This window comes from Pantoea sp. GW821-FHT03E06 (assembly GCF_059420725.1).
Map to the genome: position 1 here is coordinate 3,900,339 of NZ_JBWKUG010000001.1, position 57,671 is coordinate 3,958,009.

52 protein-coding genes (2 of these 52 cut by a window edge) are annotated in these 57,671 nt (G+C 56.1%); 22 read left to right on the forward strand and 30 right to left on the reverse strand.

From position 1 onward, the window contains the following. From AC07WB_RS18235 to AC07WB_RS18275, 9 genes are all read left to right on the forward strand, one after another. Positions 1-339, forward strand: partial view of an ABC transporter ATP-binding protein gene (locus AC07WB_RS18235; RefSeq protein ID WP_097095760.1) — the end only. 375 nt of this gene lie to the left of the window's left edge; 339 of the gene's 714 nt are visible here — the last part of the coding sequence; its start codon lies off the left edge, out of view; it ends in the stop codon at positions 337-339. Further along, complete coding sequence (locus AC07WB_RS18240) at positions 317-1,303, forward strand: extracellular solute-binding protein (RefSeq protein ID WP_176519146.1); 987 nt, start codon at positions 317-319, stop codon at positions 1,301-1,303. The genes AC07WB_RS18235 and AC07WB_RS18240 overlap by 23 nt, the downstream gene beginning before the upstream one ends. A 3-nt stretch (positions 1,304-1,306) precedes the next feature. Further along, the gene (locus AC07WB_RS18245) at positions 1,307-2,956 is read left to right on the forward strand and encodes an ABC transporter permease (RefSeq protein WP_494940960.1); all 1,650 of its coding nucleotides are present in this window, start codon (positions 1,307-1,309) and stop codon (positions 2,954-2,956) included. 164 nt (positions 2,957-3,120) lie between these two features. Beyond that, positions 3,121-4,167: an AI-2E family transporter gene (locus AC07WB_RS18250; protein WP_345827892.1), complete on the forward strand. Its 1,047-nt coding sequence runs from the start codon at positions 3,121-3,123 to the stop codon at positions 4,165-4,167. 251 nt (positions 4,168-4,418) lie between these two features. Further along, a complete protein-coding gene (locus AC07WB_RS18255) occupies positions 4,419-6,023 on the forward strand; it encodes an EAL domain-containing protein (RefSeq protein ID WP_494940961.1) in 1,605 nt (534 codons plus the stop codon). Then, positions 5,998-6,957: a D-2-hydroxyacid dehydrogenase family protein gene (locus AC07WB_RS18260; protein ID WP_494940962.1), complete on the forward strand. Its 960-nt coding sequence runs from the start codon at positions 5,998-6,000 to the stop codon at positions 6,955-6,957. The genes AC07WB_RS18255 and AC07WB_RS18260 overlap by 26 nt, the downstream gene beginning before the upstream one ends. A 333-nt stretch (positions 6,958-7,290) precedes the next feature. Next, complete coding sequence (gene proP / locus AC07WB_RS18265; RefSeq protein WP_097095755.1) at positions 7,291-8,796, forward strand: glycine betaine/L-proline transporter ProP; 1,506 nt, start codon at positions 7,291-7,293, stop codon at positions 8,794-8,796. Positions 8,797-8,913: 117 nt separating this feature from the next. Beyond that, on the forward strand, positions 8,914-9,891 hold the full coding sequence (gene hemB / locus AC07WB_RS18270) for a porphobilinogen synthase (RefSeq protein WP_345827885.1): 978 nt from the start codon (positions 8,914-8,916) through the stop codon (positions 9,889-9,891). Positions 9,892-9,999: 108 nt separating this feature from the next. Further along, positions 10,000-10,974: a GGDEF domain-containing protein gene (locus AC07WB_RS18275; protein WP_097095753.1), complete on the forward strand. Its 975-nt coding sequence runs from the start codon at positions 10,000-10,002 to the stop codon at positions 10,972-10,974. Between the two features lie 45 nt (positions 10,975-11,019). On the opposite strand, the gene AC07WB_RS18280 is transcribed toward AC07WB_RS18275, so the two are convergent. Continuing rightward, complete coding sequence (locus AC07WB_RS18280; RefSeq protein ID WP_494940963.1) at positions 11,020-12,042, reverse strand: alpha/beta fold hydrolase; 1,023 nt, start codon at positions 12,040-12,042, stop codon at positions 11,020-11,022. 315 nt (positions 12,043-12,357) lie between these two features. Between AC07WB_RS18280 and AC07WB_RS18285 the strand changes: the two genes are divergently transcribed. After that, entirely contained in the window at positions 12,358-12,852 is a 495-nt protein-coding gene (locus tag AC07WB_RS18285; RefSeq protein WP_097095751.1) for a helix-turn-helix domain-containing protein, read from the forward strand. 105 nt (positions 12,853-12,957) lie between these two features. Here the strand turns inward: AC07WB_RS18285 and yfaU are convergent, their stop codons facing one another. The 6 genes from yfaU to AC07WB_RS18315 form a co-directional block, all read right to left on the reverse strand. Beyond that, complete coding sequence (gene yfaU / locus AC07WB_RS18290) at positions 12,958-13,758, reverse strand: 2-keto-3-deoxy-L-rhamnonate aldolase (protein ID WP_494940964.1); 801 nt, start codon at positions 13,756-13,758, stop codon at positions 12,958-12,960. Positions 13,759-13,771: 13 nt separating this feature from the next. Continuing rightward, a complete protein-coding gene (locus tag AC07WB_RS18295) occupies positions 13,772-15,058 on the reverse strand; it encodes an MFS transporter (protein WP_494940965.1) in 1,287 nt (428 codons plus the stop codon). 49 nt (positions 15,059-15,107) lie between these two features. Beyond that, positions 15,108-16,310, reverse strand: coding sequence for an L-rhamnonate dehydratase (rhmD, locus tag AC07WB_RS18300; RefSeq protein ID WP_345827879.1), 1,203 nt, complete (start codon positions 16,308-16,310; stop codon positions 15,108-15,110). 13 nt (positions 16,311-16,323) lie between these two features. Next, complete coding sequence (locus AC07WB_RS18305; RefSeq protein WP_494940966.1) at positions 16,324-17,106, reverse strand: IclR family transcriptional regulator; 783 nt, start codon at positions 17,104-17,106, stop codon at positions 16,324-16,326. Positions 17,107-17,284: 178 nt separating this feature from the next. Further along, positions 17,285-17,755: a DUF1640 domain-containing protein gene (locus AC07WB_RS18310; protein ID WP_494940967.1), complete on the reverse strand. Its 471-nt coding sequence runs from the start codon at positions 17,753-17,755 to the stop codon at positions 17,285-17,287. A 163-nt stretch (positions 17,756-17,918) separates the two neighbouring features. Further along, on the reverse strand, positions 17,919-18,920 hold the full coding sequence (locus tag AC07WB_RS18315) for a GlxA family transcriptional regulator (RefSeq protein WP_097095745.1): 1,002 nt from the start codon (positions 18,918-18,920) through the stop codon (positions 17,919-17,921). 100 nt (positions 18,921-19,020) lie between these two features. Between AC07WB_RS18315 and AC07WB_RS18320 the strand changes: the two genes are divergently transcribed. After that, a complete protein-coding gene (locus AC07WB_RS18320) occupies positions 19,021-19,716 on the forward strand; it encodes a cysteine hydrolase family protein (protein WP_097095744.1) in 696 nt (231 codons plus the stop codon). On the opposite strand, the gene AC07WB_RS18325 is transcribed toward AC07WB_RS18320, so the two are convergent. Then, entirely contained in the window at positions 19,717-20,064 is a 348-nt protein-coding gene (locus tag AC07WB_RS18325; protein WP_097095743.1) for a hypothetical protein, read from the reverse strand. 74 nt (positions 20,065-20,138) lie between these two features. Continuing rightward, positions 20,139-21,323, reverse strand: coding sequence for a BaiN/RdsA family NAD(P)/FAD-dependent oxidoreductase (locus tag AC07WB_RS18330; protein ID WP_494941087.1), 1,185 nt, complete (start codon positions 21,321-21,323; stop codon positions 20,139-20,141). A 241-nt stretch (positions 21,324-21,564) separates the two neighbouring features. Here AC07WB_RS18330 and pitA point away from each other — a divergent pair, with 241 nt between their 5' ends. Further along, positions 21,565-23,064 (forward strand): inorganic phosphate transporter PitA, encoded by a 1,500-nt coding sequence (gene pitA, locus AC07WB_RS18335; RefSeq protein ID WP_141400270.1) that lies wholly within the window; start codon positions 21,565-21,567, stop codon positions 23,062-23,064. 180 nt (positions 23,065-23,244) lie between these two features. Here the strand turns inward: pitA and uspB are convergent, their stop codons facing one another. After that, complete coding sequence (gene uspB, locus AC07WB_RS18340) at positions 23,245-23,580, reverse strand: universal stress protein UspB (RefSeq protein ID WP_008108136.1); 336 nt, start codon at positions 23,578-23,580, stop codon at positions 23,245-23,247. 418 nt (positions 23,581-23,998) lie between these two features. Here uspB and uspA point away from each other — a divergent pair, with 418 nt between their 5' ends. Next, complete coding sequence (gene uspA / locus AC07WB_RS18345; RefSeq protein ID WP_097095741.1) at positions 23,999-24,436, forward strand: universal stress protein UspA; 438 nt, start codon at positions 23,999-24,001, stop codon at positions 24,434-24,436. A 30-nt stretch (positions 24,437-24,466) separates the two neighbouring features. Here uspA and rsmJ read toward each other — a convergent pair whose 3' ends face one another. The 3 genes from rsmJ to AC07WB_RS18360 all read right to left on the reverse strand — a co-directional run bounded on the left by rsmJ (position 24,467) and on the right by AC07WB_RS18360 (position 27,909). Continuing rightward, entirely contained in the window at positions 24,467-25,216 is a 750-nt protein-coding gene (gene rsmJ, locus AC07WB_RS18350; protein ID WP_494940968.1) for a 16S rRNA (guanine(1516)-N(2))-methyltransferase RsmJ, read from the reverse strand. Between the two features lie 8 nt (positions 25,217-25,224). Next, the gene (gene prlC, locus AC07WB_RS18355) at positions 25,225-27,267 is read right to left on the reverse strand and encodes an oligopeptidase A (RefSeq protein WP_494940969.1); all 2,043 of its coding nucleotides are present in this window, start codon (positions 27,265-27,267) and stop codon (positions 25,225-25,227) included. Positions 27,268-27,483: 216 nt separating this feature from the next. Continuing rightward, positions 27,484-27,909, reverse strand: coding sequence for a YuaE family lipoprotein (locus tag AC07WB_RS18360; RefSeq protein WP_320204472.1), 426 nt, complete (start codon positions 27,907-27,909; stop codon positions 27,484-27,486). 310 nt (positions 27,910-28,219) lie between these two features. On the opposite strand from AC07WB_RS18360, the gene AC07WB_RS18365 reads away from it, so the two are divergent. Continuing rightward, a complete protein-coding gene (locus tag AC07WB_RS18365; RefSeq protein WP_097095738.1) occupies positions 28,220-29,062 on the forward strand; it encodes a 23S rRNA (adenine(2030)-N(6))-methyltransferase RlmJ in 843 nt (280 codons plus the stop codon). 37 nt (positions 29,063-29,099) lie between these two features. After that, the gene (locus AC07WB_RS18370; protein ID WP_494940970.1) at positions 29,100-29,912 is read left to right on the forward strand and encodes a CPBP family intramembrane glutamic endopeptidase; all 813 of its coding nucleotides are present in this window, start codon (positions 29,100-29,102) and stop codon (positions 29,910-29,912) included. Here the strand turns inward: AC07WB_RS18370 and rnz are convergent. After that, positions 29,909-30,820 (reverse strand): ribonuclease Z, encoded by a 912-nt coding sequence (gene rnz / locus AC07WB_RS18375; RefSeq protein ID WP_494940971.1) that lies wholly within the window; start codon positions 30,818-30,820, stop codon positions 29,909-29,911. The genes AC07WB_RS18370 and rnz overlap by 4 nt on opposite strands. Before the next feature lie 249 nt (positions 30,821-31,069). On the opposite strand from rnz, the gene gorA reads away from it, so the two are divergent. Together gorA and AC07WB_RS18385 are read left to right on the forward strand one after the other, a co-directional pair. Further along, positions 31,070-32,422, forward strand: a complete 1,353-nt coding sequence (gorA, locus tag AC07WB_RS18380; RefSeq protein ID WP_345827866.1) for a glutathione-disulfide reductase — start codon at positions 31,070-31,072, stop codon at positions 32,420-32,422. A 338-nt stretch (positions 32,423-32,760) separates the two neighbouring features. Continuing rightward, entirely contained in the window at positions 32,761-33,693 is a 933-nt protein-coding gene (locus AC07WB_RS18385) for a nucleoside recognition family protein (protein ID WP_494940972.1), read from the forward strand. Positions 33,694-33,765: 72 nt separating this feature from the next. Here the strand turns inward: AC07WB_RS18385 and AC07WB_RS18390 are convergent, their stop codons facing one another. Together AC07WB_RS18390 and AC07WB_RS18395 are read right to left on the reverse strand one after the other, a co-directional pair. Further along, positions 33,766-34,782: a zinc-dependent alcohol dehydrogenase family protein gene (locus AC07WB_RS18390; protein ID WP_494940973.1), complete on the reverse strand. Its 1,017-nt coding sequence runs from the start codon at positions 34,780-34,782 to the stop codon at positions 33,766-33,768. 160 nt (positions 34,783-34,942) lie between these two features. Then, positions 34,943-35,764 carry an SDR family oxidoreductase gene (locus tag AC07WB_RS18395; protein ID WP_345827860.1) on the reverse strand — a complete coding sequence of 274 codons (822 nt, stop codon included), beginning with the start codon at positions 35,762-35,764 and terminating at the stop codon, positions 34,943-34,945. A 95-nt stretch (positions 35,765-35,859) separates the two neighbouring features. On the opposite strand from AC07WB_RS18395, the gene AC07WB_RS18400 reads away from it, so the two are divergent. Together AC07WB_RS18400 and AC07WB_RS18405 are read left to right on the forward strand one after the other, a co-directional pair. Continuing rightward, positions 35,860-36,762 (forward strand): LysR family transcriptional regulator, encoded by a 903-nt coding sequence (locus tag AC07WB_RS18400; RefSeq protein ID WP_097095730.1) that lies wholly within the window; start codon positions 35,860-35,862, stop codon positions 36,760-36,762. Between the two features lie 95 nt (positions 36,763-36,857). Continuing rightward, complete coding sequence (locus tag AC07WB_RS18405; protein ID WP_494940974.1) at positions 36,858-37,775, forward strand: bestrophin family protein; 918 nt, start codon at positions 36,858-36,860, stop codon at positions 37,773-37,775. 88 nt (positions 37,776-37,863) lie between these two features. Here the strand turns inward: AC07WB_RS18405 and AC07WB_RS18410 are convergent, their stop codons facing one another. The 4 genes from AC07WB_RS18410 to AC07WB_RS18425 all read right to left on the reverse strand — a co-directional run bounded on the left by AC07WB_RS18410 (position 37,864) and on the right by AC07WB_RS18425 (position 41,986). Beyond that, on the reverse strand, positions 37,864-38,760 hold the full coding sequence (locus tag AC07WB_RS18410; RefSeq protein WP_097095728.1) for an alpha/beta hydrolase: 897 nt from the start codon (positions 38,758-38,760) through the stop codon (positions 37,864-37,866). A 239-nt stretch (positions 38,761-38,999) separates the two neighbouring features. Next, a complete protein-coding gene (locus AC07WB_RS18415; protein WP_097095727.1) occupies positions 39,000-39,347 on the reverse strand; it encodes a hypothetical protein in 348 nt (115 codons plus the stop codon). Positions 39,348-39,373: 26 nt separating this feature from the next. Further along, positions 39,374-40,723: a cation:proton antiporter gene (locus tag AC07WB_RS18420; RefSeq protein WP_097095726.1), complete on the reverse strand. Its 1,350-nt coding sequence runs from the start codon at positions 40,721-40,723 to the stop codon at positions 39,374-39,376. A 54-nt stretch (positions 40,724-40,777) separates the two neighbouring features. Beyond that, entirely contained in the window at positions 40,778-41,986 is a 1,209-nt protein-coding gene (locus tag AC07WB_RS18425) for an MFS transporter (protein WP_097095725.1), read from the reverse strand. Between the two features lie 92 nt (positions 41,987-42,078). Here AC07WB_RS18425 and AC07WB_RS18430 point away from each other — a divergent pair, with 92 nt between their 5' ends. Further along, entirely contained in the window at positions 42,079-43,020 is a 942-nt protein-coding gene (locus AC07WB_RS18430) for a LysR family transcriptional regulator (protein WP_494940975.1), read from the forward strand. 179 nt (positions 43,021-43,199) lie between these two features. On the opposite strand, the gene AC07WB_RS18435 is transcribed toward AC07WB_RS18430, so the two are convergent. From AC07WB_RS18435 to AC07WB_RS18470, 8 genes are all read right to left on the reverse strand, one after another. After that, positions 43,200-43,709 carry a TIGR00645 family protein gene (locus AC07WB_RS18435; protein WP_494940976.1) on the reverse strand — a complete coding sequence of 170 codons (510 nt, stop codon included), beginning with the start codon at positions 43,707-43,709 and terminating at the stop codon, positions 43,200-43,202. 54 nt (positions 43,710-43,763) lie between these two features. After that, on the reverse strand, positions 43,764-46,436 hold the full coding sequence (gene kdpD, locus AC07WB_RS18440; RefSeq protein ID WP_097095722.1) for a two-component system sensor histidine kinase KdpD: 2,673 nt from the start codon (positions 46,434-46,436) through the stop codon (positions 43,764-43,766). Between the two features lie 119 nt (positions 46,437-46,555). Continuing rightward, a complete protein-coding gene (gene kdpC / locus AC07WB_RS18445) occupies positions 46,556-47,125 on the reverse strand; it encodes a potassium-transporting ATPase subunit KdpC (protein WP_494940977.1) in 570 nt (189 codons plus the stop codon). A gap of 11 nt (positions 47,126-47,136) precedes the next feature. Beyond that, on the reverse strand, positions 47,137-49,185 hold the full coding sequence (kdpB, locus tag AC07WB_RS18450) for a potassium-transporting ATPase subunit KdpB (RefSeq protein ID WP_494940978.1): 2,049 nt from the start codon (positions 49,183-49,185) through the stop codon (positions 47,137-47,139). Between the two features lie 7 nt (positions 49,186-49,192). Beyond that, complete coding sequence (gene kdpA / locus AC07WB_RS18455) at positions 49,193-50,872, reverse strand: potassium-transporting ATPase subunit KdpA (protein ID WP_494940979.1); 1,680 nt, start codon at positions 50,870-50,872, stop codon at positions 49,193-49,195. Next, positions 50,872-50,961 (reverse strand): K(+)-transporting ATPase subunit F, encoded by a 90-nt coding sequence (gene kdpF, locus AC07WB_RS18460; RefSeq protein ID WP_099686964.1) that lies wholly within the window; start codon positions 50,959-50,961, stop codon positions 50,872-50,874. Before kdpF ends, kdpA begins: the two co-directional genes overlap by 1 nt. Before the next feature lie 108 nt (positions 50,962-51,069). Beyond that, a complete protein-coding gene (locus AC07WB_RS18465) occupies positions 51,070-52,233 on the reverse strand; it encodes an HD-GYP domain-containing protein (protein WP_494940980.1) in 1,164 nt (387 codons plus the stop codon). A 164-nt stretch (positions 52,234-52,397) separates the two neighbouring features. Continuing rightward, entirely contained in the window at positions 52,398-53,780 is a 1,383-nt protein-coding gene (locus tag AC07WB_RS18470; protein ID WP_345827850.1) for an MFS transporter, read from the reverse strand. 423 nt (positions 53,781-54,203) lie between these two features. Between AC07WB_RS18470 and AC07WB_RS18475 the strand changes: the two genes are divergently transcribed. Further along, positions 54,204-55,118 carry a sugar ABC transporter substrate-binding protein gene (locus tag AC07WB_RS18475; RefSeq protein ID WP_494940981.1) on the forward strand — a complete coding sequence of 305 codons (915 nt, stop codon included), beginning with the start codon at positions 54,204-54,206 and terminating at the stop codon, positions 55,116-55,118. 106 nt (positions 55,119-55,224) lie between these two features. On the opposite strand, the gene AC07WB_RS18480 is transcribed toward AC07WB_RS18475, so the two are convergent. Next, positions 55,225-55,719, reverse strand: coding sequence for a GNAT family N-acetyltransferase (locus AC07WB_RS18480; RefSeq protein WP_345827844.1), 495 nt, complete (start codon positions 55,717-55,719; stop codon positions 55,225-55,227). Positions 55,720-55,783: 64 nt separating this feature from the next. On the opposite strand from AC07WB_RS18480, the gene AC07WB_RS18485 reads away from it, so the two are divergent. After that, on the forward strand, positions 55,784-57,616 hold the full coding sequence (locus AC07WB_RS18485) for an ABC transporter ATP-binding protein (protein ID WP_345827843.1): 1,833 nt from the start codon (positions 55,784-55,786) through the stop codon (positions 57,614-57,616). Here the strand turns inward: AC07WB_RS18485 and AC07WB_RS18490 are convergent. Continuing rightward, positions 57,613-57,671, reverse strand: partial view of a GNAT family N-acetyltransferase gene (locus AC07WB_RS18490; protein WP_097095711.1) — the 3' end only. Its footprint extends 1,066 nt past the window's final position; the window shows 59 of its 1,125 coding nt (coding positions 1,067-1,125); its start codon lies off the right edge, out of view — the gene reads right to left on this strand; it ends in the stop codon at positions 57,613-57,615. The two genes, AC07WB_RS18485 and AC07WB_RS18490, sit on opposite strands and share 4 nt — an antisense overlap.

Consider the following 57,671-nt stretch of genomic DNA (forward strand, 5'->3'; position numbering starts at 1 on the left):
CTGGCGCAGGTTGGTCTGGCTGATTTTGGCGATCGTAAACCGGCGCTGCTCTCCGGCGGCCAGCAGCAGCGCGTGGCGCTGGCGCGCGCGTTGGTGGCGAAACCGGCGATTTTGCTGTTCGACGAACCGCTGTCCAACCTTGACCGCGACCTGCGCGAAACCCTGGTTCATACCATGGCGGATTTGCTGCGCGCCGCGGGCATCACCGCTGTTTACGTTACGCACGACCGCGAGGAAGCCAACACGCTGGCAGATCGCATCATTCACCTGGCGCAGGGCCAGATTGTTTCCGTTACTCACCTCTCAGGGGACCGCAATGCCATCTCTCAAGTCAGTTAAACGAGCCATCAGCCAGAAAGGAGCCATCAGCGCGATGATGTTGACTTCCGCTATGATGATCAACGATGCCCAGGCGCTGACGGTGTATACCGCCGGTCCGGGCTCGCTGTCGAAAAGCCTCGCCGCCGGATTTGAAAAACAGACCGGTATTAAAGTGAATATTTTCCAGGCCACGACCGGCAAAGTGATGGCACGTCTGGAGGCTGAACAGGCCAATCCGCAGGCCGACGTGCTGATCTCGGCTTCGTGGGATACCGCAGAAGATCTGCAGCAGCGCGGCTGGTTGCTGCCGTTTAACAGCGCCAACGCGGCGAAGGTGCCGGAGCAGTTCAAAACCGCTGATTACGTGGCGCAGGGCATTTCCGCGCTGGGCATCGTGTGGAATACGCAAAGCAATACGCCAGAGCCGAAGACCTGGCAGGATCTCACCGCCCCCGCCTTCAAAGACAAAGTCACCACGCCGGATCCGGCACTCTCGGGCGCATCACTCGATCTGCTGATTGGCCTGCAAAACAGCGAAGGCGAAAAAGCCTGGCAGCTGTTTGACCAGCTGAAAGCCAACGGCATGATAATGAGCGGCCCGAACGCGCAGGCGGTCACGCCAGTGCTGCAAGGCGCCAGGGCGGCGGTGTTTGGCGCGGTCGATTACGTCACCTATAACAACATTGCGCAGGGCGAGAGCGTGAAAGTGATCTTCCCGGAAAATGGCACCGTGGTGGCGCCGCGTCCGATGATGATCCTGAAAAGCAGCCAGCACGCCAATGATGCCAAAGCCTTTATTGATTACGTTCTTTCGGATGCAGGTCAGGAGCAGGTAGCGAAAGCCTGGCTGATGCCGGCACGCACCGATATCAAAGCGCAGCGCCCGCTGTTTACCGAAATTAAGCTGTTACCCACCCAGCAGAACGGCAGCAGCGAGCGCGCGGCGGTACTGAAGCGCTTCGGCGCGCTGTTCGGGCAGTAAGCGATGTCGCGTGCCCTGAACGGATTGATTCTGCTGGCGTTGCTGCTGTTGGTGGCGCTGCCGCTGCTGTTTATCGTGCTGCAGGCGCTGTTTCCACACTTCAGCGCAGGCAGCTGGCGTGACGCCTTTAGCACGTTACCGACACTGCTGAACGATCCACAGCTGTTATCCATGGGGCTGGGCACGCTGAAAATCGGCGGCGGCGTAGCGCTGTGCAGCTTGCTGCTGGGTTTGCCGCTCGGCGCAGTGCGCGGCCTGTTCCGTCTGCCGGGCGCGGCGCTGTGGGATCTGCTGTTTCTGATCCCCTTTCTCACGCCGCCCTATATCGCGGCGCTGTCATGGACGCTGGCGCTGCAACGCAACGGCTATATCGAACAACTCACCGGCATCAATTTCGCCAGCCTGCTGTTTAGCAGCAGCGGCATGGTTCTGGTGATGACGCTAAACATCTTCCCGGTGGTCTATTTCGCGGTGTCACGCTCGCTGATGGCCAGCGGACAGCGTCTCGCCTGGGTGGCGCGCGTGCATGGCGCATCGGCATGGCGCGGTTTCTGGCACATCACCTTGCCGCTTACCTTACCGGCGCTGGCGGGCGGCGTACTGCTGGCGTTTACGCTGGCGATTGAAGAGTACGGCGTGCCGGCGGCACTCGGCACGCAGGCAAAGCTGACGCTGATGACCGTGGGGATTGAAACCAAACTTGCCGACTGGCCGATCGATCTGCCCGGCGCAGCGTTATTGTCGCTGATGCTAAGTGTGGTGGCGCTCGCAGCGTGGTTGCTGCAATGCAAACTCACCGGCAGCAGCGATGTGACGGCGGTGAGCGGCAAGCCGGTTACCCAGGAGCTGGCGCATGCCGGTCGCTGGCAGATAGTGCTGCTGCTGCCGTTTGTGCTCACGCTGCTGCTGGCGGTGGTGCTGCCGCTGGGTGCTATGGCGTTGAGCGGCCTGCTAAATACTCTCTCCGGCGGATTACAGCTCAACAACCTGACGCTGCGTCACTTTGGCGCGCTGTTTAGCCAACAAGGCGATGCGCTGGCAGCCTTCTCCACCAGCATCGGACTGGCGCTCGGAGCGGCATTGTTGACCGGCGCGCTCGGTTTTCTTATCGCCTGGCGCGTATCGGAAGGCAAAACTCGCCTGCTCGCCATGATGGATGGCCTGGCGCTGCTGCCTGCGGCAATGCCGGGCGTGGTGGTCGGCGTAGGATTGATTCTGCTGTGGAATCGCGGGTTTTGGCCGGTTTCGCCCTATAACACCCTTGGGATTCTGTTACTTTCGTACAGCTGTTTGCTGCTGCCGTGGCCGGTGCGTTATGTCAGTAGCGCATTGCGCCAGCTGGCACCGACGCTGGAACCTGCCGCCCGCGTTCATGGTGCATCACGCCTGCAGGCGCTGCGCCTGATCGTATTACCGCTGGTGGCACCCAGCCTGCTGGCGGCTATGATGATGGTGTTTGCCGTAGCATCACGCGAGTTGGTGACCTCACTGCTGCTGGCACCGGCGGGCACGCAAACCGTGGCGATCTTTATCTGGCGTCAGTTCGAGCAGGGTTCGGTCGGGCAAGGGATGGCGATGGCCACGCTGACGCTGCTCGCCAGCCTCAGTCTGATGCTTGCCGCCACCGCGCTGATGCAGCGTCAGCGTCGCTGATGATAGCGGTCGCCATAAATGGCGACCCTACAATGAAACGGTGCGGATTTCGTAGGGTGCGCATTCATGCGCACCTGGAAACCTTTTTTCTGTTTGTCTTAAAATACAGAGAGTTATTTTTCATCAGCTACACTTTCCTGAGAAAAAATGTCTCAGGAGAGAGCATGAACAACCTGCTACAGGAAAAAATTGGCCAGAACATCCTGGTGAAACTGGCGATGCTGGTGATTATTCTGGCGGGCATTCGCGCCGCCTCGGACATTCTGGTGCCCTTCTTGCTGGCCAGCTTTTTAGCGATTGTGCTCAACCCGCTGGTGACGATGCTGATGCGGCGCGGCGTAAAACGCAGCCTGGCGATTACGCTGGTGATCACGGTGATTTTCATCGTGCTGCTGCTGTTGGTGGCGGTGCTCGCCAGCTCAGCCAGCGACTTCAGTGATACCTACCCGCAAATCCGCACCCTGCTCGAACAGAAGCTCGCGGTGGTTCAGCACTTCGCAGGGCGTTTTCACATCAACATTTCCACCGATGCGCTGGCCGCGCGTCTCGACCCCAACGTCATTATGAACATGGCCACCACGCTACTCACTCAGCTCTCCGGCGCAATGACCAACGTGCTGCTGCTGATTCTTACCGTGGTGTTTATGCTGTTTGAAGTGCGCCATCTGCCGTACAAAATGCGTAATGCGATGGTCAATCCGCAGATCCGCATTGCCGGTTTGCACCGCGCGTTGAAAGGCGTGACGCACTACCTGGCGCTAAAAACTCTGGTGAGCTTGATAACCGGCGTCGCCGTTTGGCTGTCACTGCTGCTGCTCGGCGTGAAGTTCGCGCTGTTCTGGGGCGTGGTAGCCTTCATCCTTAATTTTATCCCTAATATTGGGCCCATCATCGCGGGTATCCCGCCGTTTATTCAGGCGCTGGTGCTGAACAATATTTATGACGCCATGCTGGTGGCCGCGCTGTTTAGTGCCATTCATATGGTATTCGGCAATATGCTGGAGCCGCGACTGATGGGGCGTGGACTGGGACTGTCGACATTGGTGGTGTTTCTGTCGTTGATTTTCTGGGGCTGGCTGCTGGGCCCGGTGGGCATGTTGCTGTCGGTGCCGCTCACCAGCGTGACCAAAATTTTGATGGAAACCACGCCGGGCGGCAGCCGGTTGGCGATTATGCTGGGCAACGGCCGGCCGGGATCGCGGGCGCGATAACCGCTGCACATTTTCATTACTCATTTTCAGGTCAATATGCTTGCCTAACATCGAGGCATAGCGATTTTGCCGCTGGGACATGCCAACAGCGGCAAAAGATGATCATTAAACGCAAAGCGGGATTGATCATTGACCTGTATCAGATCGGTTAATTCTTAAATCGCTAACATGCAGCGCCCGATGAAAGTGGTATGCTGCTGACGCCGCTGTTTGCCTGCTTTTAACTGCTTTAACCGACCGAGGAATGTCTGGTGCTTCCGCAAAAACGACATCGCGATTTTGGCTGGCTATTAATTGTCTGCGCCGGGTTATTACCGCTGGTGCTCGGCATCCTTTGCACCGCAATCGAAGCGCGCCACACGGTCAGTCAGCAGCAGATTTCAACGGCCAACACCTTGTTGACGCAGGCTGAAAAGATGAGCGACAACGCCTGGGATATGATCACCGAGCTGCGCCAGTACCACAATCAGCCCTGCGCACAGATTCAGGATAAGCTGCAGCGCGCCGGTACGCTCAACCCCTATTTTCGCTCCATCGGCATGCTGAATGGCGACGACATCAGCTGTTCATCCGCGTTCGGTCTGGCCCACGGCACGCTGGCCGAAATGATGATGCAGCCGCCGCCGATTACCGGCAAAGCCTGGTGGAGCGTTTCGGTGCGCGGCACGGTGGGTGTGCCCACGCGTCCCGCCGTGGTTTTTGTGCGGCAGCTTCCTGATACCAGCGGTTTTTGGGCGGTGATTGACGGCCAGTATTTGATGGATTTCATGCACGCTATCGGTGAATCGCGGGGTTATCAAATGAGCCTGCAATTTAGCGGCGGCGCGGTGATCGGCAGCGGGCCCAGCGACACGTCCCCCGAGTTGTATCTGAAAAGCGAATCTTATCAGACCGAATCCAGCCGCTATCCCATCAGCGTCAACGTTACGGTGCCCGCTTCCGAGCTGCTTAAAGCCTGGCGCCAGGCGCTGTTTATCTTCCTGCCCATGGCGGCAATTTTCTCGATTCTGCTGATGATCCTGACGGCCAACTGGCTGCGTCGGCGTATTTCATGGCGTGACGAGATTCGCCGTGCCATTCGTGGCCGCCAGTTTTCGGTGCATTATCAACCGGTTTACAGCAATAAATTTCAGGCATGTGCCGGTGCGGAGGCGCTGTTGCGTTGGCAGCTGCCGAACGGTGAGATGATTCGCCCCGATATTTTTATCAGCGCCGCCGAAGCCGAAGGGATGATTGTGCCGTTGACGCAGCACCTGCTGGATCTGATGGCGGAAGATATTCAGAGCTGGCAGGTGGATGCCGGCTTCCATATTGGGCTAAATCTGGCCGCTGAACATTTGCAGCATCCAGACTTTATCGCTGATATTGAGCAGTTTGCGGCGCGCATCAAACATAAACAGCTATGCATTACGCTGGAGCTGACCGAACGCAGCCTGATTGAAGACGGTGAAATGGTGGCACGCAAACTGCGTCATTTACGGGCGCAGGGTATGAAGGTGGCGATCGACGATTTCGGTACCGGCCACTGTTCATTGACCTATCTGCTCACCTTCCCGCTGGATTATTTGAAAATCGATCGCGGCTTTATCAATGCCATTGAGGGGTTAGACGTTGAGACGCCGGTGCTGGATGCGATTATCAACCTATGCCATAAGCTGGAACTGGATGTGCTTGGCGAGGGTGTAGAAACCGCGACGCAATTTGCGTATCTGCAGCAGCGTGGCGTGATATTTATTCAGGGCTATTATTATGCCCGTCCGATGGATAATGACCAGCTGCGTGCCTGGCTCAGCGAGCAAGGGCACAAACCGCTTCTTGTTGAGGAACACCATGAGCCTGGACTGCATCATTCTTGATGATTATCAGAACGTCGCCCTAACGCTTGCCGATTGGGCCTCGCTTGAACCACTGGTTTACACCACTTCCCTTTCTGAACATTACGCCGACCAGGATGAATTGGTTAAGCACATCGCCCATGCAGATATTCTGGTAATAATGCGTGAGCGCACGCCGCTGAGCGCCGAGCTGATTGGCCGCCTGCCCAATCTGAAACTGGTGGTCACTTCCGGCATGCGTAACGCCGCAATCGATTTAGACGCCTGCGCCGAGCGTTATATCGCCGTGTGCGGTACCGCCAGCAGCAGCGCCGCACCCATGGAGCTCAGCTGGGGATTGTTGCTCGGCCTGGCGCGCCATATCGTGCCTGAGAATCAGACGCTGCGCAGTAACGGTGCGTGGCAACATACCTTAGGCATCAGCCTGCAGGGCAAAACGCTGGGCTTGGTCGGACTTGGCAAAATTGGCGGCGAGATGGCCAGGGTCGCGCAGGCATTTGGCATGCACGTTTGTGCATGGAGCCAGAATTTAACCGCGGAACGCGCAGCAGAGTGTGGTGCAGAACCCATGCCGTCGCTGACGGCGCTGCTCACTAAAAGTGATGTGGTGTCGATTCATCTGGTGCTTAGCGATCGCTCGCGCCATCTGATTGATGCCGATGCGCTGGCGCAGATGAAGCCTGGCGCGCTGCTGATTAACACGTCGCGTGCCGGCATTGTCGATCAACAGGCGATGATCAGCGCGTTGCAGTCGGGTCAGCTGGCGGGTGCGGGATTGGATGTGTTTGAACAGGAACCGCTCCCTGCGGATCATCCTTTGCGCCACTTGCCCAACGTGCTGGCAACCCCGCATCTCGGCTATGTAGCTGACAGCAATTACCGGACTTACTTTACCCAGGCGGTAGAAGATATTCAGGGATGGTTGACGGCCGCGCCGCTGCGTTCACTGCTTTGATCGCCAGTCGCTAGTTAATCCCTCTATTAATGATCTTTTTTAGCCGTACGCATTGGGTGGTTTTGGTGGCTTTACTTGCGCGTTTATTCAGCAGATACACCACAGCATTAGCTAAAAAATAGACAGTTAATGGCGGAAACATGACAAATATCACACAAAATCGGTATACTCTGTCGCGGTTGGCAATCATTACCTCCCTAATAATTGCTGCGGCAGGCCAGGGGAAAACGCTTTTTCACGGCTATGCTTTAATTTTCTCAACGCCGCGGACTGTTCGCTTTAATTGAGTCCGCAGCGTTGAGGATTTTTCGAATTCCAATACAGGGTAACCTCATGAAACTACGTAGGAAGCGTGTAAAACCTATTGGGCTGGATGACGTCACGATTATCGACGATGCCCGTTTACGTAAAGCTATTACCGCCGCGTCTCTGGGCAACGCGATGGAGTGGTTTGATTTTGGTGTTTATGGCTTTGTGGCTTACGCACTGGGTAAAGTCTTTTTCCCGGATGCCACGCCAGGTATTCAGATGATTGCCGCACTGGCAACCTTCTCGGTACCGTTCCTGATCCGTCCACTGGGCGGCCTGTTCTTCGGTATGTTGGGTGACAAATACGGTCGCCAAAAAATCCTTTCCATAACCATTGTCATCATGTCGATCAGTACCTTCTGTATCGGCCTGATACCGTCCTATGCCTCTATCGGCATTTGGGCACCGGTGCTGCTGCTGCTGGCGAAAATGGCCCAGGGCTTTTCGGTCGGCGGTGAATATACCGGCGCATCGATCTTCGTCGCGGAATACTCGCCGGACCGTAAGCGCGGCTTTATGGGTAGCTGGCTCGATTTCGGCTCCATCGCGGGCTTTGTGCTGGGCGCGGGTGTCGTCGTCCTGATCTCCACCATCATTGGTGAAGAGAAGTTCCTCGAATGGGGCTGGCGCCTGCCGTTCTTCCTGGCGCTGCCGCTCGGTATTATCGGCTTGTACCTGCGTCATGCGCTGGAAGAAACCCCGGCGTTCCAGCAGCACGTTGATAACCTGGAACAGGGTGACCGCGAAGGTCTGCGCGACGGCCCGAAAGTCTCTTTCAAAGAGATTGCGACCAAACACTGGAAAAGCCTGCTGGCCTGTATCGGTCTGGTGATCGCCACCAACGTGACCTACTACATGCTGCTGACCTACATGCCTAGCTACCTGTCGCATAACCTGCACTACTCGGAAGATCACGGTGTGCTGATTATCATCGCCATCATGATGGGTATGCTGTTTGTGCAGCCGGTAATGGGGATGCTGAGTGACCGTTTCGGTCGTCGTCCGTTTGTGATCATCGGCAGCATCGCGCTGTTCATCTTTGCGATTCCGGCCTTTATGTTGATCAATAGCGGCGTGCTGGGCCTGATTTTTGCTGGTCTGCTGCTGATGGCGGTGATCCTCAACGCCTTTACCGGTGTGATGGCTTCTTCGCTGCCCGCAATGTTCCCAACGCACATCCGCTACAGTGCGCTGGCGAGCGCGTTTAACATTTCGGTACTGGTGGCCGGTTTGACGCCAACGCTGACCGCCTATCTGGTGGAAGCCACCAATAATCTGTATATGCCGGCTTACTACCTGATGGTCGTGGCAGTGATTGGTTTAATCACCGGTATCTACATGAAAGAGACCGCCAACAAGCCGCTGCGCGGCGCAACACCGGCGGCTTCCGACATGGCAGAGGCGCGTGAAATCCTGCAGGAGCATCACGACAACATCGAGCAAAAAATCGAAGATATTGATGACGAGATCGCCAAACTTGAGGCGAAACGAAAAAACCTGGTGCAGCAGCATCCGGACATCAACGAGTAATCTTCCCCCACTCCCGCCGCCCGGCGGGAGTTTTCGTTTCCGCACACAATCCTTCATCCGCAGCCACGAAAAGGGGTAAACTATCGCCACTTTTTTAACCTGCATAAGTTGTAGAGCATGTCTGAATTTAACCTTATCCAGCGCCCAAGAAGGCTGCGTAAAAGCGCCTCAATGCGTGAAATGTTCCAGGAATCTCACCTGAGCCTGAACGATCTGGCGCTGCCGATCTTCGTCGAAGAAGGCGTAGATGACTACGTGCCGATTAACGCCATGCCGGGCGTGATGCGTATTCCAGAAAAGCGTTTGGCGTATGAGATCGAACGTATTGCTAAAGCGGGCATCCGCTCCGTGATGACCTTCGGCATTTCACACCATACCGATGCCACCGGCAGCGACGCATGGAATGAGAACGGCCTGGTGGCGCGTATGTCGCGTATCTGCAAAGACACCGTGCCGGAAATGATCGTGATGTCCGACACCTGCTTCTGCGAGTACACCAGCCATGGCCACTGCGGCGTGCTGTGCGATCACGGCGTCGATAACGACCAAACGCTGATCAACCTCGGTAAGCAAGCAGTGGTCGCCGCGCATGCCGGTGCCGACTTTATCGCCCCTTCTGCCGCAATGGATGGCCAGGTAAAAGCGATCCGTCAGGCGCTGGACGCCGCGGGTTTCACCGATACCGCTATCATGTCTTACTCCACTAAGTTCGCTTCCTCCTTCTACGGCCCGTTCCGTGAAGCGGCAGGCACGGCGCTGAAAGGCGATCGTAAGACTTACCAGATGAACCCGATGAACCGCCGCGAAGCGATTCGCGAGTCGTTGATTGATGAAGCGGAAGGCGCTGATTCCCTGATGGTCAAACCGGCCGGAGCCTACCTTGATATCCTGCGTGATATCCGCGAGCGCACCACGCTGCCGCTGGCGGCGTACCAGGTAAGCGGTGAGTACGCGATGATCAAATTCGCGGCGCAGGCCGGTGCCATCGACGAACGCAATGTGGTGCTTGAGAGCCTTGGCGCGATTAAACGTGCTGGTGCCGATCTCATATTCAGCTACTTTGCCCTTGATCTCGCCGAGCAAAAAGTGCTCTGATAATCGTTACGCTTGGCAACGATTATCGCAGTCGTTGTCAGGCGCTTTCTGCCTGTGTGGCAAGACACCAGTGTTGTCGTCATTCCATAATTAAATAAGAGTAACGCGATGAAAGCACCTGCACTGCCTGCGGACGAGTCACATCGTTTGGCCCAGTTACGTGCGCTCAACATTCTGCATACCCCGGCAGAAGAGCGTTTCGACCGTTTAACCCGTCTTGCCCGTCGTCTGTTTGGCGTGCCGGTAGCGCTTGTCAGCCTGCTGGAAGAGGATCACCAATGGTTCAAATCTATTGCCGGGACGAGCGCAGCAACGGCTCCGCGTAGTACCTCGTTCTGCGGCCACGCTATTCTGCAAGATGATGTAATGGTTGTAGAAAATCCTTTCGAAGATGAGCGCTTCCATGATAACCCGCTGGTAAAAGATGACGACAACCCGATACGCTTTTATGCCGGTTGTCCGCTGCGTACGCCAGCAGGCGCTAAAGTCGGCACGCTGTGTTTGATTGATCACCACGCTCGCCAGTTTAATGCGGACGATATCCATACGCTGCGCGATTTGGCCGCCATGGCCGAAGCAGAATTAGTGGCCTTTCAAACCGCTACCTCCGATGAACTGACGCAAATTACTAATCGCCGCGGCTTTATGACGCTGGGCCAACTGGCGCTGAATGAGTGCCAGCTGAAGCAATTACCGGCGAGCCTCACCTTCCTCGACCTCGACCGCTTCAAAGTTATCAACGATACGCTAGGCCACCGCGAAGGCGATCGGGCGCTGATGGATTTCGCCGATGCCATGAAAGTGAGCTTCCGCCATGCGGATATCTTCGCCCGTTTAGGGGGCGATGAGTTTGTGGTGTTGTTCAACGGCTTACAGCAAGCCGATGCGGAACAGGTGCTGGCGCGCTTTGACCGTTTCCTGCAACAGCAAACCCAGAATTTGGATCGCCGCTACGCGCTGCACTTCTCGTCGGGCATTGTCGAGTTTGATCCCGACCAGCCACAATCGCTGGAACAGCTGCTGGAAGGCAGTGATGAGCGGATGTATGCCGCTAAAAACGGCAAAAAGAAGTTCAGCTCGTGACAAGCAGGTCGCCATGATGGCGACCTGCAGGTTGCGTGCCGACCACTATTTGCGCGCTAAATCCTCGAGCAACGTCTGATTAAACTTCTGCGGCTCTTCCATTTGTGGGGCGTGTCCCATGCCGGGGAATTCGATCAGGCGAGCGCCTGGGATCATCTTCGCCACCTGCTTGCCCAGCACATTGTAATGCCCCAGTTTAGCTTTCACTTCTGGCGACGCGATATCGCTACCAATCGCCGTGGTATCGGCGGTGCCAATCATCAATGTGGTCGGCACGTTAAGATCTTTAAACTCGTAATAAACCGGCTGAGTGAAAATCATGTCGTAAAGTAGCGCCGAGTTCCACGCCACCTTGTTATGGCCCGGTCCACTGTTTAATCCAGCCAGCATATCGACCCATTTGTCATACTCGGGTTTCCATTGGCCGCTGTAATAGGTCTGTTGCTCATACTTCTTAATGCCCGCCGCATCCAGCTTGAGTTCGCGCTGATACCATTGATCCACCGAGCGCCACGGTGCGCCCTTAGCTTTCCAATCCTCGAGACCGATAGGGTTAACCAATACCAGTTTCTGCGTTTGCTGCGGATACATCAGCGCATAGCGGGTTGCCAGCATGCCGCCAGTGGAATGCCCAACAATCACGGCATTATTGATGCCGAGCTGCTGCAGCAGTTGATGGGTGTTTTGTGCTAATTGCTGGAAGGTATATTGGTAGTTAGCCGGTTTGGTTGAGCTACAGAAACCTATCTGATCCGGCGCGACGACGCGGTAGCCTTGCTGGCTCAGCGCTTTAATGGTGTCATCCCAGGTTGCACCGCAGAAGTTCTTGCCGTGCATGAGCACCACGGTTTCACCGTTCGCCTGATGCGTTGGCTTGACGTCCATGTAACCCATGCTCAGCGTCTGCTGCTGCGAAGAGAAGGTAAAGTGCTGCAGTGGATAGGGATAACGAAAACCTTCCAGCTGTTCACCATACACATTAGCGGCCAAAGCAGGCGCTGCCCCGCATAACGCGGCCGATGCCAGCACCACGGCAAGTGACTGTTTTGGCTTGAAACGAAACCCCATATTGCCACTCCTTAACGTGAAAACCTTCAGTCTGGCACGTAAATCATGGTTAAGTATTGATGGAGTGTGCCGCAGTACCCCTCGGCTTTACTGTTAAATATGACCAGACGATGCAGAATTTGAGTTAATAATAACCTCCGTTATTACATTATCTATTCAACATCACCACAACATAAAAACGTTTAGCTTCACGAAAAACAAGACCGGTCTTGATGACAAATAATAAAACAGCCAAATTATAAGAAAACTTTACATTAATTGCAGATTGGAAAGATTAATTAAATTACACTCTATAAGTGTTTATGGAGGATGATAATGACACAGCAAAAATACAATGAAGGGGTTATTGATTCGGTGACCGAATGGATTATGGCCAATCTGGATCAACGTTTAAGCATCGATGATATCGCATTGAAATCTGGCTATTCCAAATGGTATTTGCAGAAAATATTTGCGCGCTATCACAATGAAACGCTGGCTCGCTATATTCGCAAAAAAAAGCTTGCACACTGTATCAATGACTTGAAATACAGCAATGCACCGATAATCAGCCTGGCAGTGAAATACCATTTTGAAAGTCAGCAATCATTCACTCGATCTTTTAAACACGTATTAGGCTGCACGCCGCTTTCTTGCCGCAAACGACAGCTTGGTGCCGAAGCACAGCAAGCGCTGCGCGAAAGTAGCGATCCCTGCGCAATCTGTCGGCAGAAAGGATTTGATGCGACGGAAAATAACAAAGAGATCCTCACTCCCGTGAAGCGTAATGAGAAATTCCCGCCTCGCATTAGCTGTGCAATTCGCTATTAAACCATTCCCGGATTTATTAACGCTTTTTGGCATGCCTCTATCTTTATTCGTCAACGTCACGCATTATTCGAGCAAAAAAACGGATGGCGAACCATCCGTTTTCATTTAGTAGTTCGATTTATTCGGTGCGATTAAGCTATTTTTAAAATGGGCTAACCGATTATCCAGCGCCTCGGTGTAAAGCATGGTATCAACGCCGACCGCAACAAAATTGGCTCCCCAACTGATGGCACGTTCGGCCATGGCGGGATTCACTGCCAGAAAGCCCGCGGCTTTTCCTGCGCTGCGGATGCGTTTAATACTTTGCTCAATAATCTTCTGTACCTCAGGATGACTGGCATTATCGGGATAGCCCAATGAAGCGGAGAGATCCGCCGGTCCGATAAATATGCCATCCACCCCGTCGACTTCCAGTAAAGCATCCAGATTTTCAATGGCGGTTTTACTCTCGGCTTGAATCAGCAAGCACAGCTCGTCATTGGCGCGCGCCATATAATTTTCCACACGTCCCCAGCGAGCCGCACGCGCCACTGCGGCCCCCACGCCGCGCGTGCCATCAGGTGGATAACGCGTCGCCTTGACCAGCGCCCGTGCCTGCTCGGCAGTATCGATCATGGGCACCAGCAGCGTGCGGGCGCCAATATCCAATACCTGCTTAATCAGCGCAGTCTGGCATTCCACCGGGCGAATCACCGGCTGGCTGCGATAAGGCGCAATGGCCTGCAGCTGATGATAAAGATCCTTTACGGTATTAGGCGCATGTTCGCCATCAATCAGTAACCAGTCGTAGTCGCTGGTCGCGGCAATTTCGGCCAGATAAGACGATGTGCTGCTAAGCCACAAACCTATCTGCGTTTCGCCTTTGGCCAACCCGGCTTTAAAGGGATTTTTTAACGGATCCTGCATACTTCCTCCTCATTCAATGGTTTGCCTGCTGAGACTGTGGCAACTGACGTTCCACTTTCAGGCTGAGAATAATTATTGAGCCGACGGCGGCGATCAGCGCCAGCGCCAATAATCCGGCACTGCTGCTGTTGAATTGCATCTCTGCGTTAACGCGAATCAACGGCGCAAGGAATCCGCCAATGGCACCAAACAAATTGACGAAGCCGATGCCGGCCGCCAGCGCGGTACCGGAAAGCAGCTGTGTCGGCATGGTCCAGAACACCGGCTGTACCGCGATGAAACCCACCGCCGCCACGCTAAGTGCAACGATGGCCAACAACGGCGAGACTAAGCCGGAAAGACCAATACCCGCGGCCGCAGCCAGCAAAGTGAAAGCGGCAATACGACGCCGTTCACCGCTGCGATCGGAATAACGCGGAATTAGCCAGGTACCAAACAGCGCCGCAACCCAGGGAATTGCGGCCACCAGCGAGGCAAGAAAGCCGACTTTAGTACCTAGCAACGCGGCGACCTGTGAAGGCAGGAAGAAGATCAGGCCATACACCGCAATCTGAATGGTCATGTAGATGATCGCCAGCTGCCAGACACGCCCATTACGCAGCGCATCGCGCAGATGCGAGGTGGGCTTTTGCTGCTCCTCATTTTCAAGCTGACGCCGCAGCGCCTGCTTTTCATCAGCACTGAGAAAGCGCGCTTTGGCTGGCGTGTCATCAATGTAACTAAAGGTGAAAATACCGGCGGCTACCGCCAATAATCCTTCAATGATGAACATCCAGAACCAGCCCGGATGCCCCAGCACGCCGTGCATTTCCAGCAGCGCACCCGAGAGTGGCGATCCCAGCGTCAGCGCCAGCGGCGCCCCCATATAAAACAGGCCCATCACGCTGGCACGCTGCTGTTGTGGGAACCACAGCGAAGTCAGATAGATCATGCCAGGAAAGAATCCTGCTTCCGCGGCACCGAGCAAGGTGCGTACCAGCAGAAATTTGGCTTCGGTATCGGCAAACGCCATCGCCGCCGAGAGAAATCCCCACAACAGCGTGGTTCCGCCAATCCAGCTGCGGGCTCCAAAACGTCGCATCAGCAAATTAGCCGGCACGCCGAGCAGCGCATATACCACGAAGAAAATCCCGGCCCCTAAGGCGAAGGCTTCATTGCTTAAGCCGGTATCGAGTTGATAAGCCTCTTTGGCAAAGCCGATATTGGCGCGATCGAGAAACGCCAGCACGTAGAGCATTAACATGAAGGGAATGAGACGGGCGCGGTTCTTCTTCACCGCGCTAAGCACCAGATTATCCATTGGGCAAGCCCTCACAAAGGGCTGCGGCTTTTAACCGCAGCCGGTGCAATTAGTGTTGATAAGGACGTTTCAGACCATCGCGATTAAGCTCCACGCCGAAGCCCGGCTTATCCAGTACCGATTTATGTATACGGCCTTTTACCGGTACCGGTTCGTTGATTAACAACGGATCGAACTGCGGACGCAGGGTGCTGCAATCTGGGCTGGTCATCAGGAATTCACTGAAGGGGCTGTTAGTGAAGGTAATGACAGCGTGATGCGAGTAAACCGAGGAGCCATGCGGCACCACCAGTTGACCGCGTGATTTAGCCAGCGCCGCCACCTCAACCAGCGTGGTCAGGCCGCCACACCATCCGACATCCGGTTGCAAAATATCAATGCCGGTTTCTGCCAGGGTACGAAACGATTGCAAGGTGCCGTGGTGTTCGCCGCTGGTGATCAACATGCCGTGCGGCGCTTGCTGTTTCAGCTGGGCATAACCTTCAAACTGCTGCGGCGGTAAGCACTCTTCTAGCCACTTCACGTTATACGGCGCGCACGCATGCGCCAGTTTGGTCGCGAAGTTCACGTCCTGGCTCATCCAGCAATCGAGCATTAGCCAGAAATCCGCGCCGCAGGCCTCACGATAGTGGGCAATGCGCGCCACCTCTTTACGAATCCCCTCGTCGCCATCGTGCGGGCCCCACTGCACCGCCATTTTGCCGCCGATAAAGCCCATCTTCTGCGCCAGATCCGGACGTGCTCCGGTGGCGTAGAATTGCAGCTCATCACGCACCGCGCCGCCCAGCAGTTTGTAAACCGGCAGATCGGTGACTTTGCCGAACAAATCCCATAGCGCCAAATCAACACACGAAATGGTGTTCATTACCAGGCCACCCGAGCCAGCGTAATACATAGTGGCATTCATCATCTGATCATGAATCAGTTTGATATCGCTAACGCAGCGCCCTTCCAGGAAGCGGTTCAGATGCTTTTCAACGATAAAGCAGCCCATTTCGCCGCCGGTAGTAATGGCAAAACCGGTTTGCCCGTTATCGGCCTCGACTTCAACAATCAGCGTGCCCAACACGTTGATACCGAAAGACTGCCGTGACTGCTCGTACTGTTTATATTTGCTCATTGGCGTGGCGACATGGTCGTCAATCCAGTGGTTGGCACCTTGATCGTGATAATCGCCGCCGGCAGCGGCTTTATCGGCGGTAGCGCCACCCGCAAAGTAGGCGCGAACGGTTTTAATCTTGGGTAGGGACATGTTCTTCTCCTGGTTACGAGGCTTGTTTTTCGGTTGGGCTTCGCCAGCCCAGCAGTCGTGAAATATCGCGGGCGCAGGCAATCGCCTGGCTTGCAAGGTAATCGCGCTTGTCGTCATCAATGTCGAGGCGGGTGCCTACCAGTGAAATGGCGGCGACCAACTGCTCGCGGGCATTGAAAATCGGCGCCGCCACGCAGCGCACATCGGGATAATCTTCACCGTTATCAAAGCTCCAGCCCTGACGGCGTATACGTGCCAGCTCAGTGCGCAAAGCGTCGGCGTTGCGCAGCGACGTTGGCGTCACGGCAACAAAACGTATGTCGTTAATGATGCGTTCCTGCTCTTCGGGGCGTTGCCAGGCGAGCAGGCATTTACCAATGCCCGAGCGATAGAGCGACAGACTTTTACCTTCGTGCGATCGCACGCTGATGGTGGCAGCCGATTCGAGCTTGAGGATGTAACAGGCATGGCCGCCTTCGAGGATGCCGAGGTGGCACAGTAGATTGGTTTGCTGCATCAGTCGGGTGAGGCGTGGACGCGCGATATCGCGAATATCCATGTTGTGCAGAGCGTGTCCTGCCAGCTCCACCAGTCGCGTCCACAGGCAGTAGTTGTTGTTGCGATCGACAGTGATCAGACGCTGTTTCTTCAGTTCGGCGAACAGCAGATAGGCACTGCTTTTAGGCAGTGCCAGCATTTCTATAATCTCAGCGGCGCTACACGGTCCGTGCTGCGCAATAAAGTTGAGAATGGCAATAGCGCGCGTCAGGGCGGGAACAGGCGTAACTTCCAACATGCTGGACTCCAGTCTGATTATCTGGAGGGCAGTGTTGTGGTTTTAGGCGGCCATAAGTGTGCGCCGCATCAAATTACCGGGTGTAGAGAAGGTATGCAGGCCGTGCGAGTGCGGGAATGTGAATCGCGCCGCGCTGCGAGTACAGCCGACTGTACTTAACACCCCAGCGCGCGAAAATTTACGAGAAGATGTATTTAACTGCCGCGATCACCATGGTGGTGGCCATTACCATCAGTAAGCGTTTGATCCAGCGCATGTCGGTTTTTAATGCAGAGACGTCGGCTTTCAGTTGTTTGACATCAGCTTTAAGTTCAGCAATATCTTTTTCCATCGCGTTGAGCCGCGTTTCAACTGCGAACAGGGGCGTGTTCAGCTCCTGTATTGCACCGCTCAATCGATGATCCAGCTCTTTGATGGCTTTACTCAGCCGATCATCCAGTTCTTTAATTGCTGCACTCAGCCGAAGGTCCAGCTCTTTAATTCTCCTCGTCGTTTCCTCTCCAACCTTCATCAAATCCGCGCGTGACAGCGCATTGTCCTGCTGCATTTCAGTAAAGATTTCAACCATCGCTTCGGCTTGTTGATCGCTGACGCCAGCCAGCTGCAACGCTTTAAAAGCTTTATGAGTATTCATCATCGCGAGTGTCATCCGTGAAGCTCCTGAGTTGATGTGACGCGTCTGTCAGACATCATGCCCAGCGAGCAATTATTGCACCATGTAACTGTTTATATTTTGCGCTGAACCGCGAAAAATATCAATTAGTACAACAAGTAACGTGCAATGTGATGCAAGAGAGCTCGCAAAATGTTCATCAGGATCTGCCGCGAAAGGTTTTACGATATTGCAGTGGGGAGGTATTCAGCTGCTTCTTAAAATGACGGCGCAGCATCAGCGGTGAGGAGAATCCGGCTTTTTCAGCAATCAACTCCACCGGTTGATCGGTTTTCTCCAGAAAACGCTGTGCCAGGGCCAGGCGTTGATTCACTAACCAAGCGCTAAAACAGCCGCCGGTGGTTTGGTTGAAGCGGCGGGTAAAACTGCGGCGGCTCATCAGCGCTTTCTCTGCCAGCTGCTCGAGCGTTAGCGCCTGCTGCAGGTTTTCCGTTGCCCAACTCAGCGCTGACATAAAGCGATCGTTGCCCGCGGAGTGATACACCGGCTGCTCAATATACTGCGCCTGTCCGCCCTGCCGATGCGGCGGCACCACCAGCATACGTGCGACGCTATTGGCCACATCGACGCCGCACTGCTCGCGCACTAAATGCAGACAGCAATCAATACTCGCCGCGGTACCTGCCGACGTCACAATCTGCCCTTCGTCGATATAGAGCACGTCGCGGTCAATCGCCACGTCGGGATAGAGGCGTTCGAAATCCGCCATCCAGCGCCAATGCGTGGTAGCGCGACGCTGACTGAGCAAACCAGCGGCACCAAGCACAAAGGCGCCAAGACACAGGCCAACCACTTGCGCGCCCCGCTGCGCGGCCTGTTGTAAAGCCTGCAGTAATGCTGGAGGAGGTTGTACCGCCGGATCGCTCCAGCTCGGCACCACCACCATATCGACATCGGCGAGTTGTGCGAGTCCATGTTCGGCAACAATCGAAAAACCGCTGTTGGTTTTTAACGGACCGGGATGCGTAGCGCAGATCATCAATTGATAGCAAAGCGAGCCATCGTCCTGTTCCGCTTTCTCAAAGACCGCGCAAGGCACAGAAAGATGGAAAGGGATGATGTCGTCGAACACCACGATGCCCACCTTAATCGGCGATGCCGCGCCTGGCGTTTTTGGCGCAAATTGAACGCTATTTGTCATCCGCTGTACTCCTTCACTCACGACGAAATCGCCATACTGCATCCCATCGGAAGCCGCACGAGTCTTCTCTAACCACGACATCATTACAGGATTATTACTCATGAAAAATATTTTAGCTTCAGGAACCTTAGCACTGGCCATGGCGATTTCCGGCAATGTATTTGCTGACGAACGTCAGGCAAGTAAAGCCCCGACGATTCGCACCATGAGCGGTGCCACGGCGACAACGGCGCTCATTGCAAAGCAGACGGCGGTGATCGTCATTGATATCCAGAACGAATATTTTCCAGGCGGGAAAATGCCGATACCTGATGGTATGAAGGCATTGCAAAACAGCAAACGCATCGTCGAGTTCGCTCACAAAAACAATATGCCGGTGTTCTTCGTCCAGCATTTAGGGGAAGCCGATGGCCCGCTGTTTGCGAAAGGCAGCCGTTTCGCTGAGTTCCATAAAGATTTACAGCCGGGCAAAGAAGACCGCGTGATCGGCAAAGCCACACCAAGTTCATTTGTTGGCACCGATCTACAGCAACAGCTGGATGCACTGGGCATCAAGCAGCTGATCGTTACCGGCCTGATGACCCATATGTGCGTCTCATCCACCGCGCGTGATGCGGTGCCGCTCGGCTACGCGGTCATCATTCCGGAAGATGCCACGGCCACACGCGATCTGGCGACCTGGGATAACAAGGTGGTCGATCATAATGTGTTGCAGCAGGCGGCACTGGCGGGTGTTGCCGATGTGTTCGCGGAGATTAAAACCACTGACCAGGTTCTCGCGCTGCCGGTAAACTAATTACTGCACCGGCTGGCCCGGTAACAGTTTCTCTGATAATAAACGGCGGCAGGACAGGCTTTCCTGCCGCGCCTGCTGCTGCTGTTCTGGCGACAAATCCTGCCAAATGGTTTGCAGATGTTCGGCCAACCCCGCCTGGAAGTGAATCTTCTGCAACGCGTAATCGGAATTGCTACCTTCGATAATTTGCTGCATGTCCTTCGGCGTATTCCCGCGCCCGTCGTGCGTCAGCGTACAGAACATGGCGATGTAGTAGCCTTTATCTTCGTCACTGTAGTGCGGCATCAGCCACCAAACAGCGGCGCTGATAACAATGAGCAACGGCAGAAGAAATTTGATTTTTAACATGAAGGGCATCACCCGCTGAAGAGTAAAGCGCGCGATAGTAGCAGATTGCGTGCGTGCGGCCTATTCAGCACGCATTAAAGCGCCTGCGCGCACGCCCAAGCCGAGCTCCACGCCCACTGGAAGTTATAGCCGCCCAGCCAGCCGGTGACATCCACCACTTCACCAATAAAGAACAGCCCCGGCACATCGCGTGCTTCCATGGTTTTTGACGATAGCTGTGTGGTATCCACGCCGCCCAGCGTCACTTCAGCGGTACGGTAGCCTTCGGTGCCGTTCGGCTGCACGCGCCAATGATGCAATGTGTTAACCAGCTCGCTCTGCTGCTTGCTATTCAGCTGTTTCAGCGTGACGTCGGGAATCTGCTTGAGTTCCTGCAGCACTTCCACCAGCCGTTTTGGCAGAATCTTCGCCAGGCTGTTTTTCAGGCTGAGATTAGGATGAGCCTCGCGCTGCACATGAATAAAATCATCCAGCGAGGTGGCCGGTGACAAATCAATGGTGACGAATTCGCCAGGCTGCCAGTAACTGGAGATTTGCAACACGGCCGGGCCCGACAAACCGCGATGGGTAAACAGCATCGCTTCTTTAAATAAGGTGCCGTCCTGCGCCGTAATGGTCGTGGGCAATGCCACGCCGGAAAGGGTATTAAGCTGCTCCAGCAAGGGTTTATGCAGCGTGAAAGGCACCAGCGCCGCACGCGTGGGGAACACTTTCAGGCCGAACTGCTCGGCGACTTTGTAGCCGAACGGTGTGGCACCCAAGCCCGGCATCGAGAGTCCACCGCTGGCAATCACCAGTTTTTCAGCCTGCACCGCCGCGCCGTTAAGCTGCAAAGTGTAGCCGTAGTCATCGCGCTCCACGCTCAACACTTCACTGCGTAAGCGCACGCTCACCTGCCCGGCTTCACACTCTTTCAGCAAGAGATCGACAATCTGCTGCGCCGAATCATCGCAGAACAACTGGCCGAGGGTTTTCTCGTGATAGGCAATGCCATGGCGATTGACCAGATCGATGAAATCCCACTGGGTATAACGCGCCAGCGCCGATTTGCAGAAGTGGGGATTGTGCGACAGGTACGCCGCCGGCTCAGTGTGCATGTTGGTGAAGTTGCAGCGGCCACCGCCCGACATCAAAATTTTGCGCCCCGCTTTCTTGCCGTTATCCAGCAGCAGCACGCGACGGCCCAATTGCCCTGCCTGCGCCGCACAGAACATGCCGGCTGCGCCTGCACCAATAATGATAACGTCAAACTTTTCCACTGCTTTATCCGCCTTGCCTGAAAGGCGCTGATTGTAGAGATCTGTGGCTTTCAGCGCTAGGGTCAAAAAAATGCCGTAAATGTGTCATAATGTAACTCGCTAATTTATAGATGGTTTCACCTTAATTTTTAGGGTGGATGACAAATTTAAGACAATAAAGAGCTATATTTTTCTTTCATATCGCGCACGTTGTCGCAGATAATGCGCCGCGTTCATGTCCTCCCAAAATGGCGTAACGTTTATGCTACATCTGTTTGCTGGTCTCGACCTCAGTACCAGCCTGTTACTGATTCTTGCTCTGCTGTTTGTATTGTTTTACGAAGCAATCAACGGTTTTCACGACACTGCTAACGCGGTTGCGACTGTCATTTACACCCGTGCGATGCGGGCGCAACTGGCGGTTGTCATGGCTGGCGTTTTCAACTTTTTAGGTGTTTTGCTTGGTGGATTGAGCGTGGCTTATGCCATCGTTCACATGCTTCCGACTGATTTACTGTTGAATGTCGGTTCGGCCCACGGCCTCGCCATGGTCTTCTCCATGCTGCTCGCCGCGATTATCTGGAACCTTGGCACCTGGTATTTAGGTTTGCCGGCGTCCAGTTCTCACACATTGATTGGCGCTATCATCGGTATTGGGCTCACCAACGCCCTGATGACCGGCACCTCGGTGGTTGATGCACTCAACCTGCCGAAAGTCATCAATATCTTCCTGTCCCTGATTCTTTCGCCGATTGTCGGTTTGGTGATTGCAGGCAGCCTGATTTTCCTGCTGCGTCGTTACTGGAGCGGAACCACTAAGCGTTCGCGCATCCACATGACACCTGCCGATCGTGAAAAAATTGATGGCAAGAAAAAGCCACCGTTCTGGACGCGCATTGCTCTTATCGTTTCAGCGATTGGCGTGAGCTACTCACACGGCGCGAATGATGGGCAGAAAGGCATTGGTCTGATTATGCTGGTGCTGATCGGCGTGGCGCCGGCGGGCTTTGTGGTGAATCTGAATGCATCAGGTTATGACATCACGCGCACGCGCGACGCGGTAAACCATCTGGAACAGTATTATCAGCAACATAACGACTCGCTGGCGCATATGGTGCAGCTTGCACCGCCTGTTGTGCCAACGCCGGAGGAGTCAGTCGGCGGCCCGCAGGAGTTCCATTGCGATAGCAGCCGCGCGTTGCAGGCCATCGATCGTGCGCAGCTGCTGCTGAATAACTTGCAGAGCTACGATCAGCTGTCGGTTGATCAACGCGGCCAAATGCGTCGTCTGTTGCTGTGCGTTTCAGACACCGTAGATAAAGTCGCCAAGCTGCCGGAAACCAGCGCCGACGATAAGCGCTTCCTCAACAAGCTGAAAGGCGATTTGCTGGGCACCATTGAGTACGCGCCTATCTGGATTATTGTTGCCGTTGCACTGGCACTGGGCATCGGTACCATGATTGGCTGGCGTCGCGTGGCTACCACTATCGGTGAGAAAATCGGCAAGAAAGGCATGACCTATGCGCAGGGCATGTCAGCGCAGGTCACGGCCGCGCTGTCGATTGGCGTGGCCAGTTACACCGGTATGCCGGTTTCCACCACGCACATTCTGTCGTCGTCGGTGGCCGGTACCATGCTGGTCGATGGCGGTGGATTGCAGAGTCGCACCATCAAAAATATCGCCATGGCGTGGGTATTCACGCTGCCGGTGTGTATTTTGCTGTCGGGTTCGCTTTACTGGATTGCACTGAAATTAATTTGATGGATACCCTAAATAATTCGAATTGCAGGAAGGCAGCAAGTGGGTGAATCCCCAGGAGCTTACTGAAGTAAGTGACTGGGGTGAACACACGCAGCTAACGCAGCTGCAACTCGAAGTATGACGGGTATGGGGGCGACAGCGATGTCGCCCTTTTTTATTGCCGTTATTTATTGCCGTTATTTATTGCCAGATTGCCATCGCAATCAGGCTGACAACCACCAAAAAACAGAGCCCGCTGGTCAGCACGAACTGCCCGCGCACGCGTTCGCAGCGGCGAATAAATTCGTCGTCATGATGATCGTGATAGCGCTTTTCCCAGATATAGCGCACCAGCCGCACCTGCTTGCTCGGCTGACCGTGTGAAGTAAAGAAACCCGCGCCATCCACATATTGATATAACAGCGGATCGCAACCGCGCAAAACGGCCAATAGTGAGCGCAAAGAAGAGAAGTAGCGCGCCATATTCACCAGACAAACCACACACAGAGCCCAAAAAAGCGCGATAGTGCTGATCATGTTCCCCTCCCGGCTGGAGCCGCAACGACGTCAAACGCAGCGGGGAATTGCTGTAGACGCCGCACGGGAAATAAACCAGCCACTGAATGATTCCGATTGCATTGTTGTTATGCGAACCTGAGTGCGCAACGCATATCGCTGTGGCACTTATTTTCAGTGTAGGAGATCTGTTCAATTTTTTTCCAGCGATGATTTTCGTTCAGTGCGAGTGAAAAACCCGATAACGCTTGATCTTCCTCACAAGCGAACTTTCGCTTGCAGCATTTGTTAACAACTCTGGCTATACTCAGGGCATAACAAGAACCGCCTGCAAGGCTGAAACTATGGTTGGTGGCGCTTCATCGCCGTTTGGCGCAAAGGACATCGCCTACCGTGAAAGCAGGAAGATCGCCCCCAAATCTTGAGAAGGAGTTTTATCATGGCTTATAAACACATCCTGATTGCAGTAGACCTTTCCCCGGAAAGCCAGTTGTTAGTCGATAAAGCCGTTTCGCTGGCCCGCCCTTACGATGCGAAAATCTCGCTGATCCACGTTGATGTTAACTATTCTGACCTGTACACCGGGCTGATTGACGTTAACCTGGGCGACATGCAAAAACGCATCTCTGAAGAGACGCACACCGCACTGAAAGCGCTTTCGATCAATGCCGGCTATCCGATCAGTGAAACGCTGAGCGGCAGCGGCGATCTTGGCCAGGTGCTGGTGGACGCGATTAAGAAATATGATGTGGATTTGGTGGTGTGTGGTCACCATCAGGACTTCTGGAGCAAGCTGATGTCATCAGCGCGCCAGTTGATTAATACCGTGCATATCGACATGTTGATCGTGCCGCTGCGCGATGAAGACGAAGAGTAAAAATCAGGCCGGTTTACCGGCCTGATTTTTTTACGCCAAAGGCGGATAAATATCAAAACGATGGCTTTTGGTCACCACCGCATCTTGCGTCACCACGCCTGCTAACGGCGGCGCGTAGTCCGGACGTTTCACCACAATGCGTTTCTTCGCCAGCTGCCGCGCCGGTTCCAGCAGCGCATCGGCATCTTCATCGGGCCCCACCAGCGACTGAAACACGCGCATCTCTTTCTTCACCATCGCGCTTTTCTGCCGATGCGGATACATCGGATCGAGATACACCACATCCGGTGCAGGCGTGATATCACTGAGCGCCTGCTGGCTCACTACGTGCTGTAGCGTGAGCCGCTCACGCAGCCAGCCGCCGATTTCCGCATCCTCATAGCCACGGCGCAATCCATCCTCCAGCAACGCCGCTACCACCGGATGCCGCTCGAGCATGCGCACACGGCAGCCGAGCGACGCCAGCACAAAGGCATCGCGTCCTAAACCTGCGGTTGCATCAATCACATCAGGCAGATAGCCACTTTTGATGCCCACCGCTTTCGCTACCGCTTCGCCACGACCGCCACCAAACTTGCGCCGATGCGCCATGGCACCTGACACGAAATCGACAAAGATGCCGCCCAGTTTCGGCTCATCCAGCTTACGCAGCTCAAGGTGCTCAGACGTTAAAACCAGCGCCATCGTTGCCTGTTGGTCTGATTGCAAACCCCAGCGCTGCGCCAAATGTAATAAGGCGCCGTCTCCGGCGCCTGTTTCATCGATTAAACCAATTTTCACAAGCCGGTTTATCCCTGAATTCCGTAATGTTCCAGCATCGCATCGAGCTGCGGCTCACGACCACGGAAGCGTTTGAACAGCTCCATTGGCTCTTCGGAACCGCCACGCGTCAGGATGTTATCAAGGAACGACTGGCCCGTTTGACGGTTGAAAATGCCCTCTTCTTCGAAGCGTGAATAAGCATCCGCCGCCAGCACGTCGGCCCACAGATAGCTGTAATAACCGGCCGCATAACCGCCCGCGAACACGTGGCTGAAGGCGTGCGGGAAGCGACCCCATTCAGGGCTTGGCACCACAGCAACCTGCTTCTTCACTTCGCGCAGCGTTTCGAGAATTTGCGCACCTTTTGCCGGATCAAACTCGGTGTGCAGACGGAAATCGAACAGGCCAAACTCCAGCTGACGCAGGATAAACAGCGCAGCCTGATAGTTTTTTGCCGCCAGCATTTTATCCAGCAGTTCCTTCGGCAGCGGTTCGCCGGTTTCATAGTGGCCGGAGATAAACGCCAGCGCGTCCGGCTCCCAGCACCAGTTTTCCATAAACTGGCTCGGCAGCTCGACGGCATCCCACGGCACACCGCTGATGCCAGATACGCCCGGCGTTTCGATGCGCGTCAGCATATGATGCAGGCCGTGACCAAATTCGTGGAACAGCGTGATCACCTCATCATGGGTGAACAGCGCCGGTTTGCCTTGTAACGGGCGATTGAAGTTACAGGTTAGATACGCCACCGGCTTCTGCAGGCTGCCGTCGGCTTTACGCATCTGGCCAACGCAGTCGTCCATCCACGCCCCGCCACGCTTGTGTTCGCGCGCATAGAGATCGAGATAGAAGCTGCCGCGCAGCTCGCCGCTTTCATCGAACAGATCGAAGAAGCGTACATCCGGATGGTAAACATCCACATCCTTACGCTCTTTCGCGGTGATACCGTAAATGCGTTTTACCACCTCAAACAGGCCACTCACCGCACGCGCTTCCGGGAAATACGGGCGCAGCTGCTCGTCGCTGATGGTGTAGAGATGCTGTTTCTGTTTTTCGCCGTAGTAGGTCAAATCCCACGGATTCATTTCGTCGACGCCGAACTCTTTTTTGGCGAAAGCGCGCAGCTGAGCCAGCTCTTTTTCACCCTGCGGACGTGCGCGTTTAGCGAGATCGGTGAGAAACTCAATCACCTGCGCCGGGTTTTCCGCCATTTTGGTGGCCAGCGATTTGTCAGCGTAGGAGTCGAAGCCCAGTAGCTGAGCCAGTTCGTGGCGCAGCGCCAGCTCTTCCGCCATAATCGGGCCGTTATCCCATTTGCCGGCATTCGGGCCCTGATCGGAAGCACGGGTTGAATAGGCGCGGTACAGCTCTTCACGCAGCGCGGCGTTATCGCAATAGGTCATCACCGGCAAATAGCTTGGAATATCCAGCGTCAGCAGCCAGCCCTCTTGCTCTTTGGCTTCAGCCTGCGCTTTGGCTGCAGCCAGCGCGCTCTCCGGCATACCCGCCAGATCGGCTTCATCGGTCACCAGCTTGTTCCAGCCCATGGTGGCGTCGAGCACATTGTTGCTGTAAGTCGAGCCCAGCTCGGACAGGCGCGCAGCGATTTCGCCATAGCGCTTCTGTTTCTCTTTATCGAGACCGATACCGGACAGCTCGAAATCACGCAGGCTGTTATCCACCGCTTTCTGCTGCGCAGTATCGAGGCCCGCGTAGCTCTCGCCCTCTTTCAGGTTGCGATATGCCTGGTACAAACCTTCGTGCTGGCCAACCCAGGTGCTGTACTCAGACAGCAGCGGCAGCGTTTGTTCGTAAGCTTCACGCAGTTCCGGGCTATTTTTCACCGAATTTAAATGGCTAACCGGCGAGAACAGGCGACCTAAGCGATCGTCAACTTCAGCCAGCGGCTGTACCAGATTTTCCCATGTGTAAGGCGCGCCTTGCGCCACAGCGCGTTCTACCGCGGCACGACAGTCGTTCAGCGCTTCGGTAACCGCAGGAACCACATGTTCAGGTTTGATGGCAGAAAACGGGGGAAGCGTAAAAGACGTGAGTAACGGATTGGTCATAAGCGCAGTCCTTTCATGATGGAGTTGAGGCGCGAGTACTCGCGCGACGCAATCTACCTAACATGCGGCTTGATAGCATGAAAATCAATGCCGCTAAGGATGGACCGGCGAAGAAAAGCTCGCCACAAGGCGAGCTGAAGCGTATTTGAGCGAAGAGGGATAGGAATCGCATTGCATAGCGCTATCCACACCGACAACGGGCAATCAATGCAGGTGTTAGCCAGCCTGACGAATAATCAGTTGTGATAGACGGTTTTTAATACGGAAGCACAACTCACGCGCCTGGAACTGATAACGTGGCATCACTAAATCATTAATATCTGCGCCAATCGATTGTTTAATTTGCAAATATTTATGGGTTTGTGCGTCAATTTTCTGCAGTTCCGCATTGAAATTGGCATATGACACCTTGCTATAAAGACGCATAGCATCCAGCTCTTTACGGCACTGCTCCATGTTGCCTGAAAGGCCATCGGTCAATGGCGCAGCCTCAGGTTGAGCGGACGGTGAGACCACAACGGATGTCTCTTGTCCTACTGGAGTATTTTGCGCAACAGGCTGTGCTGCCGCAGCAGGCGGCGTGACCAGGCTTTGCACCGGTTGTGGTTTCGCACAGCCGGTAAGTGCCAACAGACTTGCCATTGCGACACCCGTTATTTTATTCATCATTTTCACCAGAAGTTGTTAAAGGTGCTTTAAGCAAAAAAATCTCCTGCCAGAAACACCTGGCATTTCACTTCGGCGCGTTGAATTGCAGCGAAAATTCGCGTACTGGACAATGACATGGCAAAAATTTCCCACAACAAAACGCATCGCAAGCCGCTATAACGACACCTGGCCATAAAACTTAAATCACCCACGAAACGTCAGCAATTTTTACCCAGCGCGGCTATAATCGCGCCACACACGATGTATAGACTCCCTTTGATCCAACCGCGGACCCCTCTTTTTTATGCTGAGTTATCGCCACAGTTTTCATGCCGGCAACCATGCCGACGTGCTGAAACATACCGTTGAAAGCCTGATCCTCACCGCTCTGATGGAGAAGGAAAAACCTTTTCTCTATCTGGATACGCATGCTGGTGCCGGACGTTACCTGCTCAGCGGTGAGCACGCCGAGCGTACCGGTGAATATCTGGAAGGCATCGGCCGCATCTGGCAGCAGCCGGATGTGCCTGAGCTGCTGAAGCCGTATCTCTCGGCGGTGCGTAACCTTAATCCGCATGGCACCTTAAAGTATTATCCCGGCTCACCGTTAATTGCCCGCTTCCTGCTGCGCGAAGAGGACAAAATGGAGCTGACCGAGCTGCACTCCAGCGATTATCCGCTGCTGCGCACCGAGTTCAGCAAAGATGCGCGCGCGCGCGTAGCGCGTGGCGACGGTTACCAGCAGCTGAAAGCCAAGCTGCCGCCGCTGAGCCGCCGCGGTCTGATTCTCATCGATCCACCGTATGAGATGAAAAGCGATTATCAGGATGTGGTGAAAGGTATTCAGGAAGGCCACAAGCGTTTCGCCACCGGCGTGTTCGCCCTGTGGTATCCGGTTGTCATGCGTCAACAGATCAAACACATGATCAAGGACCTGCAGGCCACCAATATCCGCAACATTCTGCAAATTGAGCTGGCAGTGCGTCCAGACAGCGATCAGCGCGGCATGACGGCTTCCGGCATGATCGTGATTAACCCGCCGTGGAAGCTAAAAGCGCAAATGGAAGAGCTGCTGCCGTGGCTGCATCAGAAGCTGGTACCTGCCGGTACCGGTCACTTCAGCGTCACGCAAATCGTGCCAGAGTAGGTTCGTGTAGCGCCGTCAGCCAACAAGGACAATTACCATGTGGATCATTCTGGCTGGCGCGCTTGCTATGCTGTCGCCCGCCAAACGTTTTTCCGTACTGCTGCTCACGCTGGCCACTATTCTGGGTTTGTTTCAGGATGTGCTGGATTGGCCGGCGATGACGCTACTCGGCGCCATCGCCGTTATCGCGTGGGTTCGCGTCGAAAACAGCGCACGCTGGATTCAGCTGGTCAGCGAAGCCCTGCTCGTTGCCATTGCCGTCGGGCTGTTTCTGCACTTTTTCCCCGGTTTCAACAATCCGCGTCAGGTAGAAGATGTGCAGGCCGGACCGCTTAGTGCGCCCTTCAGCTTCTCATATAACTTCGATAAGGCGCTGATTCCGTTTGTGTTGCTCATCTGTTTGCCGCAGCTGTTTCGCACTAAGGCCGCTCCGACGCGCTACAAGATATTGTGGCTGGCGCTGCTGGCGGCGATTCCGCTGCTGCTCTATGTCGCGGTGCAGTTGGGTGGCCTGGCCGTTGAACCCCATTGGCCGGAATGGTTGGGCAGTTTTGTGCTGGCGAACGTGTTCTTCGTTGCGCTGGCGGAAGAGGCATTCTTTCGCGGCTATCTGCAACAGCGTTTGCGCCAACACATCGGTGCCGTAGCTGCATTGTTGCTGACGTCGCTGCTGTTCGGCCTGGCACACTTTCCCGGCGGGCCGTTACTGATGATTTTCGCCACCCTGGCCGGGCTGATTTATGGTCTGGCGTGGCAATGGAGTGGACGCCTGTGGGTCGCCACCGGCGTCCATTTCCTGTTCAACATGACGCATCTGCTGTTTTTCACCTACCCGGCGTTACAGCACTAAACCTCGAATACCGCGAAATCATGTGCCAGCTCGGTCGCAGCAAACACCGACTGGCACTCCGCCAGCAGTTTCTCCCGATCCTTTGACAGATAGCGCGAGCTGAAATGCGTGGCGATCATCCGCTTTGCTCCTGATTGTTTTGCCACTTCAGCCGCCTGAACGGTAGTTGAGTGGCCGCGCCCGTTGGCTTTTTCAACCAGAGCCGCTTCCAGCGTGGTTTCATGCACCATCACATCCGCGTTGGCGGCCAGCTGCAGCGCGACCTCGGTGGGCGCAGTATCGCCAAATATCGCCAACACTTTACCTTTGGTGGCCGGACCCAGATACTCTGCGCCGTTGATTTCCCGACCATCTTCCAGCTGGATGCGTTTGCCCGCTTTCAAATCCTGATACCACGGCCCGCGCGGTACGCCTTCGGCTTTGAGGCGTGGCGCATCAAGGAAGCCCGGCTTGTCGTGCTGCTCAATGCGATAGCCGTAGCACTCAATCACATGATTCATCGGCCAGGCGGTAACGCGGAACTCGCCATCATCCAGCACCAAACCGGCTTCAATCTCGACAATTTCCAGCGGATAAGAGGTGTATGAGCCGCTTAAGCTGAGCGCCGTCTCAATAAATTGCCGAATACCTTTGGGACCGTAAACCGTCATGGGATCAAGGATGCCCGCCATCGAACGGCTGGTGAGCAATCCCGGCAGGCCAAAGATGTGGTCGCCGTGCAGATGGGTGATAAAGATTTTTTCCAGCTTGCCCGGCTTGAGCGCCGAGCGCATGTACTGATGCTGCGTTGCTTCACCGCAGTCGAACAGCCAGGTTTCGCCGCGTTTCGACAGCGTCAGCGCAATCGCGGTGACGTTACGTTGCAGGCTGGGCGCACCGCCGCCGGTGCCGAGAAAAGTCAGTTGCATATTCATTTCCTTTTGACGAGTAGCACCCGTCATAATTCATGTTGCAGGAAGGCGGCAAATCCTTTAATCCCCAGGAGCATAGTTCACTATGTGACTGGGGTTAAAGGATGCAGCCAACGCGCCTGCGGCTTGAAGTATGGCGGGTTTCGGGATTCAACCCTATTACATTCATAGGTGCAATCTTTGCGCGCCTCACGCCTCAAGCGTTAAACTCTATGCCAATTTTCTTCCAACAGATGGACATAACGGATGACCAGACATTTTGACTACCTCGCCATCGGCGGCGGCAGCGGCGGTATCGCCTCGATTAACCGTGCCGCGATGCACGGCCAAAAGTGCGCGCTGATTGAAGCGAAAGAGCTGGGCGGCACCTGCGTCAACGTCGGCTGCGTACCGAAAAAGGTGATGTGGCATGCGGCGCAAATCGCTGAGGCTATTCATCTTTATGGGCCAGATTATGGTTTCGATACCACGGTAAATCGTTTTGACTGGTCAATTCTGGTGAAAAACCGCAGCGCCTACATCGATCGCATCCACAGCTCATACGATAACGTGCTGGGTAAAAATAAGGTTGAAGTGATCAAAGGCTTCGCGCGCTTTATCGATGCCAATACCGTGGAAGTGAACGGCGAAACCCTCACCGCCGATCACATCCTCATCGCCACCGGCGGTCGTCCAAGCCATCCCAACGTGCCGGGCGCGGAATACGGTATCGACTCTGATGGTTTCTTTGAACTGGATGCATTGCCGAAGCGCGTGGCGGTTGTGGGTGCGGGTTACATCGCCGTGGAGCTGGCCGGCGTGGTGAATGCGCTGGGCGCAGAAACCCACCTGTTTGTACGTAAGCATGCGCCGCTGCGCAGCTTCGATCCGCTGATTGTCGATACGTTGGTTGAGGTGATGCAGGCAGAAGGTCCAACGCTGCACACCGAATCGATTCCGAAAGCGGTGATTAAAAACGCCGACGGCAGCCTGACGCTGCAGCTGGAAAGCGGTCACGAGCAAACCGTGGATTGTTTGGTGTGGGCGATTGGCCGTGAACCGGCAACCGATAATCTCAATCTGGCGGCAACCGGCGTGAAGCTCAACGACAAGGGATATATCAACGTTGATAAGTTCCAGAACACGAACGTCAAAGGCATTTATGCAGTTGGTGATAACACCGGTGCGGTTGAATTAACGCCGGTTGCGGTGGCGGCAGGTCGTCGTCTTTCTGAGCGCCTGTTTAACAACAAGCCGGATGAGCATCTGGATTTCAGCAACGTGCCGACCGTGGTGTTCAGTCATCCACCGATTGGTACCGTAGGATTGACCGAACCGCAGGCGCGCGAGCAGTACGGCGACGATCAGGTGAAGGTGTATAAATCCTCCTTCACCGCAATGTATACCGCTGTCACCCAACATCGCCAGCCGTGCCGTATGAAACTGGTGTGCGTAGGTGCGGATGAGAAAATTGTCGGCATTCACGGTATCGGCAACGGCATGGATGAGATGCTGCAAGGCTTCGCGGTAGCGCTGAAAATGGGCGCCACCAAGAAAGACTTCGATAATACCGTGGCGATTCACCCCACCGCGTCCGAAGAGTTTGTGACGATGCGTTAATATTTCTCGCGGGAAATAACAGCCAGCCATTTATCAGGCTGGCTTTTTTATATCTGCAATTTAAATTCCATTTTCTTCACTACTCAACCATCCAGGCAAAAGATAAGATTTATTCCTTTACGGGCAGCCCCTTGCTTAATGCTTTTTCACTCGACATATGAATACCGATATCTCATAGCGCATATTCCGTAGCGGCGCGATTTATCGCGCAATGAATTGCGTCGCTACGGAAGGTGCATTCATTAAGGTTGGGGTGTCACTGAACGTCTTTAGGCACTACTTTGCCTATTTAAATATTTTTTCGGGGAGAACGGTGTGAACACAGGTCTGAATCTGGCATGAATATTATCGATATCATTATGTCTGCGGGCAAAGCCTCAGTGGACGTTGCGCTCTACACCTTAATTCCCATTATGGTAGTGATGTTATTCATCATGAAATATCTGGAAGTCAAAGGTCTGTTGGATTTTGTGGTGCGGCATGCCACGCCGCTATTAAAACCGTTCGGTATTACCGGGCTGGCTTTTTTTGCCATGATTCAGCTTAATTTCGTCAGTTTTGCCGCCCCGCTGGCGGCGCTGGCGATTATGGAAAAGCGCGGCACTTCGGATCGTCATATGGCTGCCACGCTGGCAATGTTATTTGCCATGGGCCAGGCCAGTACCTTCTATCCACTGATTCCGGCGGGATTGCACTGGAGCACGGCGCTGATCGTCTCCATCTGCGGTGGCGTACTCGCGGCGGCAGCCACCTATCACCTTTTTGGCCGCAAGCTCTCTGATGCCGCGCTGCTCAACGAGGATGAAGCCGTCACCCATCAAGAAAGCAAAATGGGGCTGATTGGCATCATAAACAGCGCCGGTTCCGATGCCATTCGCCTGGCGATGGGTTCACTGCCGATGTTAATTATTTCGTTATCGGTGGTGGGTATTTTAAAAGAAGCGGGCGGCATCGAAATGCTGACGCGCCTGCTCTCGCCGCTGCTGGATAAGCTGCACATTTCCGACGTCTACATTCTTCCAGCGCTGACAAAATGCCTGGCGGGCGGCACCGCCTATTACGGCGTGGTGGCGGGACTGGTGGAGAAAGGCTTATACAGCGCCCATAACATCAACGCCTCGGCAGGTTTGTTGATTCAAACCTTCGATCTGCCCGGCATTGGTATTTTCCTTGGCCTTTCAAGCCGCTTCCCGCGCCTGTTCCGCTTCGCCGTTCCCGGCATTCTGCTCGGTATCGCCCTGCGTGCTACGGTACACGCCATCCTATTCTGAGTCTTCAGGGTGCTGAATATCCTCTTCAGCACCCTGTGATCAATAACATGCTACTTCACGGTGGTTATGGTTTTACCACTCCACCGTAATTTTGCCGAAATGTCCCGCGCTCTGCTGATGCTTAAACGCTGCCGGGAGATCGCTCAGTGAACCGTAGCTATCGCTGATCACTGGCCGGATATCGTTCTGCTCCAGTGCGCGGACAAAATCCTGCTGCTGGCGGCGATGGCCGACAATCAGCCCTTGAATACGCGCCTGTTTTGCCATCAATAATGAGGTGGGGATCACGCCTTCAAAGCCGGTAAGGACGCCAATCAGCGCGATATGCCCGCCAACACGCACCGCCTCAATCGACTGCGCCATGGTGCCAGGGCCGCCAAGTTCAATCACCACATCCGCGCCCTGGCCATCGGTTAACTGCTGTACCGCTTTGCCCCACTCCGGCGTGCTGCGATAGTTAATGCCCGCATCGGCACCCAGCTCACGCGCGCGCGCCAGCTTTTCGTCGGAGGAGGAAGTAACAATCACGCGGGCACCCATTGCTTTAGCGATCTGCAACGCGGTAATCGACACTCCACCGGTGCCGAGCGTAACGATCGTATCACCCGCTTTGATCTGCGCATCGCCCACCAGCGCACGCCATGCGGTGAGCCCCGACGTGGTGATGGTCGCCGCTTCAGCATGGCGCCAACCGCGCGGTGCCAGCGTGAAGTGCTGCGCCGGACGTACCACCACCTCGGCAGCAAAGCCGTGCGCACCGTCGCCCGGCGTTTGAGTGAAATTGCCCACCTGGCTCAACGGCAACCCATCCTGCCACTGCGGGAAGAAGCATGACACCACATGATCGCCCGGCTTAAATTCAGTAACGCCCGCGCCCACCTCTTCCACCACGCCTGCGCCGTCCGCCATCATAATGCGGCCATCGGCGGTAGGTATCGATCCATCCGCCACCAGCAGATCGTGGAAGTTCAGCGACGTAGCGTGGATCGCTACACGGATCTCTCCCGCGCCAGGTTTGCCGGGATCGGCAAGATCGATCAGCTGCAGGTTTTCTAAGCCGCCGGGATACTTCAGGATCATCGCTTGCATGTTAGAACGTCTCCTTGAGTCATAGGATTGAGCGGATTGGTCGCCATAAATGGCGACCCTACTCTGACCGGTATAGGGTGCACATTCATGCGCACCGGGCAAAATGCATAATGGCTGAGTTTGGCAGCTATCTGCAGATTCCGCCTAACATCCTATGCGATTACACGTCCGCGCCGAATGCCACATCGCGCTGCGCGCGCAGCTCCGCCAGACGGCTTTCCAATGCCGCTTCGATGTGCTGATAGGCGGTGCTGCCAAGCGCCAGGCGCAGCGGCATGCTGGACTTATCGAGCGTCTCAATCATCGCCGTTACGCATTTCCCGGCGTCACCGGCAATGGTGAAATCACCGGATAAAATCGCACGGCGCAGCTGGCCTGAGGCGTTATCGCGGTATACCTCGAGCGCGTCAGCGATATCCAATCCTGTAGCAAAATTCGTCGCCGTTGGGCCCGGCTCCACCAGCAGGAAATCAATGCCGAAACTGGCCACTTCCTGACGCACCGCCTCGACAAATCCCTCAATGCCCCATTTGCTGGCGTGATACAGGCTGAAGTTGGGATAAGCCACCTGGCCGCCTTCTGAAGAAATCTGCGCGATACGTCCGCCGCCCTGCTTGCGTAACAGGGGAATGACGGCGCGAATCAGCTGGATGGAACCGGTAAGATTGGTGGCGATCTGGCGATCAATCTGCGCATCACTCAACTCTTCCGCCGCGCCGAACAGGCCGTAGGCGGCATTGCTCACCACCACATCAATGCGTTCGACCGCCTTAAAAGCATCCGCAATGGTGGGCGCAATACGATCGGTTTGCGCCAGATCCAGCGCAACAATCTGCAGCTGCTCGCCATAGGTTTGCTGCAAATCGGCCATCGCCTGTTCGCGACGTATGCAAGCCAGCACGCGATCGCCACGCGCCAGTAAACGTTCACTCATCAAACGACCTAGCCCGCTGCTGGCGCCGGTAATTAACCAGGTTTTCATGTTGTGCTCCTCCTATTGAAAACCTGATGGTAGATCGCTTTACTGGTGGAGATAATCTACCTAATCGCGTATGACCCGGTGAGGAAAAACCACCAATGAAACGACCTTCGTGGCACGAGCTGCAAGCCATCAAAACCCTGGGTGAACAGCGCAGCTTTCGTCGTGCCGCCGAGCAGCTCGGATTAAAGCGCTCTTCGCTCAGCCATCTGGTGAAAACGCTGGAGCACAATCTGGGCGTTCAGCTGTTTCAGCGCACCACGCGCAGCGTGTCGCTCACCGATGCCGGGCAGCAGCTACTGGATCGACTCTCGCCGCTCTTGAATCAGATGGATGAGGTGCTGCACGACATCTCAGCCAGCCGCCAACAGCACTACGGCACGTTGCGCATCAGCGCCAGTGATGCCTCAATCGGTTTGCTGTTGCAGCACGTAGTGGCGGAATTTAGCGCCCGTTATCCCGATATCCAGCTCGATTTCGCCGCACAAGGCGCATTGGTGGACATCACCGCCGCCGGTTTTGATGCCGGAATCAGGCTACTTGAGGATGTACCGCAGGATATGGTGGCGGTTCCGCTCGGTGGTCCGCTGACGTTTGTCACCGTGGCAGCACCAGCTTATCTGGCGCTGCACGCGCCGATTAAGCATCCCCGCGATCTGCTGCGGCAGCAGTGCATACGCCAGCGCTTACCCAGCGGCAAACGTTATCACTGGGAATATGCGCAGGCGGCAGAAACGCACGAAATTGATGTGCCCGGCACGCTCACGCTGGACAGCAACGCGCTGATGGCGCAGGCCGCCCTTGCCGGGTTAGGCATTGCTTACGTGCCGTCGCTGTATGTAGAAAAAGCGTTGCGCAGCGGCCAGTTGGTTGAATTGCTGGCCGATTGGCGAGTGCAATCAGCGGGAATTGCGCTGTGGTTCCCGCCCAACCGCCACCAATCCATGGCGCTGCGGTTGTTTATTGATGCGTTGAAAGTCAGCTTGCCGCGCATCTCATGATTCGGTCTTAAAAAAGCGTCAGCAATGGCGTTGATTCCGCCGTGCTGACCGGCGTACCCTAACGCCACAAAACCTAAAAAATACACCATCGCAAAATGATCGTACGTCCCCATCAACACTGGTTTATCCGGCTGTTTGACTGGCATGGCTCGGTGCTTAGCAACATCGTGTTTCGCCTGTCACTCAATCTACTCATGTCGCTGATCGCTATCTTTGGCTATCCGTGGTATTCGACCCTCGGCATTCACCTCACCACCGCGCCTTTTAGTTTGGTCGGGGTGTCGATCGCCATCTTCCTTGGTTTTCGCAACAACGCCAGCTATGCGCGTTTTATCGAAGCCCGCCACTTGTGGGGTAACTTGCATATCACCGAGCGTTCGCTGCTGCGGCAAATTAAAAGCATTCGCGGCATTCGTGAAGAACAGGTGCGGGAATTTACCGGCTTGCTGCTGGCGTTTAGCTGGAGCCTGAAACACCGCCTGCGTAAAACGCCGGTGCAGGCCGATTTGCAGCGCCTGCTGCCCGATAACTGGCACAGCGCAGTGCTGAATCATCCTATGCCTACATCGCAGGTTTTATTGTGTTTGAGCACCTGGCTGGCGCAGCGCCGCGATGAAGGGGACATATCGGATATTATCTGGCAGAGCATTGATGAAAATCTCAGTCAGCTGTCCACCATTCTGGGCGGCTGCGATCGCATCGCCAACACGCCGATTCCGTTTGCTTACAGCCTGATCCTGCATCGTACCGTGTATCTGTTCTGCACGCTGCTGCCGTTCGCGCTGGTGGCGGATTTGCACCTGATGACGCCGCTGGTGTCGATGTTTATCTCCTACACCTTTTTGTCACTGGAAGCGCTGGCGGAGGAGCTGGAGCACCCGTTTGGCACCGCGCCGAACCATCTGCCGCTTGATGCGCTGTGCGTTAATATCGCACGCGATCTGAAAGCGATGAATGGCGAACGGTCGCTACCGGAACCGTTACAGCCGGATGCGCATTTTAATTTGACGTGATGTTTCTGGAGATCTGTAGGGGCGCCATTTATGGCGACCGTCCCCATGCACGCACGAATCATGATGACGCCATTTATGGCGACCAGGGTTAACTCAGATTATCCAGCCAGCGCACATAAGCCTGATCCCACAACGCGGCTGGCGTGCCCGCTTTACCGAGGCCGAACCCGTGTCCGCCTTTGCTGAGCTCAATCAGCTCAACCGGCACGCGCATGCGGCGACAGGTATCCCGCATGATTTCAGTGTTATGAGGATTGGAGGTGTGATCGTCTTCGGCCTGCGCAAGGAAGGTCGGTGGATAGTGCCGCGTGACGTAGTTTTGCACTGACCAGTTGGCTTCCTGCGTTGGCGTGGCGTTATTGCCAACCAGCATCAGGTGGGTGTTGGTGTGCTGATACGGCGCTTCAAGGGTGATCACCGGATAAATCAACCCCACGCTATCGACGTTAGGCGTGACCTGATCCAGCGGATCTTGCGCCGGATACGAGTCGAAATTCGGACGCGCCGCCGCCATGCCGAGCAGATGCCCGCCGGCAGAAAAGCCCAGCACGTGCACTTTGCGCTCCATCGAACGCACCAGGCGAATCGCCCGTTGTGCATCCTGCAGCGGTGCCAGATTGCCCGCCTGCCACTTTTCGCCCGGTAAACGGTAGCTGAGGACATACACGGTATAGCCGTTTGCATTCAGCCAGCGCGCTACCGGCCAGGCTTCGCGCCCCATACCGATAAAACGATAGCCGCCGCCCGCAGCGACGATCACCGCTTCGCCGTTGGGATTTTCCGGACGGAAACGCTGAATGGCGGGGGAAACGATGTTGGTCCAGGAACCGTATTTGTTCACTTTGAGCAAACCTGAAGGGCCGCCGCCGCCTGGCGGATCGTCGGGCCACAGCGGAATGACGTCATCGCGAGCAAACAGCTTGCCCGTGGTCATGGAGAGAACGGTTGCTCCGGTAGCCAACAAAAAGTGACGACGTGTAATCATCTTGCCCAGTGTCAGTATGCAAAAAATGCCAGCTATAAAAGCTGAATCTCATTATGTGATGCGTGTCTTATTTCAACGCTGGCGATTATGTACGTAAATCATACAAAAAAGCCATAAAAAAACGCGCCTGATAAGGCGCGAGCTTTTTCGAATAACCTAAATAATTCGAGCGGCAGCAAGTACGTGACAGGGGTAAACGAACGCAGCCAACGCAGCTGCCGCTTGAAGTATGACGGCTATTAATCTTGCTGCTGGAACTGGGTCATCACCGTTTGCTCACATTGCGATTGATCGTGGCGCAGCTTTCCGCGTTCATCCTCGCCCAACTCCAGCCAGGCGCTAATCACTTCCTGCGCGATTTCTTCATTAAATTCCGGTTGCTGTATCGCCGATGACGACTGGCTGGCCGCGAGCTGCGACTTCATTTTCTCGGTGTAACCATCCAAATCGCTGGTCTTCTTTTCGCTACTCACCAAATGACACAGCTGGCTGGCATAAACATTTTCTTCCTGATTATTATCACCGTCGGCGGCCAGCGCGCTGGCGGACAGTGACAGCCCAACGAGGGCGAGTAATAACGCTTTCATAATAGGCTCCAGTAATTTCCAATAAATCAGTTTTCATTGTGCTCTGCGCGGGCGGCCTGGCGGGCGGCACGCCAGTTAAGCAGCGGCGTCACCGTCACGCCGTGCAGCACAATGCTGCACACCACCAACGTCAGCGCCATATCCACCATCTGTTCTGCCTCGGGGCCGCGCATACCGTGCACCCATGCATAAGCAATATAATTGATACTGCCGATGCCGCGAATACCCAGCCAGCCAATCAGCAGCCGTCGCATCAGCGGAATGTCGCAGCGCCAGGTGGTGATCCACACCGCCAGCGGGCGCACCACCACAAACAGCAGCAGCGCCAGGCCAATACCGGTGAGATTCCAGTGCTGTGCCAGCGTAATGCCCAGTACCACCATCATGCCCGCCGCCAGCAGGCGTTCGATAGTATCACCAAAGGAGAGCGCATCGCCGATCACCAACCCGACCGATTTCACCATGCCGCTACTGCCTTGCGCCAGGCGCTGGCCAGTATTCACGCGGGCTTCTGCTGGCAGGAAACGCTCCTCTTCTGACATCTCATCTTGTGGATAGTGCTTCACCACGCGTAATTCCGCGCGCCGCAAGCCCACGCCTGCGGCAAACGTGGCGAGGAAGCCCGACGCATCCACCGCCTGCGCGGCGGCGTAGCTCAACGCAATCAACGCAAGGGCGAACAGATCGTTGGGTGCCACATCCTGATTGGCGGTGCGTAAATGCGTTGCCAGTTGGCCTATCAACCAACCCAATGCGAAGCCAATCCCGAGGCCGCCGCCCATGGCCCAGAGCGTATCTTTGGCGAACCATTCACCGAATGAGGAGAGCGTCAGCGCGCCCGGCTGCAGCATGATCATGGCCAGCATCAGCAGCGGCAGCGCTGAGCCATCGTTCATGCCCGCTTCGCTGGAGAGCGCCACGCGCAGTGCGTCGTCATCGCGCGCATCGTTCACCGAAATCAGGCTGGCAAGCACCGGATCGGTCGGCGCCACAATGGCGCCAAATGCCAGCGACAGTGCCCAATCAAAGCCGGTGATCCAGTGCACCAACACCGTCATACTGCCAACGGTCAGCAACATCGCCGGAAACGCCAGCCTGACGCCGATGCGCCATGCGTGCGCGTTGAGCGGCAAACGCAGCTTAAGCCCGGTGATAAACAGCGAGGCGGCCATGGTAATTTCAGTGATGTGCGCGGCGAGGTTGGCGTGACCGATGATATCGACTTGCAGCAAGTTGAGCATCCACGGACCACACAGGATGCCGGCGAACAGATAGAGACCAAATGAGGTCACGGGCCCACGGTGAATCCAACCGGAAGCCAGTGACATAAGAAGTAAGAGACCGCCGGTGGCAGCGGTCCAGGCCAGGAAATTCATAACGCTCCGTTTTTAAATCATATTCTTCCTTTAAGCCTGGCACATGTTAGGCGATCAGTTTTTCAGATGGCGGCTCGCAAGGCGAATCATCAGGGCAAGCGCAGCGGCGAGCGTGGAGAGCGCTACCACGCCGGTCCAGCCCCAATGTGCCAGCGCCAGGCTGCCGAGCGCCGCGCCGGTTGCCATACCGATGAAAACAACGGTAAACATTAAGGCGTTAAGACGGCTGCGTGCTTCCGGCGCCAGGCTGTAAACCAGGGTTTGATGCGCTACCAGCGTAGCCTGCACGCCCAAATCAAAACCGATAGTGCTGATGATAATCAGACCAAGCTGTGCCGGCATCGGCAACAGCGGCAGCAGGAACATCAGCGCGAACGACACCATCACCAATGTGGCGCCGTACTGCGTCACACGCGCAGGGCCGATGCGATCCGCCACGCTGCCAGCTAACGGCGCCGCTAAGGCCCCTGCCGCACCGGCCAAGCCGAACGCACCAGCGACGGCGCTATCCAGATGGAATTTGTCGCTTAGCATTAACGCCAGCGTTGACCAGAAGGCGCTAAAGCCCACCGATAACAAGCCTTGCGCCAGCGCAGCACGGCGCAGCGTTTGATGGTGCTGCCACAAATGCGCCAGCGACAGCAGCAAACGCGGGTAGCTCACCGACGTTCCCGGCGTGAAGCGCGGTAATACGCGCCACAGCGCGACGCTAATTAACAATACGGCCACCGCCGCCACCATATACATGGTGCGCCAGCCGAAATACTCTGCCACCACGCCGCTCACCACGCGCGAAAGTAAAATGCCGACCAGCAATCCCGTCATCACCGTGCCCACGGTTTTACCGCGGCTGCGCTCCGGTGCTAACGCCGCCGACGCCGGAACGATATCTTGCGCCACGGTGGCCGTTAAGCCGGTGACAAAGCTGGCCATCAGCAAGGCGTTCAGCCCCCCTGAAAAGCCGCACAGTAGCAAAGCGGCAACCAGCAGCAAGCCTTTGACTAAAATGATGGTGCGACGATCGTGGCGGTCGCCGAGCGGTGCCAGCAACAAAATGCCCAGCGCATAACCCGCCTGCGTCAGCATCGGCACCATGCCAACGCTGCCAATGCCGACGTTAAACTGTTTGCTGATGATATCCAGCATCGGCTGGCTGTAGTAAATCGATGCAACGCTAAGGCCTGCACCGGCAGCAAGCGTAAAGACCAGCGGTGCGGGCAGTTTCTCCGCCGTGATGACTGAAGATGATGACATGGCTGACATAGTGGATTCCCCCGAGAAAGTGCGCTTATTAAAGCGCGTCGCCGCCATACGCGGTAGAGTGTTCAAACACAGAACTGTTATACGTGGCGCGTATGAATACACCTTCCAGCGTTGACCGCATCGAACTGATGCAAACCTTTATCCGCATTGTTGAAAGTGGATCGCTCTCAGCGGCAGCGACGCAGCTGGGCACCACCCAGCCCACTATCAGCCGCCGCCTGCAGGCGCTTGAACAGCGGCTGGGCCTCAAATTGATTCTGCGTACCACCCATGCGCTGAAGCTCACCGATGATGGCGAGCGTTGTTATGCTCAGGCGCGTCAGCTGCTGGCCACCTGGCACGCGCTGGAAGATGATCTGACCGGTGCCAGTGACGATCCCATTGGCACCCTGCGGGTACGCGCGCCACACGCCTTTGGTCAGGATCAGCTGATTGAACCGCTGATTGATTATCTGCACCGCTATCCACGCTTAACGGTGGAGTGGACGCTGAATGACCGCACGCCGGACTTCATCAGTGAAAACATCGACTGCGCGATTCAGGTCGGTGCGCCGAGCGACTCATCCATCGTGGCGATATTGCTGGCTGAGGTGCCGCGCTTTGTGGTGGCGGCCCCCTCGCTGCTGGCGGCGTATCCGCCGGTGAAGGACGTATCGCAGCTCACCCAACTGCCGTGGCTGGCGCTGACCAGCTTTTATCGTAACGAGATCGCTTTGCAGCGTATCAGCGACGGGCAACCGGTGAATCTGGCGATTGCCCCGCGCCTCGCCAGCGACAGTTTGTACGCGGTGCGCAAAGCCGCCGTGGCCGGGATGGGCGCAGCAGTGGTGTCATCCTGGGTGGTGCAGGAAGATTTAGCGAAAGGGGATTTGATTCAGTTAATGCCAGAGTGGCAAGCGCCGCCGCTGCCGGTGTGGCTGACCTATCCGTGGGCCAGCTATTATCCGGCGCGATTACGGCAGTTTTTCGAGATGATTCGGGAAGTGATGCCAAAGCTGGCGGGAACGCAGCCGGCAACGCCAGAAAAAAAATGACCAGGTAGCCATTCATGGCGTAATGCCGCTCACTTAAGCAAATAAATGCCTTTTTATGCAGGTGCGCATGAATGCGCACCCTACGAAAACCCGGCGATGTCCACGTAGGGTCACCATTCATGGTGACCGATTCACGCTTAACTGACGAGCAGTACGCCATTCATGGCGACCGGGATTCATCACATCTTCGCGGCGTGCTTATCCGCCTTCGACATATTATCCAGCCAGCCCATTACAAACGCCGACAGCACAAATGTCAGGTGAATAATCACGTACCACATCAGCTTTTCGTTGGCGACGTTACGGGCGTCCATAAAAATGCGCAGCAGATGAATCGATGAAATTGCCACAATCGATGCGGCGACTTTATTTTTCAGCGAGCCGGAATCCATTTTACCCAGCCAGCTCAGCTTCTCACGGTCTTCATCGATGTCCAGCTTAGAGACAAAATTCTCGTAACCCGAGAGCATCACCATCACCAGTAAACCGCCCACCAGCGTCATATCCACCAGCGACAGCAGCAGCAAAATCAGATCGTTTTCCGCAATGCTGAAAACATGCGGCAACAGGTGGAAAATTTCCTGGAAAAATTTGATGGTCAGCGCCAAAAGGCCCAATGAAAGTCCTATGTAAACCGGAGCCAGCAGCCAGCGCGATGAATACATCAGGTTTTCGATAAAACGTTCCATAAGTTCCCATTAATCAACAGACAAGTGGGCGAGTATAACCGAACTTATGTGAAGTTATTTCAGTCCCTCTTCAGAAATTTCAGGCGCGGCGGGCAGCGGCAGCGACAAACGAAACACCGCGCCACCTTCTGGCCGGTTTTCTGCCCAGATGCGCCCGCGATGCGATTCGATAATGGTTTTGCCAATCGCCAAACCCAACCCAACGCCGGGCACCGCTGACTCTTTATCCCCGCGCGCAAACTTGTCGAAAATGCGCGTGAGATTCTCTGGCGCAATGCCGGGTCCGCTATCCCACACTGCAATCTCCAGCCGATCTCGCTCGCGCCACGCACGAATGCCGTGCTGCGCGGCATTTCCAGCATATTTCAGGCTATTTTCAACCAGATTGGTAAACACGCGCTCCAGCATGGCGCTGTCGCCCTTGATCAGGACCATTTCGGGCAGGTCGAGAATAAATTCATGCCCCTTGAGCGACGGTCCCATGCTGCTCAGCGCGCCGCCAATCACCTCATCCAGCGCCACCCACTCTTCGCGCAGATTAAGCCCGCCCGACTGAATGCGCGCCATATCCAGCATGTTGCTCACTAAGCGGATGGTGCTCAGCGTCTGCTCGCGAATTTGGTTCGCCTGTCCCACATATTTCGACTGTTCGCTAGCGAGATCGAGCATCAGCATTTCCGCCTGACCAAACAGCACCGTCAGCGGCGTGCGCAGATCGTGTGACAGCGCCGACAGCAGCGCATTACGCAGTTGCTCGCGCTCGGCGGCAAGACGCGACGCCGCTTCACTGTGCGACAGCGCCATACGCTCCAGCGCGTTGGCGATCAGTACGGTGAACGTTTCCAGCAGACGCTGCTGCTCGGGAATCATCAGCTGGCGCAGGTTTTCCGGCTCAACCACCAGCAAACCGCGACAGTGACTGCCGCTTTTCAGCGGCAGAATCTGGTACGGCACCGCCGGTAAGGTATCGGTACCTGCGCCCGCGGGCTGGCCTTTGCTGAAGCTCCATTTGGCGATGGCGAGATCCGGCGGCGTGCCAATCGCGGTATCGCCCACGGTTTGTAGCTCGCCCTGTTCATCGGGCAACAGCAGCAAACTGCGCGCCTGCAAGGTAACGTCAATAATTCGCTGGCTGGTGGTGGCAATATCCTGCGGCGTGAGATCGCTGCCGAGGGATTTCGCCATCTCATACAGATGGCGCGCCCGCTGTTCACGATAGCGCGCCACTTTGGCCTGATAGCGCACGCCCGCCGTCAAATTCCCGACAATCACGCCCACCGCCAGCATCACCGCAAAGGTCACCAGATACTGTAAGTCCGATACCGCGACGGTACCGGTGGGAGCAACAAAAAACAGGTCAAAGGCGAGGATATTGATCACCGTGGCGAACACCGACGGCCAGCGCCCATAGCGCAGCGCTACCAGCACCACCGCCAGCAGATAAATCATGACGCCGTTGGCCGGATCAAACTCCTTCAGCAGCCAGCGGCCCACGGTGGTAACCAACACGCACAACAGCAACGCCATCAGGCAGCCGCGCAGGTGCAGCCGCCATTTTTCACCGCTGGCACGCTGGCCACCGAGCGGATGCGGCGCATCGCGCACCGGTTCGTCCAGCGCCACTACTAATAAATCGAGATCCGGACCGAGTTCGCCCAGACGTTGAGCAAAACTGTCGCGCCGCCAGCGCCGCTGTGGCTGGCGTCCGGTGACAATTTTGCCCAGATTATGCTCGCGCGCGTAACGCAGCACGGCACGCGCTTCATCAGGATCGGAGAGCGTCGCGGTTTCTGCCCCCAGCTCCTGCGCCAGCTGCAGCGTGCGCAAAATAGCGCGACGACGCGCCTCGGGCAGACGATTGAGGCGAGGCGTTTCCACATACACGGCGTGCCATTCGCTGCCGAGCCGTGCCGCCAGGCGCGCAGCGGTGCGCACCAGCTTTTCGCTGCCGGTGTCATCACCAATGCACAGCAGAATGGCATCACGCGTGTGCCACACTTTGTCGCGGCCCTGCTGATCACGCCAGGCGCGCATCTGGTCATCCACGCGATCGGCGGTGCGCCGTAGCGCCAGCTCGCGCAGCGCGAACAGATTGCCTTTACGGAAGAAGTTTTCGATAGCGCGCTCAGCGCGGTCGCCGACGTAGACTTTGCCCTCTTTTAACCGTTGGCGCAGATCGTCCGGCGGCAGATCGACCAGCACCACTTCGTCGGCGCTATCAAAGAACGGATCGGGCACGGTTTCACGCACCTGAATACCGGTTACACCGCCAACCACATCATTCAGGCTCTCCAGATGCTGGACATTGACGGTAGTGATGACATCGATACCCGCCTCGAGCAGCTCCTCAATGTCCTGCCAGCGTTTAGGATGGCGTGAACCCTGCACGTTGGTGTGCGCCAGCTCATCCATCAGAATCACCGCCGGATGGCGCGCCAGCGCGGCATCAAGATCGAATTCAGCATGACGCGAACGCCCGGTGGCACGACGCGGCAGCACCGCCAGCCCGTTGAGCAGCGCGGCGGTCTCTTCGCGGCCATGCGTTTCCACCACGCCGGCTAACACATCGAGGCCTTGCGCGCGCAGGCGCTGTGCTTCCTGCAACATGGCGAAGGTTTTACCCACGCCCGCGCAGGCGCCGAAGTAGATTTTCAGCTTACCGCGATGGCTGTCGCTGTGATTCAGCAGCAGTGCATCGGGATCGGGGCGAGATATGTCGTCGTTCATCGATCGTCCATTGTAAAAACCGCGCGATAAATCGCCTATGTTTGCAGGTGCGCATGAATGCGCACCCTACGAAAATCTCGCAAAATTAGCGTAGGGTCGCCATTCATGGCGACCGGTTGTTACTGCAAATCATCCAGCGCCATATTCAGGCGCAGCACATTCACCGTCTCTTCACCGATAAACGGCAACAGCGGGCGCTCGGTTTGACGCGCAATCAGCGCCTCAACATCTTGCAGCGCCATGTGATGCGCGGCGGCGATGCGCGGAGCTTGCCACAAGGCCGCTTCCGGCGAAATATCAGGATCTAAACCGCTCGCCGACGCGGTGACCAACTCCACTGGCACCGCTTTAGCGGCCTGCGGATTCGCCGCGCGCAGCGCAGCGACGCGTTCCGCCACGGCTTTATCCAGCGCCGGATTGCTGGCGGCCAGATTGCTGCCGCTGGAGGACAGCGGGTTATAAGGCGCATCACCGGTAGCGGAAGGACGGCCCCAAAAGTGGCCCGGCTGGCTAAAGGCCTGGCCGATCTGCTCAGAACCGCGCACCGCGCCATCCTGCTCAATCAGCGAACCCTTGGCCTGCGACGGGAACCACCACTGCGCCAAATCAGTGGTGAGCAGCGGATACACCACGCCGGTAAGCAGCGTCAGTATCATTAACAATACAATAGCCGGACGTAACTGACTCATTTCTCTTCTCCTCAAGCCAGGCCAAGCAGCGTCAGCAGCAGGTCGATAGCTTTAATCCCGATAAACGGCACCACTAATCCGCCCGCGCCATAAATCCACAGGTTGCGACGCAGCAGCGCTGCGGCGCTCAACGGGCGATAACTTACGCCTTTTAACGCTAGCGGAATCAGAAACACAATCACCAGCGCGTTGAAAATCACCGCCGACAGAATCGCCGAATTAGGCGAATGCAGCCCCATCACGTTCAACATGTTGAGCTGCGGATAGGTGGCGGCAAACGCGGCCGGAATAATGGCGAAATACTTCGCCACGTCGTTGGCGATACTGAAAGTGGTGAGCGAACCGCGCGTCATCAGCATCTGTTTGCCGATGTGCACCACTTCCAGCAGCTTGGTCGGGTTAGAGTCGAGATCGACCATGTTACCCGCCTCTTTTGCCGCCTGGGTACCGGAGTTCATCGCCACCGCCACGTCGGCCTGCGCCAGCGCCGGTGCGTCATTGGTGCCGTCGCCGGTCATCGCCACTAAACGCCCTTCCGCCTGATACTGGCGAATCAGCGCCAGCTTAGCTTCCGGCGTGGCTTCCGACAGGAAATCATCAACGCCCGCTTCCGCCGCAATCGCCGCTGCGGTTAGCGGGTTATCGCCGGTAATCATCACCGTTTTGATGCCCATCTTGCGCAGCTCGGCAAAGCGCTCTTTAATGCCGCCTTTGACGATATCTTTCAGCGCCACCACGCCCAGCACTTGTGCACCTTCAGCCACCACCAGCGGTGTACCGCCGGCGCGCGCTACCTCTTCAACGTCAGCGTTCACTTGCGTGGGAAAACGGCCGTTGCTGGCTTCGATATGGCGACGAACGGCATCTACCGCGCCTTTGCGGATCAGGCGATCCTGCACGTTGACGCCGCTCATCCGCGTTTGCGCCGAGAATGGAATGAAGCTGGCGCCCATGCTGCTCAGATCGCGCTCACGCAGGTTAAATTTCTGCTTCGCCAGCACCACGATGCTGCGCCCTTCCGGGGTTTCATCGGCCAGCGACGCCAGCTGCGCCGCATCGGCCAGCTGCTGCTCGCTAACGCCCGGTGCCGGCAGGAATTGCGTCGCCTGACGGTTGCCGAGGGTGATGGTGCCGGTTTTATCCAGCATCAACACATCGACGTCACCCGCCGCTTCAACGGCACGGCCGCTGGTAGCGATAACATTCGCACCGAGCATGCGGCTCATGCCCGCCACACCGATAGCCGACAACAAGCCGCCGATGGTGGTAGGAATCAGGCACACCAGCAGGGCGACCAGCACCGTCACGCTGACGGGCGTGCCACCATAGGCTGAGAAGGGCCACAGCGTAACGGTTGCCAGCAGGAACACAATCGTCAGCGACACCAGCAGAATGGTCAGCGCCACTTCGTTCGGCGTTTTGCGACGTTTGGCGCCTTCCACCATGGCGATCATGCGATCGAGGAAGGTTTCACCCGGATTGACGCTGCACTGAATCACCAGCCAGTCAGACAGAATGCGTGTACCGCCGGTTACGGAGGAGAAGTCGCCGCCGGATTCACGGATCACCGGCGCAGATTCACCGGTGATCGCGCTTTCATCCACCGATGCGCCGCCCTCCAGCACTTCGCCGTCGCAGGGAATGATGTCACCGGCTTCCACCAGCACCACATCGCCTTTGCGCAGCGTGTCGGCGGCCACGTTGTGCCACTGCGCGCCATGGCGCGGTTCGGCCAGTTTTTTCGCATCGCTGGTTTTGCTGATGCCTTTCAGGCTGTTGGCCTGCGCCTTGCTGCGCCCTTCCGCCAGCGCTTCGGCAAAGTTAGCAAACAGCACGGTGAACCACAGCCAGATGGCAACCGCCGCGGTAAAGCCAGCGCTGCCGCTGAGCGTGCCGACGGCCATGCCAGCCGCTAATACCGAGGTCAGCACGCTGCCGAGCCACACGATAAACATCACCGGGTTGCGGAACTGTACGCGCGGATCGAGTTTTTTTAGCGCATCCAGCATGGCAACGCGCGTTAGCGCCGCATCAAACAGCGCCAGTTGTTGACGACTCATGATTCCGTTATCCCTGAATAAGTTGCAGATGTTCCGCTACCGGGCCAAGCGCCAGCGCGGGGATGAACGTCAACGCGCCCACCAGCAAGACGGTGCCAATCAGTAGCGCGATAAACAGCGGGCCGTGCGTTGGCAGCGTACCGTTGCCCACCGGCTGAATTTTCTTCGCCGCCAGCGAACCGGCAATCGCCAGCACCGGAATGATGATGCCGAAACGACCGATCAACATGCAGAAACCCAGCAGCAGGTTCCAGAACGGCGTGTTTGCGCTCAGGCCGGCAAAGGCGCTGCCGTTGTTGTTGGCCGCCGATGACACCGCATACAGCACTTCGCTAAAGCCGTGAATGCCGGGATTGGCCATCCCCGCGCGGCCAGCGTCGGTCATCATCGCCAGCGCGGTACCGAGCAGCACCAGCGTTGGCGTCACCAGAATCGCCAGCGCGGTCATCTTCATCTCCCACACGTCGATCTTTTTGCCCATATATTCCGGCGTGCGACCGATCATCAACCCGGCGATAAACACCCCCAGCAGCACGAAAAGCAGCATGCCGTACAGACCCGCGCCAACGCCGCCGAATACCACTTCACCCAACTGCATCAGCCACATCGGCACCATGCCGCCGAGCGCGGTGAAAGAGTCATGCATGGCGTTGACCGCACCGCACGATGCCGCGGTGGTGATCACCGCAAACAGGCTAGAGTTGAGGATGCCAAAGCGCGTCTCCTTACCTTCCATGTTGATGGCGCTGTCCGCGCCAAGCGTCAGGAAGTGCGGGTTACCACGCAGTTCGGCCCACATCACGGTGATCACCGCCAGCACGAACATAATGGTCATCGCCCACAGCAGCATGTGGCCCTGACGGCGATCGCCAAGATGCTGACCAAAGGTGAAACAGAGCGCTGCCGGGATCAGGAAGATGCTCAGCATCTGGATGAAGTTACTCAGCGCCGTCGGGTTCTCGAACGGATGCGCCGAGTTGACGTTAAAGAAGCCGCCGCCGTTGGTGCCAAGCATTTTGATCGCTTCCTGCGACGCCACCGGGCCGAGCGGTAGCGTCTGCTGCGCCCCTTCCAGCGTGGTGAGCGCGTGATAAGGCTCGAACGTTTGAATGCTGCCCTGGCTGACGAAAAACAGCGCCATCACCAGGCTGATCGGCAGCAGCACGTAAACGGTGATGCGCGTCAGATCGCGCCAGGCGTTGCCGAGCGTCGCCAGCGAACGGTTGGCGAAACCACGAGTCAGCGCAAACGCCACCGCGATGCCGGTTGCCGCCGACAGGAAGTTCTGCACCGTGAGGCCCGCCATCTGACTGAAATAGCTCAGCGTGCTCTCCCCGGCATAAGACTGCCAGTTAGTATTGGTGACGAAACTGATGGCGGTATTCAGCGCCAGATCCCAGCTCAGATTGGGCAGATGCTGTGGGTTGAGCGGCAGCGCCGCCTGCGTCATCAACATCAGCAGCAACACAGCAAAACCGAGCAGGTTAAACAGCAAAATCGCCAGCAGATAGTGCGGCCAGCGCATGGCGTCGCCATCCGCGCCGGCCAGTCGCCACAGCGCGCGTTCGGTGCGCGGCAGCAGCGGCTTATCAGCGACGAACAGCGCGAGGTAACGACCCAGCGGTTGTGCCAGCACCATCAGTACCAGCAGGAATACCGCAATCAGCAAGAATGCATTCGCAGCCATCAGAACGCCTCCGCATTAAGCAGGGCATAAATCAGGTAGCCCAGAAGAATAAACACCAGCACGATGCTGGCTATCACGCCCACGCTCACAGCAACCTCCAGAGGATTTGGTAGTGCTGCAAGCATGCGCGGCGCGGCATAAAGAAGGGGTAAAAAGGCAGGAGACGGGCGTAAATAAAGTATAAAAATGGTGTGAAATTAAGCGCTTTCTAACGCCCAGATACGATTCAGATCGACGTTGTGCCACAGTCCGCTGTCCTCAGCGCCGGTAATACTGTCGGTGCAGAAGCTGTCGCCGAGATCGAGCGCTTCCGCTTTCACTTCGCGTTGAGCGTGAAGCGACCAGAAAACATGCACTTTTGGTTTCAGCAATGATTTTTCACCGGCCTGCACCACCAGCGCCACGCGCCCGGAAGCCAGCCGTACCAGCGATCCCACCGGATAAATCCCGATAGTACGCACGAAAGTATGCATCAGCGTGTTGTCGAAATGGCCGCGCCAGCTCAGCATATGGTGCATCGCTTCAGCAGGGGTCCAGCCTTTGCGATACGCGCGATTCGAGGTCACCGCATCATAGACGTCACACACCGCCGCCATGCGGGAAAACAGCGTGATGTCCTCTCCTTTCAGGCCGTGTGGATAGCCGCTGCCGTCATATTTTTCATGGTGGTGCAGCGCGATATCCAGCAGATCTTCACCGGCATCGGCTTCCATCAACATCTGCGCGCCGACAATCGGATGCTGGCGCATCACGGTAAACTCTTCGTCGCTCAGCCTGCCGGGCTTGTTGAGAATCTCCAGCGGCACCGCCGCTTTACCGACATCATGCAGCAAACCGCCCATGCCGACGCGACGCAGCTGTTGCTCATCCAGGCCCATTTTTTTGCCGAGCGAAATCATTAATCCGCACACCGCCATCGAGTGCAGATAGGTGTAATCGTCATGATTTTTCAGCCGTGCCACACTGAGCAATGCCGTTGGCTCGCGGGTAATCGAACCGGCAATTTGATCTACCAGATCAAGGGTATAATCAAGGTCAAGCCTTTGCCCCATGCGCGCCTCATTAAACATCGCCAGCACCTGCGGCTTCCCCTGATTGAAAATACTTTGCGCTTGATCCATCTCCTGAAAAAAGGGCGTTTGCGGAATAGCTTTCTGCGGCATTGGCGCGACAGGAGCCTGAACCGATTTATCGAGATCGATCCACAGCTGCAGGATCCCCTCGTTACGGATCATCGCGATCTGGCGTTTATCGGTGATCAGCATTTGGTTGCGGATGCGCTTATCTTTTACCCACCAAACCTCAAGTTTGTGGATAAACATGCCCTGCCGCAGTTCGTCAACGTTAATCAGCTTTATCACGATATCGCTCCTTAATATCAGTGGGTGGTAAGGAGATATCGGCAGCTGAACAAAAAATCTTCAGGAGGGATTTGTGCGATTGGTGAGGATTGTGGGGGGAGGTGCGCATCGATGCGCACCGTACGACGGTAAGGGCTTTGACCAGGTGCGCATAAATGCGCACCCTACGGGGTTGTAGGGTCGCCATTCATGGCGACCTGGCTTGAAGTCTCCTGCTCCTCGCCGACGCGTTCAATCGGTCCCATCACCAGCAGGAACAGCAGTGCCGCGACGACACAGTGCGCACCCACGAATACCAGCCCGATGCTGTAACTGCCGGTTAAACCGACGATGATGCCGAACAGCAGCGGCGTGATAAAACCAGCCATATTGCCGATGCCGTTAAAAATCGCACCTGCCAGGCCAACCGCTTCTTTCGGTGCAGTATCGCTAACAATCGTCCAGGTGCCCGCGCCTGCCGCCACGCCTTTGCCAAAGAAGGCGAAGGACATAATGGCGATAATGCCGACGTTGCTGGGGATAATCGCCGCCAGAATCAGCGATGCGGCCATCAGCATGCCAACGATATACGGCGTCTTACGCGCCCACGACAAACTCCAGCCGTTCGCCAGCAGTTTGTCGGAGATATAGCCGCCGCTGATACCGCCGAGGAAGCCGAACAGCGCCGGCGCGATGGTGGCAAAGCCGGCATCCATAATGTTCATGCCGCGCGCCTGCACCAGATAGATCGGGAACCAGGTGATAAAGAAGTAGCTCAGCGCAATAGTGCAATATTGGCCGATATAGGCGCACCACAGCATGCGGTTACTCAGCAGCGTTTTGAACATCGCTTTGCTCAGCGGCGGCCGGGCTTTTAAGGTGTGCGCCTCATCAATATCCACCAGCGCACCGCCCTGCTCGATATAGCGCAGCTCCGCGTCCGATACCTGTGGATGGTGGCGCGGGCTGCGCATAAAGCCCATCCAGACAAACACCGCCAACACGCCAATGCCGCCCAACACAAAGAATGGCCATTCCCAGCCGAAGCGCGACACCAGCCAGCCAGAAAGCGGCGAGAAGATGGCCACGGCAAAATATTGCGCCGAGGCAAATAACGACGAGGCACGACCGCGTTCAGCGCTCGGAAACCACATAATCACCGCGCGCGCATTGGCAGGAAAACTCGGTGCTTCAATCAGGCCCAGTGCAAAACGCAGCGCAAACATCAGCGTTAACGCCATGGTCATGCCGCTGGAGAACTCTCCCACAAAGCCCATTAGCAGCGTGGAAATCGACCACAGCGCCAGCGTCACGCCATAAACTTTTTTGGTGCCGAAGCGATCGAGAAACAGCCCGCCAGGGATCTGGCCGATCACATACGCCCAGCTGAAGGCTGAGAGGATCAGGCCAAGCTGAATCGCCGAAAGTCCAAACTCATCTTTGATCGCCGATCCGGAGATCGACAGGATCGAACGGTCGGCGTACGCCACCACGGAAAGAAACAGGATCAAGCATAAGATCCACACGCGTACGTGGCTATTCTGCCTGCGGTTATTGGCTTGTTGCATGGGCTGAATTCCTTAATGAGTGCGCTCGATGTCTTGCAGGAATACCGCTTTATTTCCCCTGTTCAGCAACTATAGGAAGCCAATTCAGCCGCGGTCATTGGGCGAATGGCGGAATCGCGCGGGCAAAATGGCATCGGATTTGGCAACTGCCACAAGGCGAGGTGCGGCGCTGCACAAAACCAACAAGAACAGCGTGCTTTTGCACCAGAATGTGCGCCTGTTCTAGGAAAATCCTTCGCATCAACACTATGAGCGCGCGAAGAGAAGGCGCGCCTGGCAGCAAAGTGTGCGCTTAGCTGCAAAATCCGCCCAAGCAGATTGTCAGCCGCCTGACGGACTCGTAGGCTGAAAATGATTTCATTGAGCCATTTTTAAACTCAATGAAACATTCATTCTAATAACAAGCTTACTCTGGAGTCTGCGATGAAAACCCTCAAGGCGATTGTGTTGCTCGGCCTGCTCTCAGTTTCTGCCTCGGCACTGGCGGAAAAAATTGGCGTATCGATGGCCTACTTCGATCAAAACTTCCTGACGATTATTCGCCAGTCGATTGATAAAGAAGCTAAAGCGCGCGGAATCGATATTCAGTTTGAAGATGCACGCGGTGACGTTGGCCGCCAAACCGATCAGGTGCAGAGTTTCATCGGCTCAGGTGTGGACGCCATCATCGTCGATCCAGTCGATTCCGCCAGCACGCCGCAACTCACCAGACTGGCGCAGCAGGCGAAAATTCCGCTGGTGTACGTTAACCGCACGCCGGGCGATAAATCGCTGCCGCCGGGCGTAGTATTTGTCGGCTCCGACGAGCGTGAATCCGGCACTTTGCAGATGGAAGCGCTGGCCAAAATGGCCAATTACAAAGGTAACGTGGCGATCATGATCGGCAACCTGACCGATGCCGGCGCGCTGCAACGTACTAAAGACGTTGAACAAGTGGTGGCGAAATATCCCGGCATGAAAGTGGTGCAGAAGCAGCCCGCCAACTATGCGCGTAACGAAGGCATGGATCTGATGAACAACTGGCTTGGCAACGATGAAGCGATTGATATTGTTGCAGCCAATAACGATGAGATGGCGATTGGCGCCGCTATGGCGCTGGCAAAGGGCAACAAAAAAGTGCTGGTGGGCGGCATTGATGCCACGCCGGATGGTTTGAAAGCGCTGTCGCAGGACAAGATTCAGGTGACGGTGTTCCAGGATGCGGTCGGCCAGGGCAAAGCGTCGGTGGATGTGGCGCAGAAGCTGATTAAAGGCGAGAAAGTCGATTCACACGTGTGGATCCCGTTCGAGCTGGTAACCAAAGAGAATATGCAGAAGTACGTTGATAAAACCCCATAATTAACATCAATCCCACCGCCAAAATCGTAGGGTCGCCATTTATGGCGACCGAAACGCGGGGCTTCGAGCGTTTTCTGGCAAGGTCGCCATAATGGCGACCCTACGGTTAAGAGCGTAGCTGCGCCATCTGCACAATATCGTGATACTCGCCGTCGCGCAGGCAGGCTTTGCGCTTCACGCCTTCGCGCTCGAAGCCCAGCTTTTGATACAGGCCCAGCGCGCGCTCGTTGTCGTGGAACACTTCCAGCTCAATGCGCATTATCCCCAGCCAGTTGTAGGCGTAATCGATGGCGTGGCGAATCAGTTTTTCACCGATGCCGCGTCCGCCATAAGCCGGATCGACGCTAATGCCAAAACTGATGCTGTGGCGGGTACGCGGGCGCTGCTCAACAAATAGCGTCAGCTCGCCAACCATCGCGCCATCAATCTCCGCCACAAAGCCGATATACCCCAGCTCATCCATTTTCTCGAACTTTTTCTCCCAGGTCGCCACGCTAGGACACGGCAGCTGCGTGGTCCAGCGATACACATCAGGATGGCTATAAAGACGCTGGTAGGCGGCGGCATCGCCCGGTTCACGACCGCGAATCAGTAAATCCATGTCGGTAATCCCTTTTCACTTGCACTAAGCTGTTAACTCTCACCAATTTGGGAAGAGTGACTCTATGTTGTATCGTCGTTTTGAACGTTTTATCAATATTTTCCAGGATGCGCCAACCGATTCCCCACCTTCCAGCGTTTGGCCGTTTTACTTCTATTATCTGCGTCAGGTTTGGCCAAGCTTTGTCGCGCTGCTGATTGTTGGGCTGGCGCAGGCGCTGATTGAAGTGGCGCTGTTTAGCTATCTCAGCCGCATTATTGACCTGGTTAATCACTCCACGCCCGCCACGCTGTTTAGCGATAACGGGCCGGTGCTGCTGTGGATGGCCTTTGTGGCGCTGATCCTGCGGCCGGTGGTGATTGCCGTACACGACATGCTGGTACATCAAAGCATTAACCCGAGTATGACCAGCATGATCCGCTGGCAGCATCACAACTACGTGCTGCGCCAAAGTCTGAACTTCTTCCAGAACGATTTTGCCGGGCGCATCGCCCAGCGCATCATGCAAACCGGTAACTCACTGCGTGATTCGGCGGTACAGCTGGTGGATGCCATCTGGCACGTGGTGATTTATGCGGTGACCTCGCTGGTGCTGTTCGCCGAAGCGGACTGGCGCCTGATGATTCCGCTGGTGATCTGGATTGTCGCCTACAGCGTATCGCTGAGCTTCTTCGTGCCGCGCGTCAAGCAGCGTTCGGTGGTGTCATCGGAAGCACGCTCCAAATTGATGGGCACCATCGTCGATGGCTACACCAATATCGCCACCATCAAACTGTTCTCGCATAACGATCTGGAGAAGCGTTACGCGCGCGAAGCGATTCAGGAGCAAACCGACAAAACCCAGCATGCCAGCCGCATGGTGACCACCATGGATATCACGCTCTCAACGCTGAATGGCCTGCTGATTGTCAGCACCTCGGCGCTGGCGTTGTGGCTGTGGAGCCAGTCGCTGATAAGCGTAGGTGCGATTGCGTTGGCGACCGGTTTGGTGATCCGCCTGGTGAACATGTCCGGCTGGATCATGTGGGTAGTGAACGGCATCTTCGAAAATATTGGCATGGTACAGGATGGCCTGAACACCATCGCGCAGCCGCTGAGCGTGCAGGATGAGCCCAACGCTAAAAAGATGCAGGTGACGCGCGGCCAGATCCGCTTCGAAGATGTGCGTTTTGATTACGGCGGCAGCCGTCAGGTGATCAACCGCCTCAATCTCAACATTAAGCCAGGCGAGAAAATCGGTTTGATTGGCCCGTCCGGTGCCGGTAAATCCACCCTGGTAAATCTGCTGCTGCGGCTGTATGACATCAACAGCGGGCGCATTGTGATTGACGATCAAAACATCGCCGAAGTGACGCAGGAGAGCCTGCGCGGGCAAATCGGCATGATCACCCAGGATACCTCGCTGCTGCACCGCTCGATTCGCGACAACCTGCTGTATGGTCGACCGGACGCGACAGAAGCGGAGTTGCAGGCGGCGATTATCCGCGCGCGCGCCGACGAGTTCATTCCGTTGCTCTCCGATCCGCAAGGCCGTACCGGGCTGGATGCGCACGTTGGCGAACGCGGCGTGAAGCTGTCGGGCGGCCAGCGTCAGCGTATCGCTATCGCTCGCGTGCTGCTGAAAGATGCGCCGATTCTGATCATGGATGAAGCCACCTCCGCGCTCGATTCCGAGGTAGAAGCGGCGATTCAGGAGAGCCTGGAAACACTGATGCAGGGCAAAACGGTGATCGCCATCGCGCACCGTCTCTCCACTATCGCGAAGATGGATCGCCTGGTGGTGCTGGAGAAAGGGGAGATTGTCGAGATGGGCAACCACCGCGAACTGCTGGCGCACGGCGGCTTGTACGCGCGCCTGTGGCAGCATCAGACCGGCGGTTTTGTCGGCGCGGATTAATCACCGCGTCGATACGGCAGGGATTCGCGCGCTTCTATCGCCCAGGCGCGCACCC

Coding starts and splice junctions, on each gene's coding strand:
- AC07WB_RS18385 (WP_494940972.1), top strand. CDS start 32,761: ATGAATATTATCGATATCATTATGTCTGCGGGCAAAGCCTCAGTGGAC.
- AC07WB_RS18305 (WP_494940966.1), bottom strand. CDS start 17,106: ATGTTGGAAGTTACGCCTGTTCCCGCCCTGACGCGCGCTATTGCCATT.
- AC07WB_RS18365 (WP_097095738.1), top strand. CDS start 28,220: ATGCTGAGTTATCGCCACAGTTTTCATGCCGGCAACCATGCCGACGTG.
- AC07WB_RS18485 (WP_345827843.1), top strand. CDS start 55,784: ATGTTGTATCGTCGTTTTGAACGTTTTATCAATATTTTCCAGGATGCG.
- AC07WB_RS18360 (WP_320204472.1), bottom strand. CDS start 27,909: ATGGCAAGTCTGTTGGCACTTACCGGCTGTGCGAAACCACAACCGGTG.
- AC07WB_RS18240 (WP_176519146.1), top strand. CDS start 317: ATGCCATCTCTCAAGTCAGTTAAACGAGCCATCAGCCAGAAAGGAGCC.
- kdpD (WP_097095722.1), bottom strand. CDS start 46,436: ATGAACGACGACATATCTCGCCCCGATCCCGATGCACTGCTGCTGAAT.
- kdpB (WP_494940978.1), bottom strand. CDS start 49,185: ATGAGTCGTCAACAACTGGCGCTGTTTGATGCGGCGCTAACGCGCGTT.
- AC07WB_RS18395 (WP_345827860.1), bottom strand. CDS start 35,764: ATGAAAACCTGGTTAATTACCGGCGCCAGCAGCGGGCTAGGTCGTTTG.
- uspA (WP_097095741.1), top strand. CDS start 23,999: ATGGCTTATAAACACATCCTGATTGCAGTAGACCTTTCCCCGGAAAGC.
- AC07WB_RS18435 (WP_494940976.1), bottom strand. CDS start 43,709: ATGGAACGTTTTATCGAAAACCTGATGTATTCATCGCGCTGGCTGCTG.
- AC07WB_RS18400 (WP_097095730.1), top strand. CDS start 35,860: ATGAAACGACCTTCGTGGCACGAGCTGCAAGCCATCAAAACCCTGGGT.
- AC07WB_RS18310 (WP_494940967.1), bottom strand. CDS start 17,755: ATGACACTCGCGATGATGAATACTCATAAAGCTTTTAAAGCGTTGCAG.
- proP (WP_097095755.1), top strand. CDS start 7,291: ATGAAACTACGTAGGAAGCGTGTAAAACCTATTGGGCTGGATGACGTC.
- AC07WB_RS18285 (WP_097095751.1), top strand. CDS start 12,358: ATGACACAGCAAAAATACAATGAAGGGGTTATTGATTCGGTGACCGAA.
- pitA (WP_141400270.1), top strand. CDS start 21,565: ATGCTACATCTGTTTGCTGGTCTCGACCTCAGTACCAGCCTGTTACTG.
- rhmD (WP_345827879.1), bottom strand. CDS start 16,310: ATGTCCCTACCCAAGATTAAAACCGTTCGCGCCTACTTTGCGGGTGGC.
- AC07WB_RS18275 (WP_097095753.1), top strand. CDS start 10,000: ATGAAAGCACCTGCACTGCCTGCGGACGAGTCACATCGTTTGGCCCAG.
- AC07WB_RS18480 (WP_345827844.1), bottom strand. CDS start 55,719: ATGGATTTACTGATTCGCGGTCGTGAACCGGGCGATGCCGCCGCCTAC.
- AC07WB_RS18390 (WP_494940973.1), bottom strand. CDS start 34,782: ATGCAAGCGATGATCCTGAAGTATCCCGGCGGCTTAGAAAACCTGCAG.
- AC07WB_RS18295 (WP_494940965.1), bottom strand. CDS start 15,058: ATGGATAATCTGGTGCTTAGCGCGGTGAAGAAGAACCGCGCCCGTCTC.
- AC07WB_RS18320 (WP_097095744.1), top strand. CDS start 19,021: ATGAAAAATATTTTAGCTTCAGGAACCTTAGCACTGGCCATGGCGATT.
- AC07WB_RS18315 (WP_097095745.1), bottom strand. CDS start 18,920: ATGACAAATAGCGTTCAATTTGCGCCAAAAACGCCAGGCGCGGCATCG.
- hemB (WP_345827885.1), top strand. CDS start 8,914: ATGTCTGAATTTAACCTTATCCAGCGCCCAAGAAGGCTGCGTAAAAGC.
- AC07WB_RS18405 (WP_494940974.1), top strand. CDS start 36,858: ATGATCGTACGTCCCCATCAACACTGGTTTATCCGGCTGTTTGACTGG.
- yfaU (WP_494940964.1), bottom strand. CDS start 13,758: ATGCAGGATCCGTTAAAAAATCCCTTTAAAGCCGGGTTGGCCAAAGGC.
- AC07WB_RS18245 (WP_494940960.1), top strand. CDS start 1,307: ATGTCGCGTGCCCTGAACGGATTGATTCTGCTGGCGTTGCTGCTGTTG.
- AC07WB_RS18280 (WP_494940963.1), bottom strand. CDS start 12,042: ATGGGGTTTCGTTTCAAGCCAAAACAGTCACTTGCCGTGGTGCTGGCA.
- AC07WB_RS18260 (WP_494940962.1), top strand. CDS start 5,998: ATGAGCCTGGACTGCATCATTCTTGATGATTATCAGAACGTCGCCCTA.
- AC07WB_RS18415 (WP_097095727.1), bottom strand. CDS start 39,347: ATGAAAGCGTTATTACTCGCCCTCGTTGGGCTGTCACTGTCCGCCAGC.
- AC07WB_RS18475 (WP_494940981.1), top strand. CDS start 54,204: ATGAAAACCCTCAAGGCGATTGTGTTGCTCGGCCTGCTCTCAGTTTCT.
- AC07WB_RS18430 (WP_494940975.1), top strand. CDS start 42,079: ATGAATACACCTTCCAGCGTTGACCGCATCGAACTGATGCAAACCTTT.
- AC07WB_RS18470 (WP_345827850.1), bottom strand. CDS start 53,780: ATGCAACAAGCCAATAACCGCAGGCAGAATAGCCACGTACGCGTGTGG.
- kdpC (WP_494940977.1), bottom strand. CDS start 47,125: ATGAGTCAGTTACGTCCGGCTATTGTATTGTTAATGATACTGACGCTG.
- AC07WB_RS18420 (WP_097095726.1), bottom strand. CDS start 40,723: ATGAATTTCCTGGCCTGGACCGCTGCCACCGGCGGTCTCTTACTTCTT.
- AC07WB_RS18250 (WP_345827892.1), top strand. CDS start 3,121: ATGAACAACCTGCTACAGGAAAAAATTGGCCAGAACATCCTGGTGAAA.
- AC07WB_RS18325 (WP_097095743.1), bottom strand. CDS start 20,064: ATGTTAAAAATCAAATTTCTTCTGCCGTTGCTCATTGTTATCAGCGCC.
- gorA (WP_345827866.1), top strand. CDS start 31,070: ATGACCAGACATTTTGACTACCTCGCCATCGGCGGCGGCAGCGGCGGT.
- AC07WB_RS18370 (WP_494940970.1), top strand. CDS start 29,100: ATGTGGATCATTCTGGCTGGCGCGCTTGCTATGCTGTCGCCCGCCAAA.
- uspB (WP_008108136.1), bottom strand. CDS start 23,580: ATGATCAGCACTATCGCGCTTTTTTGGGCTCTGTGTGTGGTTTGTCTG.
- AC07WB_RS18425 (WP_097095725.1), bottom strand. CDS start 41,986: ATGTCAGCCATGTCATCATCTTCAGTCATCACGGCGGAGAAACTGCCC.
- kdpA (WP_494940979.1), bottom strand. CDS start 50,872: ATGGCTGCGAATGCATTCTTGCTGATTGCGGTATTCCTGCTGGTACTG.
- AC07WB_RS18410 (WP_097095728.1), bottom strand. CDS start 38,760: ATGATTACACGTCGTCACTTTTTGTTGGCTACCGGAGCAACCGTTCTC.
- rnz (WP_494940971.1), bottom strand. CDS start 30,820: ATGCAACTGACTTTTCTCGGCACCGGCGGCGGTGCGCCCAGCCTGCAA.
- prlC (WP_494940969.1), bottom strand. CDS start 27,267: ATGACCAATCCGTTACTCACGTCTTTTACGCTTCCCCCGTTTTCTGCC.